This window comes from Cellulosimicrobium sp. NPDC055967 (genome assembly GCF_042269845.1).
Taxonomy (GTDB): domain Bacteria; phylum Actinomycetota; class Actinomycetes; order Actinomycetales; family Cellulomonadaceae; genus Cellulosimicrobium.
The window spans coordinates 1-56761 of sequence record NZ_JBHJYJ010000013.1 but is presented as its reverse complement, the minus strand read 5'-3'; the positions used below and the strand labels follow the sequence as shown (position 1 = coordinate 56761).

The following is a 56761-nucleotide window of genomic DNA, read 5'->3' as shown; positions in this document are numbered from 1 at the left end:
TCCTGCTGGCCGCCGGGCTCGGGCTGGCGTCGGTGGTGACGACGACGGTCGTGTCGAGCTATCTGGTCGAGCAGGTCGACGACCAGCTCAACCGGACGGCGAAGGACCTCGCGAACGAGCCGTTCCAGAGCCTGCCCGGGACAGCCTCGACCATGCCCTCCGACTACTACGTGCTGTATCGGTTCGCGGACGGCTCCGAGGTCGAGCGCAAGACCGACGTCACCCTGCTCCGGTACGGGGTCCCCGACATCCCCGCGCTGTCCGAGCCGGAGCTGCGAGCCCTCGACGGCGAACCGTTCACCGTGGATGCCACGACGTCGACTCTCGGGGTGGCCGTCCAGCCGACGCAGTGGCGGGTCATCGCCCTCACACGGCCCACCGAGGAAGGCGCGGTGGAGAGCGCGTTCGTGGCGCTGCCGCTGACAGGCATCCACGAGACGGTGAAGATCCTGGGGCGCACGCTCGCCCTGTCCGCCCTGGGCATCGCGCTCGTCGGCGGCGCGATCGCCTTCCTGGCGGTGCACCGCTCGCTGCGCCCGCTGCGCGAGATCGAGGAGACGGCGGCGGACATCGCGGCGGGCGACCTGTCGCGGCGCGTGCGTCCCGCCCCGCCGACGACCGAGGTGGGTTCGCTGGCCGCGTCGCTCAACGCGATGCTCTCGCAGATCGAGGAGGCGTTCGCGGTCCAGGAGGCGTCGGAGGAGCGGATGCGGCGGTTCGTGTCCGACGCGAGCCACGAGCTGCGCACGCCGCTCGCGACGATCCGCGGCTACGGCGAGCTCTACCGGATGGGCGCGCTCGACACGCCCGACAAGGTCGACGACACGATGGGGCGCATCGAGGACTCGGCGACGCGCATGGGCACGCTCGTGAACGACCTGCTCGCGCTCGCGCGCCTCGACGAGGGGCGGCCGCTGCGGCACGAGCCGGTCGACCTCGTGTCGCTCGCGCGCGACTCCGCGCAGGACCTGCACGCGCTCGACCCGACCCGGGACGTCCGTCTCGTGGGCCTGCCGGCCGGGGCGAAGGCGCCGGGGGCGCTGCGCGTCGTCGGCGACGAGGACCGGCTGCGGCAGGTGCTGGCGAACCTCGTCGGGAACGTCGCGCGCCACACGCCCGCGGGGACGCCGGTCGAGATCGCGCTGGGCGCCGCCCGCTCCGCGACGCCCTCCGACGACGCGCAGGACGGCTCCCGTGACACCGTCGCCGTGCTCGAGGTACGCGACCACGGCCCGGGCGTCCCCAACGAGCAGCGCGGGCGGGTGTTCGAGCGGTTCTACCGCGCGGACTCCTCGCGCAACCGCGCGTCGGGCGGCTCGGGACTGGGCCTGGCCATCGTCGCCGCGATCGTGGGCGCGCACGGGGGTCGTGTGTCGGTGCGCGAGACGACGGGCGGCGGGCTGACCGTCCGCGTCGACCTCCCGCTGCCCTCCTGATCCGCGCGCACCCCGTCCCACCTGCGCGTCCGTGCGTGCCGCGCCCGGTGCTCCCGGGCGGCCCGACGGCGTCCGTCCCACCCGTCGCCGAGTGCGGCTACGATGGCGGGTCGTCCCGCGCGACCTAGGCTGGAGGTGAGGCCGCGCGGCGACGCGGGGGCCTCCGCGCCAGGTACCGCACCTGGTGACGACGACCTCCGTCATCTCCTCGTGTCCGACGAAGAAGGCGAAAGTTCATGGGCGTCAACAGCGCCGACGCACCGCAGTGGTTCCTCTCCTCGTTCGTCCGCAGCGCCCGCGGCGCCGGGGCGACCGCCCCGGACGACGAGGTCCGCGCCGTCGGGCAGGGGCTGCTCGACCGCTGGGACCAGCCGGACCGCCACTTCCACAACCTGCGCCACCTGGCGGACGTGCTGGGGCGGGTCGACGAGCTCTCCGAGGAGACGCACGACCCCGACCTCGTGCGCCTCGCCGCGTGGTACCACGGCGCGATCTTCGACGCGAAGGGCCGCGCGACGTACGCGAACAAGGGCGGCGAGGACGAGTCCGCGAGCGCCGCGCTGGCCCACGACGAGCTCACGACGCTCGGGGTCCCGGAGCCGGCCGCCCGCCGCGTCGCGTACCTCGTCAACGCGCTCGTGCGGCACTCCCCGGACGCGACGGACTTCGACTGCGCGGTGCTGTGCGACGCCGACCTCGCGATGCTCGCCGCGGAGCCGCAGCGCTACAAGGAGTACCTCAAGGATGTGCGCGACGAGTACGCGCACATCCCGAAGGTCGACTACGTGCGGGCCCGGATCGCGATCCTCACGAAGCTGCTCGACCGCCGTTCCCTCTTCTCGAGCCCGCTCGGCGCAGCGTGGGAGGAGCCCGCACGGCAGAACCTCGACGCGGAGCTGCAGCGGCTGCGCAAGGAGCAGCTCAAGCTGGCAGAAGCGTCGACACCGTCCACAGGTCCCGCGTCCTGACCCGTCGTCCACAGGGACGTCGCCGCGCCCGCGGCGCCCGGGGTCCCGTGGCTAGCGTCGTCGTCGCACCGGCACCCGCCGCGTGCGGGACGGCCCGCGGGCCGACGAGACGACGGAGGACGACATGAGCCGGTACGAGGTCGACAGCGCACGGGTCGCCCAGGCGAGCGCGGCGGTGAACGGGTCGGTCACGGCGATCCGGGCGGAGGTCGGGGCCATGATGCGCCACCTCACCGACCTTCAGGCATCGTGGCGCGGCGGCGCGGCGACGTCCTTCACGGGCGTGATGACGCAGTGGCAGACCACGCAGAACCAGGTCGAGCTCGCGCTCGACGACATCACGGCGGCGCTCGGCGCGGCCGCCCAGACCTACGCCGACGCCGAGTCCCAGGCCGCGCGGCTGTTCACCACGCGGTAGCACCCGGGCGCGACGGCGCTCGGCGCGTCATGCGTCGAGGTGCACGACGGCGAGCCGGTCGCCGGCGCGTACGTGGTCGCCCGGGCGCACGCGGACGTCGACGACGATGCCGTCGGAGGGTGCCAGGACCGGCAGCTCGAGCTTCATCGCCTCCAGCACGACCACGGGCGTGCCCTCGGCGACGCGGCGCCCCGGCAGCGCCTCCACGCGCCACACCACCCCGCCGAGCGGCGCGCGCAGCACGACGCGCGCCGGGTCGTCCAGGTCGGCGGAGGCGAGCTCGGTGTCGCGTGCGCCGGCGGACGCCGGGTCGAGACCGCCGCGCGCGGTCGCGCGCGCGGCGGACCCGACGAGCTCGCCTGCCTCCGCCCAGGCCGCGGCCTCGCGTCCGAACGCCGCGCGGCGCGCCGCCCCGACCGCGGCGATGTCGTCGGCCTCGCGCGCGAGGAGCGCGGCGTGCTCCCGGCCGGAGAAGACGCCGTCCTCGATCGGCACCTCCAGGACCCCCGCGCGGGCCGCCGCGCGGCGCTCGGCGAGCTCGTCCGGGTCGACCGGCTCCCACACGATCCGGTCGAAGTGCCGGAACAGCCACGGGACGCCCGGGCGGAACGGCGGGCGCTGCGCGTGGGCCGACCAGACGGGGACGGTCCTGCCCACGAGCTGGTAGCCCCCGGGGCTCGCCATGCCGTACACGCACAGGAACGCCCCTCCGAGGCCGACGGCGTCGGACGGGGTCCAGGTGCGCGCCGGGGTGTACTTCGTGGTGAGCAGGCGATGTCGCGGGTCGACCGGCACGGCGAGCGGCGCGCCCAGGTACACGTCCCCGAGCCCGAGCACGAGGTACTCGGCGCCGAGGACGGTGCGTCGCACGTCCTCGACGCTCGCGAGCCCGTTGGCCCGACGGACGAAGTCGACGTTGGACGGCAGCCACGGCGCGTCGGACCGGACCGCGGCCGCGTACCGCTCGACGGCGTCCCGGATCGCGGGGTCGTCCCAGCTCAGCGGCAGCCGGAGCACGCGGCTCGGCACCTCGATCTCGTCGCTCGGCGGCAGGTCCTCCTCCAGCTCGCGCAGCAGCCCGACGAGCCGTGTCACGGGCAGCGTCTCGGGATCGACGTGGAGGTGGAGCGTGCGGACGCCCGGTGTCACGTCGAGCAGGCCCTGCGGGGCCGCAGCCTCGAGACCGGTCGCCAGGGCGTGCACGCGCAGACGGTCGTGCAGGTCGAGCCCCTCCCCGCCGTCGTACTCGACGAGGAGCGCGTCGTCCGCGCCGCGCAGGTAGCGGACCGCGGGTCGCCGGTCGGCGCGCGGCGTCGGCCCGCCCGGAGGTCGGACGTCGTCGCCGACGAAGGCCCCGACGTCCCGGCCCCGGACGGCGCGCACCGCCGTCGGGACGCGCGCCGCCGCCCGGGCCGCGTCGTCGCGACGCAGCCGGTCGGCGCCGTCGCCGTGGACGGTCACGAACCGCACGACGTCGCCCGGCCGCATCTGTCCGAGCTTCCACCGGGAGCCGGCCACGACGGTGAGCGCGCACACGAAGCCGCCGAGGCTCGGTCCGTCCGGGCCGAGCAGGATCGGCGTGTCCCCGCTGATGTTCAGCGCACCCACCGAGTACGGGTTGTCGAGCACGTTGGACGGGTGCAGCCCCGCGTCGCCGCCGTCGGGCCGCACCCACGTGAGCGGCGGCCCGGCGAGCCGCACGCCCGTCCGGTCCGCGTGCGGCAGGACCCGCCACCAGGACGCCCGCAGCCGACCGAGCGCGGCGGCGGTGAGCGCCGCAGACTGCGGTCCCGTCGTCACGGCGAGCTCCCACGAGTGCCCCATCCGGGGCCGGGCGCCGGGCGGCACCGCGCCCGCCGCACCGAGCCCGGGAGACGCCGTCTCGCCCGGCCGACCGGCTGTCCCGGGACCAGTGGTCCGAGGGTGCAGCGCGTCGCCCGCGACGAGCGCGCGCCCGGCCGGGCCGCCGACGGCGCCGAGGACGAAGGTCGCCGCCGACCCGAGATGCTCCGGGACGTCCAGGCCGCCCGCGACGAGCACGTACGTCCGCAGCCCGACGGCGTGCGGCGCGCCGACGGCGAGCACGCCGCCCGCGGGGACGACGACGGGCTCCCACTGCCGCACGGGCTCACCGTCGACCGTCACGGGCGCCGGCGCCCCCGTGACGCACACCGTCGCCTCGTGCGAGAACCGCAGGGTCGGGCCGGTGAGGGTGCACTCGAGCCCCGCCGCACCCTCGGGGTTGCCCAGCGCGCGGTTGCCGGTGCGGAACGACAGGTCGTCCATCGGGCCCGAGGGCGGGATGCCCACGCCCCAGTACCCGGTGCGGCCCGGCCAGTCCTGCACCGTGGTCAGCACGCCAGGGTCGAGCACGTCGACCCAGGGTTCCGGGTCGTGCACGATCGCGAGCGTGGTGGTGGTCGCCGATCCCTCGGCGACGGCGGGGTCGGCGAGCGCGGCGCGCAGCAGCGAGACGTTCGTGGGGACGCCGTCCACCCGCACGTCCCCGAGCGCGGTGCGCAGCCCTGCGACCGCGAGCGTGTGCGACGCCGCGTGCACGACGACCTTCGCGAGCAGCGGGTCGGCGTCGGGACCGAGCTCGTCGCCCGCGCTCGCGCCGGTCTCGACGCGGACGTCCGTCCCCGCGCCCGAACGCGGAAGGTCGAGCCGCGCGAGCGTGCCCGCGGCGGGTCGCCCGTGGCGCACGTCCTCGGCATAGACGCGCGCCTGCGCCGCCACCCCCCGGGCCGCAGGGCCCGACGGCAGCACGTCGTCGAGCACGGTCGTGTCGCCGAGGGCGAGGCGCAGCATCCAGGCCACCAGGTCGACGCCGGTGACCTCCTCGGTCACGGTGTGCTCGACCTGGATCCGCGGGTTCACCTCGAGGAACGTGACCTCGCCCGAGCCGACGTCGAGCAGCGCCTCCAGCGTCGCGGCCGAGCGCAGCCCGACCCGCGCCGCGAGCCGACGGGCGCCGTCGTGCAGGGTCGCGCGCACGCCGGTATCGAGGCCGGGCGCGGGCGCGACCTCGACGACCTTCTGGTGGCGGCGCTGGAGCGAGCAGTCGCGGTCGCCGAGCGAGACGACTCGGCCCGCCCCGTCACCGAAGAGCTGCACCTCGAGGTGGCGAGCCCGGTCGACGTGACGCTCGACGAACAACCGCCCGGACGACCCGGGGCGCGACGACTCCCGCCGCCACGCCCCGGCGAGCCCCGCCGCGTCGCGGCACACGTGCACGCCGGTCCCGCCACCGCCACCGGCGTCCTTGAGCACGAGCGGGAAACCGATCTCGTCCGCCCACCCGAGCGCGTCCTCGAGGCCGCCGAGCACCGGCGACCCCGGCAGCACCCGCAGGCCGCACTCCTGCGCGAGCGCGCGGGCGCGGGCCTTGTCGCCGAGGAGACGGAGCTGCTCCGGGGTCGGGCCTGCGAACGCGACGCCGGCCGCCTCGACCGCCGCGGCGAACTCCGCGTCTTCCGCGCGGAAGCCGTAGCCCGGGTGCAGCAGGTCCGCACCCGACGCGAGCGCCGCATCGAGGAGCCGTCGCCCGTCGTCGTAGGACTCGGCGACGGGTGCCGGACCGATCCGCACCGCCTCGTCCGCGAGGCGGACGTGCCGCGCCCCACGGTCTGCGTCGGAGTGCACGGCGACGGTGCGCAGCCCAAGCTGCCGCGCGCTGCGCAGCACGCGGCAGGCGATCTCGCCGCGGTTCGCGACGAGCAGCGTGGCAGCCATCGCCCTCCCCGGGGTAGGGGCGCGAGGCCACGCCTCGCCGTCGGACAGAACGGGCCCAGCCTAGAGCCCACCGCCGGCGCCGCGGGCAGTCGCCCGAGGTGGGCGAGGCCTGGGCGAGCCGAAGCCGGTCGGGGTGGGTGGTGGTTCCGCGTCGTGGCGGGCCTGGCGGGAGCCGCGAGGAACGAGGGGCGGATGGTAGACGCGGCTCCACCACCCACCCCGACCACCCCAGGCGACCACACGCCGTCGAGCACAAGAACCACGGTTCTACCTCGCGCGACCACGGTTCTACCCCGACCGACCGGGGTTCTACCTCGGCCGACCAGAGCTCTACCTCGGCCCGTGGGACGCCGAGCGTCAGACGGCGAGGGCCATGCGGGAGAGGGCTCGCGCCGCGCGTTCCATGACGACGGCGAGCGACTCGCCGACGTGCAGGTGGAGCGCGGTGCGCGCCTCGGGGAGGCGGTCGGCGAGCGCGAGCTCGAGGATCTCGATGTGCTCGTCGATGGTGATGCGGATGCGCTCGGACTCGACGAAGTCGTACATGCGGACGGCGCGCACCTTCTCGTTGACCTCGACGAGCGCCTCGGTGAGGCGGTCGTTGCCCGCGGCGCGGGACAGCACGGTGTGGAAGCGCTCGTCGAGGAGCACGAAGCTCGGGTCGGGTTCCGGCGGCGCGGCGCGGAGCTCGACCCACCGGCCGAGCTCGTCGCGCAGGGCATCGGTGTCGTAGTGCAGCTCGGTGTTCTCGATGATGCGCTCGACGCCGCGCAGCTCGAGGGTCACGCGCAGCTCGTACAGGTCGCGCAGCTCGGCGAGGCTGGGCACGACGACGGCGTACCCGAAGTCGGTGCGCTGGATGAGCCCGTCGGACAGGAGCCGGGACAGCGCCTCGCGCACAGGCGTGCGCGACACCTCGAACCGCCGGCTCAGCTTGGGCTCGGTGAGCCGCTCGCGCGGGTCGACCCGGCCGTTGAGGATCTCGGCGCGCAACCGCGTGTAGACGGCGTCGCGCAACGAGGTCGCGGCGGGTTCCGGCGCGGTCACGATGTCCATGCGGGGTCTCCTGGTCGTCCGGCCCGTGCGTCGTGGTCATGCCCTGCCATCATCCCGCACGGCGACCCGGCGGCGGTGCCGCCGGGTACGCCGTGCGGGTCGACGCCGCGTCGGCTACACGGCCATCGCCGCACGGACGCTCTCCTCGGCGGCCTCGCCGCCCGACCCGCGGCTCGTCACGCGCCCGGACTGGAGGACGACGTAGTCGCGCGCCGCGCCGAGCGCGAACCCGACGTGCTGCTCGACCAGCAGGACCGACAGGCCGCCCGCGTCGGTGAGGGTGAGGATCGCGTCCTCGATCTCGGTGACGACGGACGGCTGGATGCCCTCGGTCGGCTCGTCGAGCACGAGCACGCGCGGGCCGGTGATGAGGGCGCGCGCGATGGCGAGCTGCTGCCGCTGCCCGCCGGACAGGAGCCCGGCCCGTCGGCCGAGGAGCCCGCGCAGCGCCGGGAACAGGTCGAGCGCCTCGTCGAGGCGTCGCGGCCCCTCGCGCGACGTGTCGGCGACGAGCTGGAGGTTCTCGCGCGCCGTGAGGTCGCCGAACGACTGCTGCCCCTGCGGGACGTACGCGAGACCTCGCCGCACGCGCTGGTGCGTCGGCAGCCGGGTGACGTCCTCGCCGTCGAGCACGACGCTCCCCGACCGGGCCTTGAGCAGCCCGAGCGCGGTCCGCAGGAGCGTCGTCTTGCCGGCGCCGTTGTGCCCCAGCACGGCGGCGACGCCGCCCGCCGGCACCGTGAGGTCGACGCCGTGGAGCACCATGGTCCGGCCGTAGCCCCCGTGCAGGCCCGTGAGCTCGAGCATCACGCCTCCTCGTCGTCGTTCGTGGTGGTCGCCGGGCTCGTCGCGCGCTCCTCCGTGCCGGACGCCGCGGGCTCGCTCCCCGCATCACGTCCCGGAGGGCGGCGGCGAGCGCCGCGGGTCGCGCCCGCGCTGCCGAGGTAGACCTCCTGCACGCGCGGGTCGGCCTGGACCTCGGCGTACGTGCCCTCGGCGAGCACCTGGCCCAGGTGCAGCACCGTGACCGAGCTCGCGAAGGCCCGGAGGAACTCCATGTCGTGCTCGACGACGACGACCGTCCGCTGGGCGCCGATGCGCTGGAGCAGCTCGCCGGTCTGCTCGCGCTCGGACTGGCTCATGCCCGCGACGGGCTCGTCGAGCAGCAGCAGCCGGGCGTCCTGGACGAGCAGCATCCCGATCTCGAGCCACTGCTTCTGCCCGTGCGCGAGGATCCCGGCCTGGACGTCGCGCAGGTGCGCGAGCCCGACGGTCTCGAGCGCCTGCTCGACGGTCTCGGGCGTCGAGGTGCGACGCCGCAGGAGCGTGAGCGGGCCGCGTCCGGCACCCGCAGCGATGTCGAGGTTCTGGAGCACGCTGAGCTCCTCGAACACGCTCGCCGTCTGGAACGTGCGCCCGACGCCGGCCCGCGCGATGCGGTGCGTCTTCTTGCCGAGCAGGTCGACCCCGCCGAACTGCACCGATCCCGACGCCTTGGCGAGGCCGGTGATGGCGTCCACGATCGTCGTCTTGCCCGCGCCGTTGGGCCCGATGAGGAACCGGAGGTCGCCCGCGGTGACGGTGAGGTCGACGCCCTGGACGGCGACGAACCCGTCGAACTCGACGCGCAGCCCGCGCACCTCGAGGTAGTCGTGCCGGAACCGCGAGTCGTCGACGCCGAGGACGGACTGCGCGGCCTCGAGGTCGAGCCCGTCGCCCGCGACGCCGGTCTCGAGGACAGCGGCGCCCGCCGCCTCGGGCACCGGCACCGTGCCCGACGCCGGTCCCGTGGGTTGCGTGGTCATGCGGTCCTCCCGGAGGTGGCGGGGTCGTGGTCGACGGCGGTCGGTCGCTCGGTCGCCGGGTCGCCGGTGCCCGGCTCGTCCGCGGTGCCGCCGTCCGCCGGGGCGGGCACACCGCCGTCGGGCACGGCGCCGCGGCGCGCGCGGCGCCACCGCGTGAACAGCTCGGCGAGCCCGCCGGGCAGGAATGCGACGACGAGGATGAACAGCGCACCCTGGGCGTAGATCCAGCCGGACGGGAACGCCTCGGACAGGCTCGTCTGCGCCCAGCTCACGGCGATCGACCCGAGCACCGGGCCGAGGAGCGTCGCCCGGCCGCCGATGGCGACGCCGATGAGGAACCCGATCGACGGCACGACGCCTACGTCGGCGGGCGAGATGATCCCGACGATCGGCACGAACAGCGCGCCGCCCACGGCCGCCATGAACGCCGCGACGGCGTACGCGACGACCTTGACCTTGGCCGGGTCGTAGCCGAGGAACCGGACGCGGTTCTCCTGGTCGCGCACGGCGACCAGCAGCTCGCCGAACCGCGACACCATGAGCTGGCGCGCGATCGCGACCATGACGAGCAGGGCGCCGGCGGCGATGAAGAAGAGCATGCGCTTGTTGACCGGGTCGGCGAGGTCGTACCCGAAGAACGACCGGAAACCGTTGAGGCCGTTGGTGCCGCCCGTCGTCGCCTGCTGACCGATGAGCAGGATCGCGAAGGCCGCCGCGAGCGCCTGCGAGAGGATCGCGAAGTAGGCGCCCCGCACGCGCCGCGTGAAGACGGCGAACCCGAGCAGCGCGGCGAGACCGGCAGGTATGACGGCGATGGCGAGGATGGTCACGACCGGCGACCGGAACGGCTCCCACCAGCCCGGCACCTCGCCCGAGCCGTAGAGCATCATGAAGTCCGGCACCCCGCCCGGCCCGGCGTCCGCAAGCTTGAGGTGCATCGCCATGATGTAGGCACCGAGGCCGAAGAACACGCCCTGCCCGAGCGTGAGCATCCCGCCGCGGCCCCACGCGAGGCCGATGCCGACGGCGACCATCGCGAGGCACAGGAACTTGCCGAGCAGGCCGAGGCGGAACGTGGAGAGCGTCGCGGGCGCGACGGCGAACAGCAGGACCGCCGCGACGGCGAACCCGACGATCACGCGGGCGCGCGAGGAGCGGTACAGGGTGGTGAGCCGGGACGTGCCCCCGGTCGTGACGGCGCTCATGCGAGGCTCCTCGTCCGGACCGACACGAGGCCCTGGGGTCGCACCTGGAGGAAGACGACGATGACGACGAACACGAGCACCTTCGCGATGCTCGCCGTCGTGGAGTACTCGAAGGTCGCTTGGAGCAGCCCGAGCGCGAACGCCGCGATGACCGTGCCCTTGATCTGCCCGATGCCGCCCGCGACGACGACGAGGAACGCGTCGACGATGTAGCTCGTCCCGAGCGTGGGGCCGATCGACCCGAGGAGCGTGAGCGCGACGCCCGCGATCCCGGCGAGACCGGACCCGATGAAGAACGTCAGGCGGTCCGTCGTCCGCGTGGAGACGCCGCTCGCCTCGGCGAGGTCGCGGTTCTGCACGACGGCGCGGATCCGCCGCCCGAGCGGCGTCACCTTGAGCACGACGGGCAGCGCGACGACCGCGACGACCGCCAGCGCGAGGATGAACACGCGCGTCTTGGGCACGGCGAGGCCGAACAGGTCGACGGCGCCGCTCAGCCAGGCGGGGGCGCGCACGTCGACGTTGGGGGCCCCGAACACGTCGCGCGCGACCTGCTGGAGCACGAGTGCGACGCCCCACGTCACGAGCAGGGTGTCGAGCGGCCGCTTGTACATGCGGTGGATGAGCGTCGCCTCGAGCAGCAGCCCGAGCAGGCCACCGACGAGGAACCCGAGCGGCAACGAGACGAGCAGCGAGACGCCGGCGTTGCCGACGACCCCTTGCACGACGAACGCCGTGTAGGCGCCCGCCATCATGAACTCGCCGTGCGCCATGTTGATGACGCCCATCTGGCCGAACGTGAGCGCCAGCCCGAGGGCGGCGAGGAGCAGGACGGAGCCGAGGCTCAGTCCCGCGAAGAGCTGCGAGAACAGCACATCCATGGGCGTCGTGCCTTCCGGTGAGTGCGGACGAGGACTCACGGAGCGCCGGGCACCCGCCGCCGCGTGGGGCGGCGGATGCCCGGCGCTCACGGGGTCAGGAGAGGCCCTCGGCCCAGTCGTAGCCCTCGAGGTACGGGTCGGGCTCGATCGGCTCGCCCGAGCTCCACTCGGTGTAGATGAGGCCGTCGGGGCCGATCTTGCCGATGAGGGCGGTCTTGGCGATGTGGTGGTTGTCGCCGTTCACGGTGACGGAGCCCTCGGGGGCGTCGAAGGTCACGCCGTCGGCGGCCTCCTGGACGTCGGCGACGTCGAACGACTCGGCCTTCTCGACCATGCCCTTCCACAGGTAGAGCGAGGTGTACGCCGCCTCCATCGGGTCGGACGTCACGCGGTCGGCGCCGTACTTGGCCTGGAACGCCTCGACGAACGTGGTGTTCTCCGGGCTGTCGATGGTCTGGTAGTAGTTCCAGGCCGTGAGCTGGCCCTCGACGTTCTCGACGCCGACGCCGCCCACCTCCTCCTCGGCGATCGACACCGACACGACGGGCATCGTGTCCGGCCCGAGGCCCGCGTTCTTGTACTCCTTGAAGAACGCGACGTTGGAGTCGCCGTTGAGCGTGTTGAACACGGCGTCCGCCCCGGCGGACTTCACCTTGTTGACGATCGTGGAGAAGTCGGTGTGGCCCAGCGGCGCGTACTCCTCACCGAGGACCTCGATGCCGTTCGCCTCCGCGTACGCGTTGATGATCTTGTTCGCCGTGCGCGGGAAGACGTAGTCGGAACCGACGAGGAAGATCGACGTGACCCCCTGCTCCTTGAGGTAGTCGAGTGCGGGGACGATCTGCTGGTTGGTCGTGGCGCCGGTGTAGAAGATGTTCGGCGACGACTCGAGGCCCTCGTACTGGACCGGGTAGAAGAGCAGCGAGTCCTGCGCCTCGAAGACGGGCAGCATCGCCTTGCGCGACGCGGACGTCCAGCCGCCGAACACGGCGGCGACGCAGTCGCTCGTGATGAGCTTCTCCGCCTTCTCGGCGAAGACCGTGGGCTCGGACTGGCCGTCCTCCTGGACGATCTCGAGCTGCTTGCCGAGCACGCCGCCGTCGGCGTTGATCTCCTCCGCCGCGAGGGCCAGGGAGTCGGCGACGGTCTGCTCGGAGATCGCCATGGTGCCGGAGAGCGAGTTGAGGAAGCCGATCTTGACGGTGTCGCCGGAGGTGTCGACGCAGCTCTCGGCAGCGCTGGTCGCGGCGCCCGCTCCGTCGCCGGTCTCCGTCTTCGCGCCGCACGCGGTGAGCGTGAGCGCGAGGACGACGAGAGCGGCGGCCGGGGCGAGACGGGTCGTGGCGCGTGAAGGTGTCACGAGAGTCCTTTCAGCGAGGTTCGCACAGCGGAGTTCTCCGCAGGTTTCTCAGCAGGAGGCCGGCGGCCGCCGGGGAGGCGGTCGCGCGCCGCGAGCACCGGGTACAGGCGTGTATACGAGCCTGTGCCCGGGGTGGTGCCCACTGATGTCGACGCTAGTGACGCCGTGTTTCGGCCGATCTGCCCGTCCTGTTAACGGCACGTGTCACACGGTCACGATCCGGTCACGCGCCCGGGAACACTGCCGAGAGAGAACCCTGGTAGCGCGAGATAGAACGCTGGTCGCAGAGGTCAACCCCAGGTCCGCCGACGTAGAACCCTGGTGGTGAAGCGTTCTCGAGGCTCGGGTGCCCCTCGACCCACCAGAGTTCTACCTCGCACGACCACGGTTCTACCTCGGGCAACCGGGGTTCTCCCTCGCCGGGGAGGGCCGTCAGGCGGCCGGGGCGGTCGCCGTGCGGCGGCGGGTGGTCGCGCTCAGGACGGCGGTGAGGAGCCCGGCCGTGAGCGCGACGACGAGGGCGACGCCCACGAGGCCGGCGACGCCGACGAAGATCCCGCCGGCCTCGCCGTAGTCGGCGAGCGGCATCCCCGCGAACGCGTGGTCGCGCGCCGCGTCGGCGAAGCCGACCGACTCGGCCGTCGCCTCGAGGCCGTCCGGCGTGGCCGCCGCGAACGACGACACGACGACCGCGGCGAGCAGCGCGCCCGACCCGAGCGCGAGCACGGCACGCCGCACCGCGCCGGCCGGGGCCGCCGCGAGCGCCGTGGAACCAGGCGAGACAGCCGTTCCCGGCGAGGCCACGGCGTCGGGCCCGACGGCACGGCTCGGCGCAGGTCGTGCCACGCCCTCGATGGCTGCGACGCCCGGAGCGACCGCGAGCACGAGCCCGACGACCCCGGCCGTGATGAGCGCCTCGCCGAGCCCGATGACCGCGTGCACGGAGAGCATCTGACCGACGAGCTCGCCCACCGGGACCGGTACCGTCCCGCCGACGGCGAAGAGCGAGGCGAACACCGCGGCCGAGGCGGGCACGCTCACGAGCGCTCCCACCCCCGCGGCGCCGGCTGCACCGCGTCCGCGCGTCAGGCGCAGGACGCCACGCGTCGCCGCCCAGCCGACGAGCGTCCCGACCACCGCCATGAGCAGCACGTTCGTGCCCAGCGCGGTGATCCCGCCGTCCGCGAAGACGAGCGCCTGCACCAGCAGCACGAGCGTCACGGACAGCACGCCGAGCCACGGCCCGACGAGCGCGGCCGCGAGCGCCCCTCCCATGAGGTGGCCGCTCGTCCCGGCGGCGACCGGGTAGTTGAGCATCTGGACGGCGAAGACGAACCCGGTCGTCGCAGCCGTCAGCGCGACGCGACGCGGGGTGAGGTCCTCGCGCGCCCGGTACGCCGCGTAGCCGACGGCGGCGAGGGACACGACGGCGGTCGTCGCCGACGTGGGGTCGTTCAGGAAGTGGTCGGGGACGTGCATGTCAGGCTCCTGTCGTCAGCAGTGTCGTGCGGGGTTCGGGAAGGTCGGTGTCCGACGGCGCCGCGCGAGCGGGCTGCGGGTCGTCGGGCAGGTCGCCAGCGATGCCACGGGCGGCGCGCACCGCCGTCGTCCAGGCCGCCACGACGGCGTCGATCCCGGCGTCGTGGGTGCTCGGGCCGAGGTGGCGGCCGATCGCGCCGGGGCCGTCGAGGTCGAGCCGCAGCGGTGCGGGTGTCGTGCTCGCGGGCCGGTCTGCCGCGAGGGCGCCGAGCGCGACCGGCGGGCGCGTCCCGAGGCACAGCACCGAGTCGACGACGCGCGCGTCGCCGAGGATCCCGGGCAGGGTGCGGTCGTCGTCGAGGTCGAGGTCCTCGACGAAGAGCTCGCGCACGTGCCCCGGTCGTGCCGGGTCGCTCCGCCATGGAGGTCCCGACCCTGCTGGCGTCGCGGACTCACCGGTCCCGCCGACACCGCGGGACGTCGGGGCGGCACCAGGTGCCGACAGGGCGACGCGCGTGCGCGACCGCAGCCGGCCGCCGACCTCTCCCGAGCGGCCCAGGACGAGCGTCTCGCGCAGGAGCGCGACGCCACCTGCACCCCGGGTTCCGCCGCGGGCGAGCGCCACGCGCGTGGAGCGCTCGACGTCGGCCCCGTCGGCGACGACGAACGGCAGCGCGTCCCACACGAGGAGCCCACCGGCGTCGACCTGCACGGCCACGTCCCACGAGGCCGACCGCCCGCGCCCGGCGTACGCGACGGTGCCCGACACCTCGACGAGCTCGAGCTCGACGCCCTCCCCCACGTGCACCTCGATCCGCACGCGGTCACCGCCGAGGAGCAGCGCGCGCGTCGCGACGAGCGCGACCCGGACCACGCCCGGCCCGGTGGACAGGACGCGCGGGCTGAGCGCGCCGGGGCGCAGGTCGCAGCGCACCCGGCCCGCGTCCCGGTACGCCCCGACCCGCGTCACCTCGTCCACGAGCGTCTCGTCGCCCGGGTCTCAGTCGCGCCCGACGGCGGCCACCGGCTCCGCGGCCGCGTCGCCGTGCTCGTGGGCGTGAGGGTGGCCGTGGCCGTGGGCGTGCGCCGCGTCGCCCTCCTCGTGCGTGTGGAGGAACCCGTTGCCCTCCTCGTCCGCGTGGAAGTGCGGCGCCATCGGACCCGGGTCCTGCGGCACGTGCGCGCCCGCGCGGTGCGCCGCGAGCAACGTCTGCACCCACGTGGTGAGCGCGTCGATCGACTCGCGGTCGAGGCGCGAGAGGGCGAGCACCGGGGCGCCGTCGCGCGCGGCCGTCGCGTCGAGGACCATCCGCGGCACGTCGACGCCCACGTAGGGCGCGAGGTCCGTCTTGTTGACGACGAGCAGGTCGGCCCGGGCGATCCCCGGCCCGCCCTTGCGCGCGACGTCGCCGCCGCCCGCGACGTCGAGCACGAAGATCTGCGCGTCGACGAGCGCGGGCGAGAACGTGGCGGTGAGGTTGTCGCCGCCCGACTCCACGAGGACGACGTCGAGCGGCGCGAAGTCCTCCTCGAGGTCCTCGACCGCGAGGAGGTTCGCGGTCACGTCGTCGCGGATCGCGGTGTGCGGGCACGCGCCGGTCTCGACCGCGCGGATGCGTTCGGGGTCGAGCACGCCCGCGGAGCGCAGGAAGCGCGCGTCCTCGTCGGTGTAGATGTCGTTGGTGATGACGCCGAGCTGGAGCACGCCGGACAGCTCGCGGCACAGGAGCGCGATGAGCGAGCTCTTGCCCGTGCCGACGGGGCCGGCGACGCCGAGTCGCAGGGAGCGGGTGGAGCGGTTGTCGGGAGTGTTCTCAGGCAGGTTGTCAGGCACTGAACAGCCTCTCGGTGGTGCGGGCGTGGATCTCGGCCCACTGCTCGACGAGCGGTGCGCCGTGCGCGGGGATCGCGCGGGGGTCGGTCACGTGGGCGACGTCGTGAGCGAGCGCGTCGATCGCGGGCTGGGCCGCGACGACCCAGCCCGTCGCGACGACGGGATCAACGGGCTCGAGCTTGAGCGTCGCCGCGGCGACGGTCTGCACGTCCTCGTACCCGACGAGGCGCGCGACCTGCAGCGCGGACAGCCCCGCGCACGCGGCGGTCACGCCGAGCACCACCGGTCGCGGGGGCTGCGGCGCCCTGCGGCCCGCCGCACCCCGACCCCCCGCGCCGTGTCCCGCGCCCGACGGAGCCGGCGCGGCCGACGTGGCGCCCTCGTGCGGGTCGGACATCCCGTCGGCGCGGCGCGCGTCGGCGACGAGCACCGCGGCCTCGTCCAGCGCAGCGACCGCGGGACGCTCGGCCCACAGCCGGCGCAGGAGCCGCAGATAGCCGCGGCCGAGCCGCTGCGACGTCTCGCGGAGCGCGGGCGACGGCGTCCGCGCCGCCCAGGCGAGCCAGGTGTCGGCGAGGTCGAGCGCCGCGGACGCCACGCCGTCGGGCACCCTGGCGGACGGTGCGCGATCCGCGGGGGCGGATCCGGCGCCGTCGGGCCCGGGACCGGCCGCGAGCGCCACGTGCCGTGCGACGACCGCCGTGGCTGCCTCGACGCGCGTGACCGTCGCGAGACGCGCGCGCACGTAGTCGGGCACGCGCGGAGCGGGCATGCCCGCCCGCAGCGCGGGCTCGAGGCCCGCGGACTGCGTGTGCCCGCCGGTGGGCAGGCGCGCGTCGGCGAGCAGCGCGAGCATGAGCTCCGCGCGTCCCGCCACGTCGACCTCGGGTGTCTCGCTCACGGCTCAGAACAGCGAGTAGAGCTGCGCGAGCGGCAGCCGGTCGGCGGGCGCGGGGACGACGAGCTCGCCGTCGACCTCGATCGCGAAGGACTCCGGGTCGATCACGATCTGCGGCAGGTAGTCGTTGTTCTTCATCTGCGCCTTGCCGACGCCGCGCGTGTCCGCGACCGGGAGGAGCTGTCGGGCGAGCCCGAGCCGCTCCTCGAGGCCGTCGTCGAGCGCGGCGGGCGAGACGAACGACATCGAGACGTCGGCCCCGATCGCGTCGGCGAGCGCCGGACGCATGAGCACGGGCTGCGGCGACGGGATCGACGCGTTGGGGTCGCCCAGCGCACCCCAGACGAGCGCGCCACCCTTCATGACGACGCTCGGCCGCACGCCGAACAGCTTGGGCTCCCACAGCACGAGGTCCGCGACCTTGCCCGGCTCGACCGACCCCACGTACGCGTCGATCCCGTGCGCGACGGCCGGGTTGATCGTGTACTTGGCGACGTACCGGCGAGCGCGCAGGTTGTCCGCCGGCAGCTCCGGTCCGCGCGCCCCACCCGGGTGCGCGCCACGCCGCGCCTTCATGACGTGCGCGACCTGCCACGTGCGCGTGACGACCTCGCCGATGCGGCCCATCGCCTGCGCGTCGGACGACGTGATGGACATGGCGCCGAGGTCGTGGAGCACGTCCTCCGCGGCGATCGTCGTGCCGCGGATGCGCGACTCGGCGAACGCCAGGTCCTCCGCGACCTGCGGGTTGAGGTGGTGACACACCATGAGCATGTCGAGGTGCTCCGCGACGGTGTTCACCGTGTGCGGGAGGGTCGGGTTGGTCGAGCCGGGGATGACGTTCGGGTGGCTCGCGACGGTGAGGATGTCGGGTGCGTGCCCGCCGCCCGCGCCCTCGGCGTGGAAGGCGTGGATCGAGCGGCCGCCGATCGCGCGCAGCGTCGACTCCACGAACCCGGCCTCGTTGAGCGAGTCCGAGTGCAGCGCGACCTGCAGCCCCCAGTCGTCGGCGGCGCGCAGCGCGGCGTCGATCGCGGCCGGCGTCGACCCCCAGTCCTCGTGGACCTTGTAGCCGCCCGCGCCGGCCATGGCCTGCTCGCGCAGCCCTTCGGCGCTCACGGTGTTGCCCTTGCCGAGCAGCAGGACGTTCACGGGGAGCCGGTCGAGCGCGCGGTGGATCGCCTCGAGGTGCCACGCCCCGGGCGTGACGGTCGTGGCCTTGGTGCCCTCGCTCGGCCCGGTGCCGCCGCCCGCGACGGTCGTGATGCCGGTGGCGAGCGCCTCGACCACCTGGGACGGCGAGATGAGGTGCACGTGCGAGTCGATGCCGCCCGCGGTGAGGATCTTGCCTTCGCCGCTCACGACGTCGGTCGAGGGGCCGATGTGCAGGTCGGGATGCACGCCGTCCGCGACGTCGGGGTTGCCCGCGCGTCCGAGCGCGACGATCCGCCCGTCCCGGATCCCGACGTCCGCCTTGACGATCCCCCACCAGTCCAGGACGACGGCGTTCGTGATCACCGTGTCGAGCGCGCCCTCGGCGCGGGTCGTCGACCCCTGCGCCATGGACTCGCGGATCGACTTGCCGCCGCCGAAGACGACCTCCTCGCCCCCGAACGTGCGGTCCTCCTCGACCTCGATCCACAGGTCGGTGTCGCCGAGGCGCACCTGGTCGCCCGTCGTCGGGCCGTACAGCGCGGCGTAGCGCTCGCGCGAGATCGCGACCATGCGTCAGTCCTCCTCAGGGGTGGTCGTGCTCCGTGTGCCGAACCCGGGGTCTCTCCCCACGTCCGCCGGATCCTGGGGAGCGACCCCGGGTTCGGCAGGCTCGGTCGCGCGGTCCAGCGCGCCGCCGTCGGGCTTGCCGCGCTGGAGCCCGGGGACGCGGCGTCGGCCCCGCAGGGCGACGGCCTCGACCTCCGCCGACGCACCGGGCTCGAAGCGACGCGACGTGCCGGACGGGACGTCGAGCCGGAAGCCGTGCGCGGCGTCCCGGTCGAACGAGAGCGCGGCGTTGGCGTCGGGGAGGTGCAGGTGGGAGCCGATCTGGACCGGGCGGTCTCCGGTGTTCGTCACGACCAGCGTGACGCGCTCGTCGTCGGTGCGGTCGGCGTTGAGGACGACGGGGACGTCCTCGGTGCCGCGCTTGAGCCGGATCGCTCCGGGTCCGCTCGTGCTGATGCCTGCCATGGGTCGCCTCGCTCTCGCTGCGTCTGGTGCGTGCGCCGGACCGGGACGGCTCAGGCGATCGGCTGGTGGATGGTGACGAGCTTGCGCCCGTCGGGGAAGGTCGCCTCGACCTGGACGTCGGGCAGCATCTCCGCGACGCCGTCCATGACCTCGTCGCGGCCGAGCACCGCGCGGCCGGAGACCATGAGCTCCTCGACGCCCGCCCCCTCGCGGGCGCGCTCGATCACCCACGTGGTGAGCAGGGCGACGGTCTCGGGGTAGTTGAGCAGCACGCCACGCTCGCGCCGGTCGCGCGCGACCATGCCCGCGACGGCGAGCAGCAGCTTCTCGGTGTCCGCGGGGGTCAGGTGCATGACCGCGATCCTGCCGCGCGTTCGTTTCCGGCGTGTATACACCGCGTTATACGTCCGTGTACCGCGTCCGTTCCCGGGCACGACGAAGGCCGCCGACCGGGCGAACCCGGCCGGCGGCCTTCGATGTCCTGCGGTCTCCCGGCAGGGCCGGGAAGGGGTCAGGCGTGGATCAGAAGTCCATGCCGCCCATGCCACCGTCGCCACCGGGGACGGCCGGAGCCTTCTCCGGCTTGTCGGCGACGACGGCCTCGGTCGTGAGGAAGAGCGCCGCGATGGAGGCGGCGTTCTGCAGCGCGGAGCGCGTGACCTTGACCGGGTCGTTCACGCCGGCGGCGAGGAGGTCCTCGTACTCACCGGTCGCGGCGTTGAGGCCCTGGCCAGCGGGGAGGTTGCGCACCTTCTCCGCGACGACGCCACCCTCGAGGCCCGCGTTGACGGCGATCTGCTTGAGCGGGGCGTCGATCGCGGCGCGCACGATCTGCGCACCGGTCGCCTCGTCGCCCTCGAGCTCGAGCTTCTCGAACGCCACGGCACCGGCCTGGATGAGCGCGACGCCACCACCGGCGACGATGCCCTCCTCGACGGCCGCCTTCGCGTTGCGCACGGCGTCCTCGATGCGGTGCTTGCGCTCCTTGAGCTCGACCTCCGTGGCGGCACCCGCCTTGATGACGGCCACGCCGCCGGCGAGCTTCGCGAGGCGCTCCTGGAGCTTCTCGCGGTCGTAGTCGGAGTCCGACTTCTCGATCTCGCCACGGATCTGGTTGACGCGACCCTGGATCAGGTCGGCGTCGCCCGCGCCCTCGACGATCGTGGTCTCGTCCTTGGTGACGACGACCTTGCGCGCCTGGCCGAGCAGGTCCAGCGTCGCGTTCTCGAGCTTGAGGCCCACCGTCTCGGTGATGACCTGGCCGCCGGTGAGGATCGCGATGTCCTGGAGCATGGCCTTGCGGCGGTCGCCGAAGCCCGGGGCCTTGACGGCGACGGACTTGAACGTGCCACGGATCTTGTTGAGCACCAGGGTCGCGAGAGCCTCGCCCTCGACGTCCTCGGCGATGATGAGGAGCGAGCGGCCGGCCTTCATGACCTGGTCGAGGACCGGGAGCAGGTCCTTCACGTTCGAGATCTTGGACTCGACGATGAGGACGTACGGGTCCTCGAGCACGGCCTCCTGGCGCTCGGGGTCCGTCTCGAAGTAGCGCGCGAGGAAGCCCTTGTCGAAGCGCATGCCCTCGGTGAGCTCGAGCTCGAGGCCGAACGTGTTCGACTCCTCGACCGTGATGACGCCCTCCTTGCCCACCTTGTCGAGGGCCTCGGCGATGAGCTCGCCGATCGCGGGGTCGCCGGCGGAGATGGCGGCCGTGGCGGCGATCTCCTCCTTGGTCTCGATGTCCTTGGCGGCGTTGAGCAGCTGCTCGGTCACCGCGTCGACGGCCTTCTCGATGCCGCGCTTGACGGCGATCGGGTTGGCGCCGGCCGCGACGACGCGCAGGCCCTCGCGCACGAGCGCCTGGGCGAGCACGGTCGCGGTGGTGGTGCCGTCACCCGCGACGTCGTCGGTCTTCTTGGCGACCTCCTTGACGAGCTCCGCACCGATCTTCTCGTACGGGTCCTCGAGCTCGATCTCCTTGGCGATGGAGACGCCGTCGTTCGTGATGGTCGGCGCGCCCCACTTCTTGTCGAGCACGACGTTGCGGCCCTTGGGGCCGAGGGTGACCTTGACGGTGTCGGCGAGGGCGTTGAGCCCGCGCTCCATGCTCCGACGAGCCTCCTCGTCGAAGGCGATGATCTTGGCCATGGGGAATGATCCTCCGCTGGTGGCGTATGGCGGTCGGCCGGCGCCCGCGACGGACGACCCGCGACGGGCGGCGTTCCTGTCACGCCGCCGGGGCGGGCCTCACCTGTCGACCTGGTGGGTTGCGCCGCACCCGCGGTGAGCGGCTGCCTGCGCTGTTCACTTCTGTCACTCTCATGACGAGAGTGCTAACGCCATTATTGGCACTCGCAGGGTGCGAGTGCAAGACAGCCCGCCAGGGCCGGTCCCCGTATCGCGACGGGCGAAACCCGCGGCACCGCGCACTCCGCCTAAGATGCGCGGTGTGATCCGCGCAACACCGTCGTGGCGCCTCGCAGCAGCCCTGGCCGGCTTCGTGCTGGTCCCCGCCCTCGGTCTCACCGCCGCGACCGCCGTCGCCGCTCCCACGGGCGAGCACATCGACCTGTACCAGGACGGCGTCGCCGTCGCGACCGCCCCCGACGGCGGCACCGCGCTCCTGCGCCTCGCCCCCGGGGCCGCCGTGACGTACCTCCCCGGCAGCCGCGTGCTCGACCCCATGTCGCTCGACCCGGTCGCGCTCGCCGACGGCGTCGACCCCGCGGACGGCGAGGCGGACCGCCTCGCGCAGGTCGCCGGGGCGCGGCTCGACGCGTCGGCGCTCCTCGACCCCGGCCTGGCGCAGGACGCCGCCGCCGCGTCGCGCGCCTGGCTCGTGTCCGGCGTCGTCCCCGGCGCGGACGGGCCGTTCGCCGCGCTCGGCGAGGCCGCGCTCCTCGACCTGCGCGCCCTCACCCTCGACGACGGCGCCGCGCTCGCCGCCGCCTCGCCCAAGTGGCGCTACGTGTGGCCGCGCGACGCGTCGTTCACGGCGGCGGCGTTCGCGCGCACCGGGCACGTCGACGACGCGCGGGACGTCCTCGGCTTCCTCGCCCGTGTCCAGGAGGACGACGGGTCGTTCCACGCGCGCTACCTGCCCGACGGCTCCGGCGTGCCCGACGACCGCGGCCTCCAGTCCGACGGCGTCGGCTGGGTGCTGTGGGCGGCCGACGTCGTGCTGGAGGAGACGCCCGCCGCCGAGCGGCGCGAGGTCGCCGCGGAGCTGCGGCCCCTCGTCGACGCCGCGACCGACCACGCGCTCTCGCTCGTGGACGGCGAGGACCCGCTGCCCCCGCCCTCCAGCGACTACTGGGAGGTCGAGCCGACGGCGCTCACCCTCGGCACCGCCGGCCCCCTGCTCGCCGGGCTCGAGGCCGCGGCCGACGTCTACGCCGCGGCGGGCGAGACCGGGCGCGCGACCGACGCGACGTTGGCCGCGGCGCGGCTGCGCATGGCCGTCGAGCGGTCGTTCGGGTCCCAGGGCTACCCGCGCCACGTGACCGGCGGCGCGCGCGACGCGTCGACCGCGTTCGTGCTGCCGCCGTTCCAGCCCGAGCCGCTCGCGGGCGCCGACGTCGCGTGGCGCGCGTCGGTCACCGAGATGCTGCGGCCCGCGGGCGGTCTCGCGCCCGGCGCGGGCTGGCGCGAGGACGGCATCTCCTGGACGCCCCAGACGACGCTCTACGCGCTCGCCGCCGCGTCGTCGTCGGACCCGGAGGACCAGGCCGACGCCCGGGAGTGGCTCCGCTGGGTCGGCGACCACCGCACGGCGTCCGGGGCGATCCCGGAGAAGGTCCTCGCGGACGGCTCCCCGGCCGCCGTCGCGCCGCTCTCCTGGAGCTCCGCGCTCGTCGTGCTCGCGCTCGTGGAGCTCGACACGACCACCGCCGACCCGGCGAGGTAGAGGCGCGGTCACCTGAGGTAGAGGCGTGGTCAGACGAGGTAGAGGCGTGGTCGCGGACCGCGACCGCTACCTGGCGCCCACCTCCGACGTCGGCGCCAGATCGGGCTCCGCGCGGACGTCGAACTCCCGGCGCAGCACGCGCCGCGCGGCGTTCCAGCCGCCGAGCCCGTGCACGCCCGGTCCGGGCGGCGTGGACGCCGAGCACAGGTAGACGCCCTCCAGCCCGACCGCGTAGGGGTCGAGCCGGGGGGTGGGGCGCGCGACCATCTGCCACATGCTCACGGCACCGCCCGCGATGTCGCCGCCCACGTAGCTCTCGTCGTGCGTGGCCATCTCCGCGGCGGGCACGCACCGCGACGCGACGACGAGGTCCCGGACCCCCGGGGCGAACCGTTCGAGCTGGCCGAGGACGTCCTCCGTCACGTCGCGCGTCGAACCGGCGGGCACGTGCGCGTACGTCCACAACGGCCGCGCCCCGTCGACCTCGCGCGCGGGGTCGACGACGGTCGGGTCGCTCACCAGCACGACCGGGCGCGCCGCGTGCCGACCGGCCGCGACGTCCGCCTCGGCACGCGCCATCTCGGCACGCGTCCCGCCGACGTGCACGGTCCCGGCACGTCCCACCTCGGGATCGGTCCACGGGACCGGCCCGGAGAGCACGAGGTCGACCTTCGCGGCGGCGTCGCCGTGCCGGAACCGCCGCAGGGCCCACTCGGCCCGGGGCGACAGGCGGTCGCCGAACACGTCCGCGACGACGCCGGGCGCGGTGTCGAACACGTACGCCCGGGCCCGCGGCAGGTCCTCGAGCGCACCGACGCGGTGGCCGGTCACGACCTCGCTACCGTGCGCGCGCAGGTCGTCCAGGAGTGCCGCGACGATCGCGCCCGACCCGCCCCGCGGCAGGGGCCAGCCGCCCGGCGCGTGGCCGAGCGAGGCGAGCAGGAGCGCGGTCCCGGCGGCGGCCAACGACGGCAGGCGGGAGATCGCGTGCGCCGCGACGCCCGTGAGCAGCGCCCCCGCCTCCTCGGTGCGGAAGCGTCGGCCCCAGGCAGCGCTCCCCTGCTCGAGGACGGCGGCGCCGAACCGCGCGGCGACCGCGGCCCCGCCGGGCGTCAGCGCGCGCCCGGGGACCGAGCGCTTGTCCCCGAGGGCGAGCGCGACCACGTCGCGCCAGCCCTCCGCCAGCGGGCCGAGCAGCGCACGCCAGGCGGCGCCGTCGACGCCGAGACGCTCCACCGTGCGGTCGAGGTCGTGGTACGCGACGCCCGCGCGACCGCCGTCGAGGGGCTGCGCGTACGACACCTCCGGCGCGAGCAGCTCCACGCCGCGCGCGCCCAGGTCGAACGCCTCGAAGAACGGCGACGCCCACGCCATCGGGTGCACGGCCGAGCACACGTCGTGCACGACCCCGTCCGCCAGACCGAGGTCGAGCGTGCGCGCGCCGCCGCCGGTCGTCGGCTGTGCCTCGAGCACGCGCACGGCGAGCCCGGCACGCGCGAGGGTCACGGCGGCGGCCAGCCCGTTGGGGCCCGAACCGACGACGACGGCGTCGAGGTTCTCCGTCACGCGACCCTCGCGAGCGGCGTCAGAGCGGCCGCACCTGCTCGGCCTGCGGGCCCTTGGTGCCCTGGCCGAGCTCGAACTCGACCTCCTGGCCCTCGTCGAGCGTGCGGTAGCCGTCGGTCTGGATCGCGCTGAAGTGCACGAAGAGGTCCTGTCCGCCGGCCGCGGGCGTGATGAACCCGTAGCCCTTCTCGGAGTTGAACCACTTCACGGTGCCCTGAGCCATTGACGTTCTCCTCGTGCATCGTCGCCCGCGAGGCGACCCCCGCCCCGTGGTAGCCCGAGCCTAGCCCGACCGTGGCGTGCGCGGTAGGTCGAACGCGTGGCCGCGACAGGCAGACGGCGAGGCGAACGAGCAGGTCACACCGGTGCCACCACGATCGCAGGGAGAACCGACCGCGCCGTCGTCAGCCGACAGGCGTGAGCTCCGACTTGACGATGACCACCACGTCACCGGCACGGAGAGTCTGCTGACTCACCTGCTCGGCCGGGATCCCGAGGATCGCCGCCACGGCGGCGGCGCTGTCGCTGCGGTCCTCGCCGTACCAGACCGTGGTTGCTGCGATCTCGTCCGGGTCGCCCTCGTAGTCCGCAGCCTCGACGTTCGTGAACCCCTGGCTCGTGAGCGCGTCGCGGCCCTTCCCTGCCTCACCGCCGATGCCGCTGGCGTTGAGGACGCGGACGCTGGCCGACGGGTCGGCCGCGGCCATGAGCGTGGCGAGGTCGGGCGCCGCGGGCGGCTCCTCGACGGCCGGATCCTCCGCGGCCGGGGGCTCCTCGGTCGCCGGAGCCTCCTCGGTCTCGTCGGCCGGCGGCGCCTCGGTCTCTTCCGCGGCGGGGTCGGTCGACTGCGCCTGCGGCGGGTTCTCGGTCGCGCCGTTGTCCGACAGCAGCGCGACGCCCCCGTACGCGAGGCCGGCGAAGACGACGGCGACCAGCAGGAACGGCCACGTCTTGCTCCACCCGCTGCGCGGCGTGCGGTGCACCCCCACCGGGGAGCCCTGCTGCGCGGGCGCGTCGAACTCGTCGGGCGCGTAGGGGTAGCGGCTCTTCGTCACGGCGACAGGGTAGCCCGGTCAGGCCGGTTGGCTAAACGCCTGGTTCGCCCGGACTTCACGGGCGGCGGCGGTCCGCACGTCAGAGGCCTTCGAGCCGACGGGCGGTACGGGCCCGCTGCCTGGTGGAACGCATCCGGCGCAGCCGCTTGACGAGCATGGGGTCGTGCGCGAGCGCCGCCGGGGAGTCGATGAGCGCGTTGAGCACCTGGTAGTAGCGCGTCGCGGTCATGTCGAACAGCTCGCGCACCGCCTGCTCCTTGGCGCCCGAGTACTTCCACCACTGCCGCTCGAACGCCAGGATCTCCTGGTCCCGCTCGCTCAGGCCCGACGACGGGGCCTCCTGCACGGTCGGGTCGCCGACCGCGTCGGGTCCGTCGAGCACGTACGCCGCCTCGCTCATCGTTCCCTCCCTGCACTCTCTCGTCACCACACCTGCGCACTCCGGCGCCCGGCCGCCTCTCAGCGTACGCACGAACCACACGCGTGTCATTCGTCCTCGCCGGAGTCGTGAGAGGCCGCTCCGTGCGGCCGTTAGGCTCGGTGCCGTGGAGAGCGCACCCGCCCAGCCCGTCGACGTCGCCCCGGGCAGCACCCCGGCCGCCACCGGTCCGACGCCGAGCCCCCGCCCCCCGCTCGCGAGCATCATGGCGCCCGACTGGGCCGAGGCCCTCGCGCCCGTCGAGCCGCAGCTCCACGCGACCGGGGACTTCCTGCGCGCGGAGGTCGCGGCCGGGCGCGAGTACCTGCCCGCGCCGTCGGCGATCCTCAACGCGTTCTCGCGGCCCCTCGCGGACGTGCGCGTCCTCGTCGTCGGGCAGGACCCTTACCCCACGCCGGGGCACCCGATGGGGCTGTCGTTCTCCGTGCAGCCGCACGTGCGCCCCGTGCCGCGCTCGCTCCAGAACATCTTCGCCGAACTGGCCGACGACGTCGGCGCCCCCACGCCCGCGAACGGCGACCTCACCGCGTGGAGCGACCAGGGCGTCATGCTCCTCAACAGGGTGCTCACCGTCCGCCCGGGCGAGCCCGGCTCGCACCGCGGCCAGGGCTGGGAGGCCGTGACGGAGGCCGCCATCCGCGCGCTCGTCGACCGCGACGCCCCGCTCGTCGCGATCCTGTGGGGCCGCGACGCCGCGACGCTGCGCCCGATGCTCGGCGACACCCCCGTCGTCGCGAGCGCCCACCCCAGCCCGCTCTCGGCCCGCCGGGGCTTCTTCGGCTCGCGCCCGTTCTCCCGCGTCAACGAGCTCCTCGTCGCCCAGGGCGCCACCCCCGTCGACTGGACCCTCCCCACCCCGTGACCTCACCGTCGAGGTAGAGCCCCGGTCGCCCGAGGTAGAGGCGTGGTCACGGTGCACGGCGCTACCTCAGGCGACCACCGCTCTACCTCGGCACACCACGGACGGGGCTCGGTGGTGCAGGGCCACGGCGGGAGCAGAATGGGCGGGTGACGACGCAGAACCCGACGACCACTCCCCTGGCCGGTGACACCTCCGACGCACGCCGACCCGAGGACACCCCACCCCGCTGGACGAGCTACCTCGCGATCGGCGACTCGTTCACCGAGGGGCTGTGGGACCCGTACCCCGGCGAGGACGACCACCAGCGCGGCTGGGCCGACCTCCTCGCGCAGCACCTCGCCGCCCGCCGCGTCGCGGCGGGCGAGGAGCCGCTGCGCTACGCGAACCTCGCGATCCGCGGGCGCAAGCTGCGCTCGATCCTCACCGAGCAGGTCCCGGCGGCGCTGGAGCTGAAGCCGGACCTCGTGAGCGTCATCGGCGGCGGCAACGACATCCTGCGGCCGAACGCGGACGTGGACCGCCTCGCACGCAACCTCGAGCACGCCGTCGCCCGGCTGCGCGACGCGGGGATCGACGTCCTCATGGCGACGGGCTTCGACGCGTCGCAGTCGCCGCTCGTGAGCCTCACGCGGTCGCGCGTCGGGGTGTACAACGCACACGTGTGGTCGATCGCGCGCCGGCAGGGCGCGTACGTGCTCGACCTGTGGGGCATGCGCGCGCTCCAGGACTGGCGCGTGTGGTCGGAGGACCGCATCCACCTCACGCCCGAGGGGCACCGGCGGGTCGCGCAGGCCGCGCTCGTCGGGCTGGGCCAGGCGCCCGACGACGCGGTGTGGGACGACCCGCTCGCACCCCTGCCGCCGGTCCCGGCGCTGGACCGGGCCCGGCAGAACGCGCAGTGGGTGCGCACCCACGTCGTGCCGTGGGCCCAGCGCCGCCTCCGCGGGACGTCGTCGGGCGACGGCCGGCTCCCCAAGGCGCCCGAGCTCCTCCCGGTCCCGCTCGCCGACCGCTGAGCGTCGCCGACCGCTGACGTCGCCGACCGCCGAGCGCACGAGATCGGCGGTGTCTGCGGAGATCGGCGGTCGCGACTGCCGATCCCGGCAGAAGCTGCCGATCTCACGATGCGTGCCGACACGACGACGCCCCCGGCTCCGAGGAGCCGGGGGCGTCGTGGTGGAGCCGCCTGTCGGGTTCGAACCGACGACCTTTCGCTTACAAGGCGAGTGCTCTACCAGCTGAGCTAAGGCGGCGTGCCCGGGCCGCCGGGCGAGCGAACAGACTACCCGCTCGCCCGGCCGGCCCGGGACCGCTCACCGCGCCGACGAGGGCGCGGTGCCGCGGTCAGCCCTGCGCGGCCGTGACGGCGGCGGAGAGGGCGTTCGGGTCGCTCCAGTTGCCGTCCCAGCGCTCGCCGTCGATGGTGATCGTCGGCGTGCCGAAGCCGCCCGACTGCGGGTTCGCCAGCGCCTCGTCCTGGGTGACGAGGCTCGTCGCGGTGGCGGCCCAGTCGCCGAACGTCTCGACGGCGGTCCCGTCCGCGATCCCCGCGGCGACGTCGGCCGGGACGCCGGCCTGCTCGGCCAGGTCCGCGATCTGCTCGTCGGTGAGGGTCGAGACGTTCTCCTCGGGCTGGTTCTGGAACATGATCGCGTTGAACGCGTTCATCTGCTCCGGCGCGCGGTCGGCGACCCACGCCGCCGCGGCGGCGGAGCGGGTCGAGAACTGCTGCGCGTTCGCCATCCGGTCGAGGATCGCGACGGGGTGCAGCACGACGGTCACGTCGCCCGACTCGCGGAGCTGGTCGAGCGTCGGGCCGTTCGTCTGCTCGAACTGGCCGCAGATGGGGCACATGTAGTCGAGGTACACGCCGACCTCGACCGCGCCGTCGTTCTCCGTCCCGGCGGCGCCGTCGACGCCCAGGGGGATGCCGCCGTCGTCGCGCGCGGTGGTCGGGCTGGTCACGTCGGCGAGGTTGCCGGCCGCGACGGCGTCGATCGTCTTGTTCTGGTCCTTCATGGCCGGGATCCAGACGGCGAGGAACACACCGACGAGGACGAGGACGCCCGCGACGAGCGCTCCGATCGTGATGAGGCGGTTCCGCTTGTCGCGCTTGGCCTGCGCCTCGCGCAGCGCGAGGGCCTCCGCGCGCGCGGCCTCGCGGCGCTGGGCCTTGGTCTGGGCTTCGTTGCTGGGCATGGTCGTCCTCCGAGGGAGTTCCGAGAGCTGGGGATGTGTCGAGGTGCGCGCCGACGGGGGCGCGCTGGGCCGTGCGTCCGACGGCGTCGTCAGACGTCGGCGTCAGACCAGGGCGAGCCGCGGCGGCCCGCGCCGCGTGCGCACCACCGCGTCCGCGAGGTGGTGCAGCGCGGCGGGGACGGCGTCGGGCACCGGGCGGACGACCCGCCGGGCACCCGCCACGAGCGCGCGCACCGGGCGCGCGGCGCCCCGCAGGACCGTGCGCAGCACGCGCGCCGCGCCGGTCACGACGGCCCGCGAGCGCTCGTGGGCGCGCCGCGCCCACGCCGAGACGCCCCACGCGACGGCCGCGGCCACGGCGTGCCCGACCACCACGGGGAGCGCGAGGACGCCCACAACGGTGACCATGGCGGCGGGGTCGCCGCCGAGGGCGGTGCCGGACGGGCAGTCGGGGGTCTCGTGGACGAGCGCCAGGTGCATCCCGGCGACGCCCCACGCACCCGGCACCGTGACGCACTGGTGCACGACGGCGTACCCGCGGTCGGCGAGCTGTGTCACCAGGGCTGCGAGGAGCGTGAGGAGCAGGAGGGCGGGGCCGACGAGGCGACCGGTCACGGGCACGACGGACGTGCGCGTCACGCCGCGCGACCACGCGCGCGGCACCGTCGTCCGGAGCACGGCGCCCATCCTACGCATGCGGGCTGGTAGCGGGCTGGGAACGTCCAGGACGGGTCGGGCGCACCGGCCGGGCGCGTCGGCGAGCGACGCGATGCCGCTCAGCGCAGCGACGGGGGCCCGGGGAACGGCCACCACGTCACCTCGGGGTCGCCGGCGAGGAGGACGACGCACAGGATCGTGAGGGCGAGCCCGACGCCCGCGAGCACCAGGGTCCCCGTGCGTCCCGGGGCGAGCCGCGCGAGCGCGGTCCGCGTCCCGTAGCGCGTGAGGTGGGTCAGCGGACCGGCCCACGCGAGCACGACGGCCGCGAGCGCCGCGAGGCCCAGGATCACGGTCGTGACGACGGGCGAGTTCCCGCCGTCCGCGCCCTCGACGACGACCCAGCGGTCGGACTCCAGCAGCCACCACCCGGCCACGACGACGAGCACGCCCGCGCAGGCCGCGACGAGCAGGGACGGGAGCGCCCCGACCACGGCGCGCACGACGTACCAGGGTGACGCCGCGACGGCCCGCACCGTGTCCCGGGGCGAGACGCCGCGCCGCTCGCGCCGTGCGTGCAGCGACTCGGTCGTCACCCCGACGACGCGCGCGAGGACGACGAGCACGGAGAGCACGACGAACGCGACGCCCGGGTGCAGCATGCCCAGGAGCACGAGCGGGGCCGCGAGGAGGAGCAGCGCGGTGCGGCGCGCGGCGGGCACGGGCCGCACGTAGAGCGGCTCGCCGTCCTCCCCCACGGGCGGGGCCCCGAGGTCGTCCATGAGGTCGTGGCCGGCCGGGACGGCCATGGTGCGGCCGTCGTTGACCTGGGACTGCGACGTGGGCAGGGGCGGCGGCACGACGTGCGCCTGGCCGGTCCACGCCTGCGCCCCGGTGCCCCCCGGGACGACGGCGACCGGCGGCACGACCTGCGTGGGGCCCGTGGGCGCGCCGACGACCTGGGTCGCAGGGGCGGCGTCGCCCGTGTCGGCGGCGTGCCGCAGTGCGGCGACGACCTCGGTCGGCCCGAGCCGCTGCGCGGGGTCCGCGTGCAGGGCCCCGGCGAGCACGCGCGCCGTGACGGGCCCGAGGCCGGCGAGGTCGGGCCGCCCGCTGCGGGCGCGGGCCAGGACGACGTCGGTCGGTCGCACCCCGAACGGGGCCCGGCCCGTCGCGGCGTAGGCGAGGAGCGCGGCCCAGCCCCACCAGTCGCTCCCGACGCTCGGGGCGGCCCCTTCGAGCAGCTCGGGCGCGAGGTAGCCCGGCGTCCCCATGACGAGGCCGGTCGACGTGACGCGCGCGTCCTCCAGGCCCTGCGCGATGCCGAAGTCGATGAGCACCGGGCCGCGCGAGGAGACCATGACGTTGCTCGGCTTGAGGTCGCGGTGCACGACGCCCGCCGCGTGCACCGACTCGAGCGCGGCGGCGAGCTGGTCGGCGAGCTCGTAGAGGTCCCACGGGTCGAGCGGGCCGCCCTCGGCGACCTCGTCCTCGAGGGTCGGGCCGTCGACGAGCTCGGTGACGATGAACGCGTCGGGGCCGTCGAGCTCGACGTCGAGGATCTGCGCGACGGCGGGGTGCCGCAGGCGCTGCAGGGCGAGCGCCTCACGGCGCAGCCGCTCGCGTCCCTGGGCCGCGGCGTCGAGGTCGACGTGCGCGTGCAGGAGCTTGATCGCGACGAGGTTCCCACCGCCGTCGTGCGCGCTGTGGACGGTGCCCATGGCGCCCGAGCCGAGCCGCGAGCCGATGAGGTAGCCCCCGACCTCGGTGCCCGGTGTCGGCCCGCGCGCCGGGCCGCCCGGCGCGGTCCGCGCGTCGACGCGCTGCGTGGGCTCCTCCATGGTGACAAGGTAGCGGCAGCGGGCCGGTCGTCGCCTTCCGGACGAACGTTCCGGACGGGCGTTCAGACGGGCGATGCGGGCCCGGTGGGCGGGTCGGCCCGGGACGGACGCCCCGTCCGCGGGGCGGACGGGCCGACTACCCTGGGTCGCCCAGGCGCGATCTATCGAACCTCAAGGAGAAGTCCATTGACAGGCAAAGACGGATTCGATCTCGTCGTGGTGGCCAACCGGCTGCCCGTGGACTTCACGGTCGGACCCGGCGGCGACGTCGAGTGGAACCGCTCGCCCGGCGGTCTCGTCACGGCGCTCGAGCCCGTCATGCAGGCGTCCGACGGCGCGTGGGTCGGCTGGTCCGGCGCGCCCGACCTCGCGAGCGACCCGTTCGACGCCGACGACATGCGGCTCGTGCCCGTCACCCTCTCCGCCGACGAGATCGAGCGCTACTACGAGGGCTTCTCCAACGACACGCTCTGGCCCCTCTACCACGACGTCATCTCGCCGCCCACGTACCACCGCACGTGGTGGGAGGCGTACCGCCGGGTCAACCAGCGCTTCGCCGACGCGGCCGTCGCGCAGGTCTCGCGGGGCGGCGTCGTGTGGGTGCACGACTACCAGCTCCAGCTCGTGCCGCAGATGATCCGCGCCCAGCGCCCCGACGTGCGGATCGGGTTCTTCAACCACATCCCGTTCCCGCCCCTCGAGCTGTTCCAGCAGCTCCCGTGGCGGCGGCAGGTGCTCGACGGCCTCCTCGGCGCGGACCTCGTGGGCTTCCAGCGCGCCGGCGACGCCGCGAACTTCATCCGCGCGGTGCGCCGCCTGCGCGCGCACACGACGCGCGGCCCCATCATCACGGTCCCCGGTGAGGACGGTCGCGACCGCCACGTGCGCGCCGCGGCGTTCCCCATCTCGATCGACTCGCGCCGCTTCGACGAGCTCGCCCGCACGCCCGAGGTCCAGCAGCGCTCGCGCGAGATCCGCGCGGACCTCGGCGACCCGGACATCATGATGCTCGGCGTCGACCGCCTCGACTACACCAAGGGCATCCGGCACCGCATCAAGGCGTACGGCGAGCTCCTGCAGGACGGCCGGCTCGACGTCGAGCACGCGACGCTCGTCCAGGTCGCGAGCCCGAGCCGCGAGAACGTCGACGCCTACCAGGAGCTGCGCGAGCACGTCGAGGGCGCGGTCGGGCGGATCAACGGCGAGTACGCGGAGATCGGGCACGCCGCGATCCACTACCTGCACCACTCCTACCCGCCCGAGGAGATGGCCGCGCTGTACCTCGCGGCGGACGTCATGCTCGTCACCTCGCTGCGCGACGGCATGAACCTCGTCGCCAAGGAGTACGTCGCCGCCCGCTCGGACGACCGCGGCGTGCTGGTCCTCTCGGAGTTCACGGGCGCTGCGGACGAGCTCTCCTCCGGCGCGCTCCTCGTCAACCCGCACGACATCGACGGGATGAAGGACATCATCGTGGCGGCCGCGCACATGGACCACCGCGAGCAGCGCAAGCGCATGCGCCGCCTGCGCCGCAAGGTCCTCAACGACGACGTCGCGAAGTGGTCGGAGTCGTTCCTGGGGGTCCTCACGGCCATGCCGTCGCGCGTGCCGCACCGGCGGCCCGACGACGCGGGCCAGGACGGCGCGCAGGCCGACCTCGCCGCGGGGGCCGGCGCGTGACCCGGCCCGACGACGTCCCCTTCCAGCCGGTGACGCCGCCCGGTCCCGTCGCGGAGGCCGCGCGCGCGTTCGCGGCGGACGGCGGTGACGCCCCGCACCCCCGGCTCGTCGCGCTCGACTTCGACGGGACCCTCGCGCCGCTCGTCGACGACCCGCACGCGGCACGCATGGCGCCCGCCGCACGGGCCGCCGTCGACCGCCTCGGGGCGGTCCTCGCCGGGACGACGACGCGCCTCGCCCTGGTCTCCGGGCGCCACCTCGCGGACCTCGCCGAGCGCAGCCTGCCGCCCGTCGGGACGTTCCTCGTGGGCAGCCACGGCGCCGAGACGGGCGTCGTCACGCCCGCGGGGCTCGAGGCCGTCCCCCTGGAGCTCACCCCGGACCAGGCGGACCGGCTCGACGCGCTGCGCGCGGGGTTCGCCGACGCCGTCGCGGGGCGCGAGGGGGCCTGGGTGCAGGAGAAGCCGAGCGCCGCCGTCCTGCACACGCGGCTCGCGTCCGCGGCGGACTCGCGCGCCGCCGAGGACGCCGCGGACGCGGTGGCCGTGCGCCTGGGGCTGCACGCGATGCACGGCAAGGACGTGGTCGAGGTCGCCGTCGTCGAGACGTCGAAGGGCGAGGCGGTCGACCGGCTGCGGGACGTCGTCGGGCACGACGCGGGGCTCCCGCACGCGCGGACGCGCGTGCTCTACGCCGGGGACGACACGACGGACGAGACCGCGTTCGCCGTGCTCGGCCCGGGCGACCTCGGGGTCAAGGTCGGCGACGGCACGACGCTCGCGGCGCAGCGGGTGCCGGACGCGGACGCGCTGGCGGCGGTGCTCGACCTGCTCGCCGACCTGCTGGGGCGCCCGGGGGCCTGAGGGCCCCGGCCCGGGGCACCACGAGACCGCTACCCGATCGTGACCGGCTCTGTGACGAAGCACTCAGAACCGGGAGTAGTATCGGGTCCACGATGACGTCGGGTCCCCTGCTCGGGCTAGAGGGGGTCCGACTTCTTCTGTGTCGTCGAAGACACGCTCGTCCGCCATCGCGAACAGCTACGTCGACGTGGCACGTCACTGCACAACGGATCGTCCGGCACGTACCTGCCGGTGGAGGGATGTACCAGTCATGGCTACGGTCACCTACGACCACGCAACCCGGCTCTACCCCGGGACCGAGCGTCCCGCCGTGGACCAGCTCAACCTGCACATCGAGGACGGCGAGTTCCTCGTCCTCGTCGGCCCCTCGGGCTGCGGCAAGTCGACCTCGCTCCGCATGCTCGCGGGCCTCGAGGACGTCAACGGCGGACACATCTACATCGGCGACCGCGACGTCACGGACGTCCAGCCGAAGGACCGCGACATCGCGATGGTCTTCCAGAACTACGCGCTCTACCCGCACATGTCCGTCGCGGACAACATGGGCTTCGCGCTGAAGATCGCCGGCACGCCGAAGGCGGAGATCCGCCAGCGCGTCGAGGAGGCCGCGAAGATCCTCGACCTCACCGAGTACCTCGACCGCAAGCCGAAGGCGCTCTCCGGTGGTCAGCGCCAGCGCGTCGCCATGGGCCGCGCGATCGTCCGCCAGCCGCAGGTGTTCCTCATGGACGAGCCGCTGTCGAACCTCGACGCCAAGCTCCGCGTCCAGACCCGTACGCAGATCGCGTCGCTCCAGCGTCGTCTCGGCGTCACGACCGTCTACGTCACGCACGACCAGACCGAGGCCCTCACCATGGGTGACCGCATCGCGGTCCTCAAGGACGGCCTGCTCCAGCAGGTCGGCACGCCGCGCGAGATGTACGACACGCCGGCCAACGTCTTCGTCGCGGGCTTCATCGGCTCGCCGGCGATGAACATCGGCACGTTCGTGGTCAAGAACGGCGTCGCCGAGGTGGGCCCGGCCCGCATCGCGCTCGAGCGCGAGACGGCCGCGAAGATCACCGAGGCGGACAACGGCAAGGTCACCATCGGCTTCCGCCCCGAGTCGCTCGACGTCGTGTCGCAGGCGAACGAGGCCGCGTTCCCGGTCGAGGTGAACATCGTCGAGGAGCTCGGCTCCGACGCGTTCGTCTACGGCACGCTCAAGGGCGACCTGGCCTCGCAGGCCGACGTCCACTCGGGCGCCGGTGACAACCAGGTCATCGTCCGCGTCGACCCGCGCAACGTCCCGGCCAAGGGCGAGCGCATCTACGTGACGATCCGCCCGGGTCACTCGCACGTCTTCGGTGCGGCGTCGGGTCAGCGCATCAGCTGACACCCGTCACGCAGCACCGCCGCAGGGCGGGTCCTCCCGGTCGGGAGGGCCCGCCCTTCGTCGTCTCCCGGCGGTGCGCTCCCCGAGGCACGGTGCCGGGCCACGGGCGTCGGCGCGGCTCGCCCTTGACAGGGTCATGGTCGACCACAAGACTACTTTTGCACACGTGACATCAGAAGTCGCATGTTCGTCAGCCAAATAGACAACGCTGTCAATTGGAGCCTCATGCAGATCTCGCACCCTTCGTCCCGCGCCCGGCGCCTCGGCGCCGCACTGACGGGCGGCGCGCTCGTCGCGGGCACGTTCGCCGCGGCCCCCGCCGTCGCCGCCCCGTCAGCCGAGACCAGCCCACCGACCACCCTCGCCGCGGCCGAGACGTGCGGCCCGGACGACGGCCTTCCCGACTCGAAGATCTCCATCCAGCTCTACACGCACGTCGGTGAGCTCGGGGGCTCGGGGACGCCGTCCGCCGAGACGATCGACCGCGTGCTCGGGGAGGTGGCGGGCGCAGGGTTCACCAACGTCGAGCCGTACAACCAGCCCTACTCGATGCCCGTCGAGGAGTACCAGGCGATCCTCGACAAGCACGGCCTCGCGGTGTCGTCCAGCCACGGCAGCACGGACTGGGGCTCGTGGCCCCAGACCGTCGCGTACGCCGTCGCGCTGGGCCAGGACTACATCGGCACCGGCGGCATGGCCGGTGGCTACGGCACCTACGCCGAGGCGGTCGCGACCGCCGCCTACGTCAACCAGCTCGGCCAGTACGCGCACGAGAACGGCGCGAACAAGATCGTGCTGCACAACCACCAGAGCGAGTTCACCACGCGGTACCCCGACCCGGTCACCGGCGAGATGGTCAGCGCCTGGGAGGTCATCGAGGAGAACACCGACCCGCGCTACGTCACGTTCGAGCTCGACGTCGGCTGGGCCGCCGACGCCGGCCTCGACGTCCCCGCGTGGATCGAGGAGCACGGGGACCGCATCGAGCTGCTGCACATCAAGGACGCCGTGAACGTCAACGCGCCCGGCGACATGCGGCAGGTCGCCCTCGGCCGGGGCGACCTCGACCTCCCGGCGATCATCGCCGCGGCCGAGCCGTACGTGCAGTACTACACCTACGAGTGGGACTGGGCGCCGTCGTTCGAGACCTCGGCGGAGTCCTACCGGTACCTCCGCTGCTTCGAGTCCGAGGACGGGGGCGGGAACGAGGGCGACGAGTCGCTCGCCCTGGGCCGCCCGGTGACGGCCTCCAGCATCGACGAGGCCGGTCACGAGCCCGAGATGGCGGTCGACGGCAACGCCGGCACCCGCTGGAGCAGCGCGTGGAACGACCCGGAGTGGATCGCGGTGGACCTCGGCGCGAGCTACGACCTCAGCCAGGTCGTGATCGACTGGGAGACCGCGTACGGGTCGGGGTACGAGATCCAGACCTCGCCGGACGGCGAGACCTGGACCACGGTACACACCGTCACCGACGGTGACGGCGGGTACGACGAGCTGGACGTCGCGGCCACGGGCCGGTACGTGCGCCTCTACCTCACCGAGCGCGCGACGCAGTGGGGCTTCTCGCTCTACGAGCTCGAGGTCTACGGCACGCCGAGCGGGCAGCTCGACCTCGACGTCGCGGTGCAGGCCCGGTGCCTCGCCGGCCAGGCGTACCTCGCGGTCCGCGCGGCGAACGGCGAGGATGCGCCGGTCGACGTGACCCTCGCGACCGCCTACGGCACCCGCGAGTTCGCCGACGTCGCCCCGGGCAAGAACGCGTACCAGTCGTTCGCGGTGCGCTCGGCCTCGGTCGCGAGCGGCACGGTGACCGTCACGGGCACCGCGACGGTCGACGGCGAGGACGTCACCTCGACGGTCGACGTCGAGCACGACGCGCTCGACTGCTCCTGACGGCTCCCCGGGTGCGTGGCCCTCGCGCCCGCACCCGGGGCCGCCCGAGCCCCGACCCGGCGCCCGCCGGCCTCGACCCGAGGCCGGCGGGCGCCGCCGTCGTGCGGAGGGCCGACGACGCACCCCCGTCGGGCGCGGGACGCAGACCGTGGACAATGGACCCCGTGACGGTGCACAACCTGCAGATCACCGCGTCGGCCCCCGACCCGGCTCTCCTCGACCTGCCCTGGGACATCCCGCTCGAGGAGTGGCCGGCCGAGACCCTCGCGGCGCTGCCGCGCGGTATCTCCCGGCACATCGTGCGGTTCGTCCGCCTCTCGGGGCGCGTCATCGCCATCAAGGAGATCGGCGAGACGGTCGCGTACCGCGAGTACGAGCTGCTGCGCCAGCTCCGGCGGCTCGAGGTGCCGAGCGTCGTGCCGGTGGGAGTCATCACGGGGCGCCAGGACGCGAACGGCGAGCGGCTCGAGGCCGTCCTCATCACGGAGCACCTGCAGTTCTCGCTCCCGTACCGCGCGCTGTTCAGCCAGTCGCTGCGCCCGGACACCGCGACGCGCCTCATCGACGCGCTCGCCGTGCTGCTCGTGCGCCTGCACCTCGTGGGCTTCTACTGGGGCGACGTGTCGCTCTCCAACACGCTGTTCCGGCGCGACGCCGAGACGTTCGCGGCGTTCCTCGTGGACGCGGAGACGGGCGACCTGCACCGCGAGCTCTCCCCCGGCCAGCGCTCGTACGACGTCGACCTCGCACGGACGAACATCATCGGCGAGCTCATGGACCTGGCCGCCGGCGAGCTGCTCGACGAGGACGTGGACGAGGTCGCGATCGGCGACGCGCTCGTCGCGCGCTACGAGGAGCTGTGGGAGGCGCTGACGACGTCCGAGTCGTTCGACGCGAACGAGCGGTGGCGCGTCGCGGCCCGCATCGAGCACCTCAACAACCTCGGCTTCGACGTCGACGAGCTCGCGATCACGACGGACATCGACGGCACGACGGTGCAGATCCAGCCCAAGGTCGTGGACGCGGGGCACCACTCGCGGCGCCTGCTGCGCCTCACGGGCCTCGACGTGCAGGAGAACCAGGCGCGCCGTCTGCTCAACGACCTCGACTCGTTCCGCGCGGCGGCGGAACGGCAGAACGACGACGAGGAGTTCGTCGCCCACGACTGGCTCAGCGGCGTGTTCGAGCCCACGATCCAGGCCGTGCCCCGCAACCTGCGCCGCAAGCTCGAGCCGGCACAGCTCTTCCACGAGATCCTCGACCACCGCTGGTTCATCTCCGAGCGCGCGGGCCGGGACGTCCCGATGGCGGAGGCGACGCAGTCGTACGTCGAGAACGTCCTGCGCCACCGCCCGGACGAGAAGGCGATCCTCGGCCTCGCGCCGGGCGAGAAGGACCCCGAGTACTACGGCTGAGACCCGTCAGCGCCCCACGGGTCCGAGGACCGGTGGGGCGCCGACAGGACGAGGGGTGTCAGGCCTCGCGGCGCAGGCGCGCGACCTCGTAGAGCGAGATGCCCGTCGCGACGGCGGCGTTGAGCGACTCGGTGTCCGAGCCGATGGGGATCGAGGCGACGACGTCGCACGCCTCGCGCACGAGGCGCGACAGCCCCTTGCCCTCGGACCCGGCGACGACGACGAGCGGCTCGGTCGCGAGCTGGAGGTCGCCGATCGCGGTCTCCCCGCCGGCGTCGAGCCCGACGACGAAGCAGCCCGCCTTCTTCAGCTCGCCGAGGGCGCGGACCAGGTTGGTCGCGCGTGCGACGGGCACCCGGGCGGCCGCCCCGGCCGAGACCTTCCACGCGGACGCCGTGACGCCCGCGGCGCGACGCTCGGGGACGAGCACGCCGTGCGCCCCGAACGCGCCCGCCGAGCGCAGCACGGCGCCGAGGTTGCGGGGGTCGGTCACGCCGTCGAGCGCGACGATCAGCGGCGGACGGCCCGTCGCCTCGGCCGCGTCGAGCAGGTCGTCGACGTCGGCGTACTCGTACGGCGGCACCTTGATCGCGACGCCCTGGTGCACGGCGCCGTCGGTGAGGCGGTCGAGCTCCGGCTTGCCGACCTCGAGGAGGTCGTAGCCGCGGCCCGCGACGATGTCGACGATCTCGCGCGTGCGGTCGTCGGCGTCGAGGCGCGCCGCGAGGTAGACGACCTCGACGGGGATGCGCGCCCGCAGCGCCTCCAGCACGGAGTTGCGGCCCGCGACGACCTCCTGCACCGAGCCACGGCCCTTCGGACCGCCGCCGCGCGACGCGCCGCCCCTGGCCGCGCCACCGCGCGTGGCGCCGCCGCGCCCGGTCGGCGTCGCGGCACGCTTCTCCTCGGCGACCTTGCGCTTGTGCGCCGCGTGGTAGACGCGGTCCTCGGCCTTCGGGGTCGGCCCGCGGCCCTCGAGGCCCTTGCGCCGCTGCCCGCCGGAGCCGACGGTCGCGCCCTTCTTGCTGCCGGGCTTGCGGGTCGCGCCGCGTCGTTGTGAGTTGCCAGCCATGGGTGTACCCGTCGTGTCGTGGTCAGGTCGGTCGGTGTCGGTCAGGTGGATCGACACCGGTCCGGTCGGTCAGGTCGGTCGGTCGGTTCGTGCGAGCGGGCGCGGGTGCGCCACCGGGTCCAGTGTCCCTCAGACACCGCGTCGAGGGAGAGCCGTGGTCCACCGAGGGAGAGGCATGGTCACGACCACGCCCCTACCTCGCACCAGGCCTCTACCTCGCGGGGACGGTCGTCAGGCGAGGGTCCAGCGCGCGCCGTCGGCCGAGTCCTCGACCGCGACGCCCGCCGCGGCGAGCCGGTCGCGGATCGCGTCGGCGGTCGCGAAGTCGCGCGCCGCGCGCGCCTCGGCGCGTGCCGCGAGCTCCGCGCCCACGACGGCGTCGAGCACCGCCGCGTAGCGCGAGTCCCCGCGGTCGGCCCACTGCGCGTCGCCCGGGTCGAGGCCGAGGACGTCGAGCATGGCCCGTACCGCGACGAGGTGGTGGCGCGCGACGGCGTCCGCGGCCGTCGTGCGGTCCGCGAGCGCCGCGTTCCCCGCCCGCAGGTGCTCGTGCACGACGGCGAGCGCCGCCGGGACGTTGAGGTCGTCGTCCATCGCCGCGGTGAACGCGGTCGGGAGCTCGGCCTCGGTCACGTCGCCCACGTCGCCGACCCGCTCGGCCGCGCGCTCGACGAACCCGGCGAGCCGCTCCCACGTGGCCTCGGCCTCGGTGACGGTCGCGGGCGTCCACTCGAGCATCGAGCGGTACTGCACGGACCCGAGGGCGTAGCGCAGCACGGCCGGGCTCGTGGTCGCGAGGACCTCGCGCACGAGGAGCCCGTTGCCGAGCGACTTGCTCATCTTGGCGCCGCCCTGCGTGACCCACGCGCTGTGCAGCCAGTGCTGCGCGAACCCGTAGCCCGCGGCGCGCGACTGCGCCTGCTCGTTCTCGTGGTGCGGGAAGCGCAGGTCGAGCCCGCCGCCGTGGATGTCGAACGTGTCGCCGAGGTACCGGCGCGCCATCGCGGAGCACTCGAGGTGCCAGCCGGGGCGCCCGCGGCCGAACGGCGTGGGCCACGACGCGGTCTCGGGCTCGCCCTCCTTGGGCGCCTTCCAGAGCGCGAAGTCACGCGGGTCGCGCTTGGCGGCGGCCTCCTCGGCGTCCGCGGGGACGTCGTCGGGCACGGGGTTGAGGTCCTCGAGGCGCTGGTTGGTCAGCGAGCCGTACTCGGACCACGAGCGCACGTCGAACCACACGTCGCCGGGACCGGTCGTGTACGCGTGCCCGCGCCCCACGAGCCGCTCCATGAGCTCGACCATGTCCGGCACGTGCCCGGTCGCGCGCGGCTCGTACGTGGGCGGCAGGACGCCGAGCGCGTCGTACGCGGCGGTGAACGCGCGCTCGTACGTCGCGGCCCAGGCCCACCACGGCTCGCCGGCGTCGGCGGACTTCACGAGGATCTTGTCGTCGATGTCGGTGACGTTGCGGATGAGCGTCACGCGGGAGCCGCCGCGCCGCAGCCAGCGCACGAGCACGTCGAACGCGACGGCCGAGCGCATGTGGCCGATGTGCGGGGCCGCCTGGACCGTCGCGCCGCACAGGTAGATGCCGACCTCGCCCGGTGTCAGGGGCACGAAGTCGCGCACGTCCCGCGTGGCGGTGTCGAACAGGCGAAGAGTCACGTCCGCAAGGGTACCGGGGACGTACCACCACGGCCGAAGCGGCACGGGCAGGTCTCACGGCCGGTCCCGGTCCGGCCACGGCCGGCCCGGTCAGCCGAAGCTCTTGCCCTCCCCGCGGTACGTGGGCACGACGTCGACCACCTCGTCCCCGCGCACGAGGTGCACGCGGTCGAACCGCTCCATCGCCTCCCCGGCCTTCCCGTGCCGGAACCAGACGCGGTCGCCCACGCCGAGGTCGGGGGCGCCCGCGGCGCCGCGGGTCCGGTGCAGCGGCGTCTGGACCTCGCCCGCGCCCTCGCGGCCCGTGAGCGACCACCCGGGCGTGGCGACGCGCGGCAGGCGGCTGCGCGACGCGGGGCCGGACGCGACGTAGCCCCCGCCGAACGCCGTCGCCCAGCCGGGCGCGGGGACGCGCACGACGTCGAGGCCGAAGAACGCCGAGGGGCGCGGGCGGAAGGAGCGGTACTCGTCGAACAGCCCGGGCACGTAGAGCCCCGACCCGGCGGTGACCTCCGTGACGACGCCGTCCGCGGACGACGTCTCGAGCGACCCGGTGCCGCCCGAGTTCACGAGCTCGAGGTCTCGCCCGACGACGTCGCGCACCGCGGCGACGACCTCGCCGCGGCGCTCCCCCAGCTCGAGCACCGAGAGCCGCTTGACCGCGCGGACGGCGAGGCTCGAGTCGGGCATGCCGGCGACCTGCGCCTCGTAGAACATCAGGCCGCGCAGCGCGAGCCCGGGCGTCGAGACGACCCGGGCGGCGAGCGACGCGACGTCCGGGGGGTCGTGCAACGGCGAACGCCGCGTGCCGAGGTGGACCGTGACGAGCCCGAGGCCGACCCGCAGCGAGGCGTCCACGTCGAGGCACACGCGCACGGGGGGCGCGTCGCCCGCAGCCGCCTCGGCGAGCGCGTGCCGCACGAGCTCGAGGTGCGCGGGGTCGTCGACCATGAGCGTGATCTCGCGCCGCCCCGCCTCGTGCCGCGCGAGCGCGGCGAGCGCACCGCGGTCCACGGAGGGGTAGCCCACGAGGACGTCGCGCACGCCCGCGTCGACGAGCCACAGCGCCTCGCGGACCGAGAACGCCATGACGCCCTGGAAGCCGCGCTCGCCCGCCCGCGTCACCAGCGAGCGGACGCGCACCGACTTCGACGCGACGCGCACGGGCACGCCCCCGGCACGGGAGAGGAGCTCGTCGGCGTTGGCGTCGAACCGGTCGAGGTCGACGACGGCGAGCGGCCCGTCGAGGTCCGCGGTCGCGCGCGTCAGCCGGGCGAGCAGCGACGGCGTCGCACCGCGCTCGTCCCCGGCAGGGTCGGCCGTCCCCGTCCTCGTCCCCGAGCCCGGTCCGGGCGCCGCGTCGGTCGTCATGGGGAGAACGTACGCCACCCGGGGGGCGTGAGACAGTACGACCTGTGAGCAGCGACGACGCCCTCTCCTGGACCAACTGGGCCCGCACGGCCTCCGCGACCCCGCGCCGCCGGGCCTCCCCGCGCGACGAGGCAGAGCTGGGGCGGCTCGTCGCCGGCGCGGCCGCCGAGGGGATGCGGGTGCGCGCCGTCGGGGCGGGCCACTCCTTCACCCCCGCGGCCGTCACGGACGGGCTCCTGCTCGACCTCGACCGCGTCGGGCTCGTGGAGCGCATCGCGCGCGGCACGGGCGCACCCGGTGAGGCCGACGCCGACGCGATCCTCGTGACCGTCGGGGCGGGCATCCGCCTGCACCGGCTCAACGAGGCCCTCGCGGCCGCGGGCCTGGCCATGCGCAACCTCGGCGACATCGACCGGCAGTCGATCGCCGGGGCGATCTCGACGGGCACGCACGGGACCGGCGCCGGGCTCGGCGGGCTCGCCACCCAGGTGCGCGGCGTCCGCGTCGTCGGGGCGGACGGCGAGGTCCGCGAGGCGTCGGCGACGCGGGACCCCGACCTCTTCGAGGTGAGCCGCCTGGGGCTCGGGGTCACGGGCGTCCTGTCCGCGGTGACGCTCGAGGTGGTGCCCGCGTTCCTGCTCCGCGCGCAGGAGGAGCCGTGGCCGCTCGACCGCGTGCTGGAGGGCCTCGGCACGCCGGACGACCCCGACGGCCTCGTCGGCGGCAACGACCACTTCGAGTTCTACTGGTTCCCCCACACGCGCCGGGCGCTGACCAAGCGCAACAACCGGCTCGCCCCCGACGACGAGGCCGCGGAGCTCGAGCGGCTGCGGACCACCGGTCCCGGGCCGGTCGCGCGGGCGCGCACGTGGGTCGACGAGGAGCTGCTGTCGAACGGAGCGTTCGAGCTCGTCAACCGGCTCGCGACCGCGGTGCCGCGCGTCACGCCGCGGCTCAACGCCGTCTCGGCCCGCGCGCTCGCGCCGCGGACCTACGTCGCGCCGTCGCACCAGGTCTTCGTCACCTCGCGCCGCGTCCGGTTCCGCGAGATGGAGTACGCGGTACCGCGCGAGCGCCTGGTGGACGTCCTGTCGAGCATCGACGGCTGGCTGGACCGGTCCGGCGAGCACGTGCCCTTCCCGGTCGAGGTCCGGTTCGCGGCGCCCGACGACGTCTGGCTGTCCACCGCGCACGGGCGCGAGACCGCGTACGTGGCGGTGCACCAGTACGCGCGCCTGCCGCACGCGCGGTACTTCGACGCCGTCGAGCGCATCGTCGCCGAGGTCGGCGGGCGCCCCCACTGGGGCAAGCTGCACGGGCTCGACGCCGAGCGGCTCCGCGACCTCTACCCCCGGTTCGACGACGCCGTGGCGGTCCGCGACGCGGCGGACCCCGACGGGGTGTTCGCGAACGCGTACACGGACCGGGTGCTCGGGCGTGCGCCGGGAGCGGCCGCGCGCGGCTGACGGCCGCCGCCCCGGTCCGCGCGCCGGTCGGTCAGGAGACGGGCTCCGGGCCGTGCTCGCGCACGGGCGAGCCGTCGGGACGGACCATGAGCGACAGCACGTACTCGGCGAGCGCGTGGAAGCTGCGGACCGCGGTCTCGTCGTCCTGCTCGACGAGCCACGCGATCTCGATGCCGTCGATGTACCCGGCGACGATGCGCGAGAGGAAGCCCATGTCCATCGAGTAGGTGACGTTCCCGCGCTCGGCGACGTTCTCGAGGAAGCCGCGCGTCATCGCCCACGTCTGCTCGAGGTGCGTGTGCGCGACGGAGCGCAGCGCGCGGCTGCGCACGCCCGCCGTCGCGAACTCGAACGTGAGGAGGCGCATGTGCCGCCGCGGCGTGAGCCCGCTCCAGAGGCCGTCGGCGGCGGCGTGCGCGAGCTTCACGACGTCGCCGTCGACGTCGAGTGCGGCGCGCACCGGCTCGGACGCGACGAGCGCGAGGCTGTTGCCCATCGCCTGGAGGAGCTCGTCCTTGTCCTCGAAGCAGTAGTGCACGACGCCGAGCGAGACGCCGGCCTCGGCCGCGACGCCACGGATCGTGACGGCCTCGACGCCCTCGCGGACGGCGATGGTCATCGCCGCGTCGACGAGCTGGGCTCGGCGTTCTTCGACGGACATTCGGTTCATGTGCGATTCATCCCATGTGTCGTTCTTGGGAAAGTCAAACACATCGATGCGCTCTCAGCGATCGTAGTGTCTGCTCGTGGGCCTGGCACCCGGGACGCCGGGAGGCGAGAATGGCGAGCCGAGACCCCGAGCCCGCCCAGCCCGCCACACCCACCGCCCTGGACGAAGGACGACCGTGCCCCGACCGCGCCACCCCCGCACCTTCTGGACCGCCGCGCCCCTCGTGATCCCGGTGGCCGCGGTGCTGGCCCTCGCGGGCTGCGGCGGCCCCGCGGGCACCGGGGGCGACGACGCGCCGGTCACCTACGACGTCCCCGAGGTCCCGGTCCAGGTCACCGCTCCCCCCGGCTGGGAGCGCGTCACCCGCGACGGGGCGTTCGTGCTGCGCGCGCCGAGCGGGACGGGCCCGGAGGAGTTCCGGGCGAACGTCGTCGTGACGGGCGAGCAGTCCACGGAGCCGCTCGAGCAGGCCGGCGCCGCGACCGCGGCAGCCGTCAGCGCGATCCCCGGCTGGGCTCCGGGCGTCGACGGCCAGGGCCCGACGACCCTCGGCGAGCTCCCCGCCTTCCGGGTCGCGGGCACGTACGAGACCGCCGGGGCCGTCGTCGCGCAGGAGATCGTGGCGGTCCGGACCGGCGACGGGCCGGACGCCTGGGTCGTCGACCTCACGGCCTCGTACGCCGAGGCCGACGCCGACGGCGCCGCGCAGGCGCGTGCCGTCCTCGAGAGCGTGCAGCTCGCCCCCACGGGCTGAGGTCACGCGGGCGTCCCGACGGCGACGACGAGGGCCGTCGCGACGGCCGCGACGCCCTCCCCGCGGCCCGTGAGCCCCAGACCGTCGGTCGTCGTGGCGGTGAGCGTCACCGGGGCGCCCGCGGCAGCCCCGAGGGCGGCCTCCGCCTCGGCCCGGCGGGGCCCGAGGCGGGGGCGGTTCCCGATGACCTGCACGGCCACGTTCCCGATCTCGAACCCGGCGGCCCGGACCCGGCGCGCCGCCTCGGCGAGGAGGCTCGACCCGCTCGCCCCCGCCCACTCGGGCGCGCTCGTGCCGAAGTTCGAGCCCAGGTCGCCGAGCCCCGTCGCCGAGAAGAGCGCGTCCGCGGCGGCGTGCGCGGCGACGTCCGCGTCCGAGTGCCCGGCGAGGCCCCGCTCGCCCGGCCAGCGCAGCCCGCCGAGCCACAGCTCCCGCTCCTCGCCCTCGGGGGCGAACGCGTGCACGTCGACGCCGACTCCCGTCCGCGGCAAGGGGGGCACGGTGCCACGGTGCAGCGCGGCCTCGGCGTGCTCGGCGGGGGTCGTCATCGGTCCTCCCGGAGGGTCAGCGCGGCGACGCGCAGGTCGTGGGCGGTGGTGATCTTGGCGGCGGCGGCGTCCCCGGGCACGACGTGGACGGGGAGCCCGAGCGCCTCGACGAGGCCGGCGTCGTCGGTCGCGGCGGACCGCTCGTCGTCGGCCCGGTGGCTCGCGGCCTCGTGCGCCCGGACCAGGAGCGCCCGGTCGAACCCCTGGGGGGTCTGCACCGCGCGCAGGGCCGCCCGGTCCACGGTCTCGGCGACGGGTTCCGCGCGGGACGGGTCGCCCGCCCGTGCGGCGGTCACGCGCTTGATCGTGTCCGTGACCGGCAGCCCCGGGACGACGGCGCCGTGGCCCGCCCGGACGGCCTCGACGACACGGCGGACGAGCGCGGGCGGCGCGAGCGGTCGCGCCGCGTCGTGGACGAGCACGACGTCGACCGCGGGCTGCGCGGGGGCCGAGTGCTCCCCGGTCCCGGTGCCGGACTCGTCGGCGCCCAGACCCGCACGCAGGCCGGCGGCGACGGAGGCTTGGCGGGTGCCCGCGCCCTCGACCACCCGCACGGGCCGGTCGACCGCCGGGTCGTCGCGGAGCAGCGCCGCGACGTGCTCCCGCAGGCCGGGTGGTGCCGTGACCACGATCGTGTCGACCGCCCCGGACGCGCACAGCCGGCGCGCCGCCTGGACGACCAGGGGCAGGCCGTCGAGCTCGACGAGGGCCTTGGGCAGGTCGAGCCCGAGACGGGTCCCGGAGCCCGCGGCGGTGAGGACGGCAAGAGTCGGCACGGGCACACGCTACCCGGGCACGACGACGGGGAGGGCGCCGTCCGCCCGGACGGCGCCCTCCCCGGTGGTCTGTCGCTCGGGCCGAGGCCCGGGACGTCAGGAGGCCAGCACCTCGTCGAGGATGGCCTCGGCCTTCTCCTCCTCGGTGTGCTCGGCCAGCGCGAGCTCCGAGACGAGGATCTGCCGGGCCTTCGAGAGCATGCGCTTCTCGCCGGCCGAGAGGCCGCGGTCGGCGTCCCGGCGCGACAGGTCGCGCACGACCTCCGCCACCTTGATCACGTCGCCCGACGCCAGCTTCTCGAGGTTCGCCTTGTACCGACGCGACCAGTTGGTCGGCTCCTCGGTGTAGGGTGCACGCAGCACCTCGAAAACGCGGTCGAGACCCTCCTGGCCGACGACGTCACGCACGCCGACGAGGTCGACGTTCTCGGCTGGGACTTCGATGGTCAGGTCGCCCTGCGCGACCTTGAGCTTGAGGTAGATCTTGTCCTCTCCGCGGATGGTGCGCGTCTTGATCTCCTCGATCAGTGCGGCTCCGTGGTGCGGGTAGACAACGGTCTCGCCTACTGTGAACGTCATCTGCAGATGTCCCCTTTCGCGGTGGTCCACCTTACCACGCGGAAGGCCGGAAATCCGAGCCCCTGCGCCCCTTGACAAGTCCCCCTGGTGGGCGTCTTCGCAGGTCAGAGCCGTGTCAGCGCGCCTCACGAACCTCGGCGAGCGGGGCGCGGAGGCCCGCCGACCGCCGTCGGGCGCGCCACGCGGGCGCGCGACCCCGCGTGACGCCGCTCACGCCACCCTCCCGGAGAGCCGGTTCCGGCCGCCCCGCCTCGCCCGACGCACTAGGCTGGGCGCGGAATCCAGTCCCCCCTCTCGCAGCCCTGGAGTGCACGTGACCCGCATCCCGACCCCCCGAGCAGCGACCCGCGCGGCGTCCCGAGCGACCGGCCGCGCGCGCTACTGGGCCGTCCCCCTCGTGGTCGCGAGCGTGGCCGTCGCGTCCGCGTGCTCCCCCATCGAGACGAACCGCCCCTACTCGCCGTCGGACGGCCTGCGCGTCGACCTCACCGACGACCTGCGCGGCCTCAACCTCCTCGTCGTGAGCGCGGCCGACGGCGACGCCGGCGCGCTCGTCGGGGCGTTCGCCAACGACTCGACCGAGGACGTGGAGTTCGACGTGACGCCCGAGGGCGGCGACCCGGTGACCGTCCCCGTCGCCGCCGGCGAGACCGTCTACCTCGGCACGGAGGACGGGTTCGACGCGCAGATCGGCCGCGTCGACGTGGCCCCGGGGGGCATGCTGCCCGTGACGGTCAGCGTGACCTCGGGCGAGGAGCAGGGCATGTCGCTGCCCGTCCTCGACGGCACCCTCGAGGAGTACGCGCACCTGCTGCCGTGACGTGACACGGCCCGGGCCGGAAATGGGCTCGGGCAGTGTCACCGGTGGGCGCTAACCTTCGCGTGCCGCCCTGACCGTCGTGGTCGGGGCACGTCCACGAAGGAACCCAGGTGACCCTGTCCCGCACCACCCGTCGGCCGCTCCTCCTCGTCGTGAGCGCCGTCGCCCTCGCCCTGACCGCATCGGGCTGCGGCGCGATCCTCGACGAGATCTCCGGGCCGTCGGAGGCCCAGCGCGACGAGCCCGGCGGCGAGGTGACCGAGGCGTCGGACGCCGACGTCTTCTCGATCCAGGTCGGCGACTGCATCGTGACGTCGAAGCTGCCCGACGGCGAGAACGTCGAGTCCGTGCCCGTCGTCCCGTGCTCCGAGCCGCACGACGCCGAGGTCTACGCGGAGACCGAGCTCCCCGAGGGGGACTACCCCGGCGACGAGGCCGTCCAGGCGAGCGCCGAGGACTTCTGCCTCGGCGAGTTCGAGGGCTTCGTCGGCCTCTCCTACGACGAGTCCGCCTACTATTTCTGGCCCTTCACCCCGCGCGAGGACGGCTGGAACACGGTCGACGACCGCGTGGTCCAGTGCGTCCTCGACACCGACGGGACCGACGTCACGGGCACGCTCCAGGGCTCGGCGACCTGACCCTCCCGCCCCGCGCACGACGGCGCCCCTCCCGGACCGGGAGGGGCGCCGTCGTCGTCCGGCCGGGTCGGCCGGCCTGTGGGGATCAGGTCACCCGAAGCGGCCGGAGATGTAGTCCTCGGTGGCCTGCTGGGTGGGCGAGGAGAACATCGTCGCGGTGTCGTCCATCTCGATGAGGCGACCCGGCTTGCCGGTGCCCGCGATGTTGAAGAACGCCGTGCGGTCGCTCACGCGCGCCGCCTGCTGCATGTTGTGCGTGACGATGACGATGGTGTACTCGTCCTTGAGCTCGGCGATGAGGTCCTCGATCGCGAGCGTGGAGATCGGGTCGAGCGCCGAGCACGGCTCGTCCATGAGGAGCACCTGCGGCTTGACCGCGATGGCGCGCGCGATGCACAGGCGCTGCTGCTGGCCGCCGGACAGGCCCGAGCCCGGGCGGTCGAGGCGGTCCTTCACCTCGTTCCACAGGTTCGCGCCGCGCAGCGAGGTCTCGACGAGCTCCTCCGCCGCGGACTTCGAGATCCGCTTGTTGTTGAGCTTCACGCCCGCGAGGACGTTCTCCTTGATGGACATCGTCGGGAACGGGTTGGGCCGCTGGAAGACCATGCCCACCTGACGGCGCACGGCGACCGGGTCGACGTCGTCCCCGTAGAGGTCCACGCCCTCCATGGCGACCGTGCCCTCGACGCGTGCGCCGGGGATGACCTCGTGCATGCGGTTGAGGGTCCGCAGGAACGTCGACTTGCCGCACCCGGACGGGCCGATGAAGGCCGTCACGGACTTGGGGTCGATCGTCATGCCGACGTCCTGCACGGCGAGGAAGTCGCCGTAGTAGATGTTGAGGTCCTTGACGTCGATGCGCTGTGCCATCGGGGTGTCCTGTTCTAGCGGAGGGTCTTGGGGGCGAACCAGCGGGTGACGAGTCGCCCGACGAGGTTGAGCAGCATGACGATGAGGATCAGCGTCAGGGCGGCCGCCCAGGCCCGGTCGTAGTTGATGTCGGGGATGCACACGACGTCGGTGACGTTGCTGCAGGGCACCAGGCCCTGGCTGTACTGCCGGTACACGTACACGGGCAGCGTCATCATGCGGCCCTCGAAGAGGTTGCCGTTGATGGAGTCGACGACGCCCACGGTGATGAGGAGCGGCGCGGTCTCGCCGATGACGCGCGCGACGGCGAGCATGACGCCCGTCGTGATGCCGGCGATCGACGTGCGCAGCACGACGCGCACGACGGTGAGCCACTTGGGCACGCCGAGCGCGTAGGCCGCCTCGCGCAGCTCGTTGGGGACGAGCCGGAGCATCTCCTCGCACGAGCGCACGACGACGGGGATCATGAGCACGGACAGCGCGACGGAGCCGACGATGCCCATGCGCACGCCGGGGCCGAAGACCACGGCGAAGAGCGCGTACGCGAAGAGGCCGGCGACGATCGACGGGATGCCCGTCATGACGTCCACGAAGAACGTCACCGCGCGGGCCAGCGGGCCACGGCCGTACTCGACGAGGTAGATCGCGGCGAGCAGGCCGATCGGGACCGAGATCACCGCGGCGCCGAGCGTGATGAGCAGCGTGCCGAGGATCGCGTGGTAGATGCCGCCCGCGTCCATGCCGCCGAACACGCCGCGCATCGAGTGCGTGAGGAAGTAGACGTCGAACCGCTCCATGCCGTGCACGACGACGGTCCACGCGACGGACACGAGCGGCACCATCGCGAGGGCGAACGCGCCCCACATGAGGACCGTCATCGTGCGGTCCTTGCGGCGGCGGCCGGCGTCGGCACCGCGCAGGAGCGCGCGGACGGAGGCGGTGCGCTCCGGGTCGGGGGCGGAGGCCCCGCGCGCGGGGCTGGTGCTGAGGGCGCTCATCAGTTGGCTCCCGAGAAGTCCTTGCGCCGCGCGACGATCGCGCGGGCGCCCATGTTGACGAGCAGGGTGATGACGAACAGCGCGAGACCTGTCGCGATGAGGGTGCTCACCCCGAGCGGGTTGGCCTCGGGGAAGTCGGCCGCGATGTTCGCGGCGATCGTCTGCTGCTGCCCGGCCTGCAGGATCTTGAACGAGTAGAGGAGCCCCGGCGAGAGGATCATCAGCACGGCCATCGTCTCGCCGAGCGCGCGGCCGAGGCCCAGCATCGCGGCCGAGATGACGCCGGACCGTCCGAACGGGATCACCGCGGTGCGGATCATCTCCCAGCGGGTCGCGCCGAGCGCGAGCGCCGCCTCCTCGTGGAGCTTCGGCGTCTGGAGGAACACCTCGCGGCTCACGGCGGTGATGATCGGCAGGATCATCACCGCGAGCACGAGCGCGACGGTGAGCAGGACGCGGCCGGTCGGGGACGCCGGCCCGGCGAAGAGCGGGAACCACCCGAGCGTGTCCGCGAGCCACGACCACACCGGGACGACGATCGGCGGGAGCACGAGCGAGCCCCACAGGCCGTAGACGACGCTGGGGATCGCCGCGAGGAGGTCGACGACGTACCCGAGGGTCGACGCGAGCCGGCGCGGCGCGTAGTGCGAGATGAAGAGCGCGATGCCCATCGCGACCGGCGTCGCGAGGAGGAGGGACAGCGCGGCCGCGAGGAGCGTGCCGAAGATCAGCGGACCGACGAACGACAGCAGCGACGCGCCCTCCGGGAACCAGGACACCTCCTCGCCGAGGACGTCCCCGCCCGCGGTGAGCGCGGGCCACGCGCGGAGCACGAGGAAGATCGCGACCGCGGCGAGGACGGCGAGGATGAGCCCTCCGGCGCCGGTCGCGGTCCAGCGGAACGCGCGGTTGACGCCGCGGTCGGTGTTCCGGGCCCGGCGGCGCGGGGCGCCCGCGCGAGGCGTCGGGCTCGGCGTGGCGCCCGGCGTCGTGGGTGGGGCTGTGGTGGTCACTCGTGCTCCCGGTGCATGCGGTCCTGCTGCGTGAGGTCTGGGTCGCGGGCGATCTCGCGGGTGAGGGGCGGCGGGGCTCGTAGCCCCCGCCGCCCCCTGGTTCCCGGCGGTCGTCAGCCGGCGGCGCCGACCGTGATGGCCTCGATCGCCGCGTGGACGTCCGTGCGCAGGTCCTCCGAGATCGGCGCGTTGCCCGCGGCCGACGCGGAGGCCGACTGGCCCTCCTCGCTCGAGATGTACGTGAGGAACGCCTTGACGAGGTCGCCCGTCGCCTCGTCCTCGTAGCTCGTGCACGCGATCGCGTACGAGACGAGCACCAGCGGGTAGGCGCCGGCCTCGGTCGTCGTGCGGTCCAGCTCGACCGCGATGTCGTGCTCGCCACGGCCCTCGACGCGCGGCGACGCGTCGACGACCTTCGCGGCGGCCTCGGGCGAGTACGCGACCCACTCCTCGCCGACCTTGATGCTCGCGGTGCCGAGGTCGCCGGCCTTCGAGGCGTCGGCGTAGCCGATGGTGCCCTCGCCGCCCTGGACCGTCTGCACGACGCCGGAGGTGCCCTGCGCGGACTCCCCGCCCTGCGTCGGCCAGTCGCCGCTCGGCTCGTGGCCCCACGCGTCCCCGGCGGTCGCGGCGAGGTACTCGGTGAAGTTCTCGGTCGTGCCCGACTCGTCGGAGCGGTGGACCGGCGTGATCGCGAGGTCCGGGAGCGTCGCGTCGGGGTTGTCGGCGGCGATCTCCGGCGCGTTCCACTGCGTGATCGTGCCGTTGAAGATGCCCGCGATCGTGGCCGGCGCGAGGTTGAGCTCCGCGACGTCCGGCAGGTTGTAGATGATGGCGATCGGGCTGACGTAGACCGGGAGGTCGATCGCGCCGTCGGGGCCGCACACGGCCTGCGACTGCGTGATCTCCTCCTCCTTGAGCACCGCGTCCGAGCCGGCGAACGCGACGCCGCCCTCGAGGAACTGGGTGCGACCGCCACCGGAGCCGACCGGGTCGTAGTTGACGGTGACGTCGGGGTTCGCGCTCTGGAACCCGGCACGCCACGCCTCCATGGCGGACTCCTGCGAGCTCGCGCCCGCACCGTTGAGCTCACCGCTGAGGTCGCTCGCGGTCTCGGACGAGCCCTCGGAGGAACCGTCGGTGGCGCCGTCGGCGCTGCCGACGGGGTCGTCCGACCCGCAGGCGGCGAGGGTCAGCGCGAGCGCACCGATCGCGACGGCGGATCCAGCACGGGAGAATCGGCTGAGCTTCACTCTTCGTTCCATCCTGTTCAAGCGTCTCGTGGCACCAGCGAGCGCCGGTGACGATCCCGACGCTAAGAGCGCCGGGTGACGCGTTCCCCGAGAGCGGGTGAACGAGGGATGAACAGTGCACAGACCTTCCGTGCCACGTTCCCGACCGGGTCGGGCAGGGGCCGGCCCGCGGCCGGCCGGGGCCTCTGCGCCGCACGACGACGGCCCCGGCGCGTCCGTGAGGGACGCGCCGGGGCCGTTCGTGCGCTGCGCCGGAGGGTCAGGTCTGGCCGACGCCGTCCGCGATCTTGTAGCCGAGCCCGCGGACCGTGAGGAGGTAGCGCGGGCTCGCCGGCTCGGGCTCGATCTTCGACCGGATGCGCTTCACGTGGACGTCGAGCGTCTTGGTGTCGCCCACGTAGTCCGTGCCCCAGACCCGGTCGATGAGCTGCCCGCGCGTGAGCACGCGCCCCGCGTTGCGCAGGAGCAGCTCCAGGAGCTCGAACTCCTTGAGCGGGAACGGCACGACCTGGCCGTCGACGCTCACCGTGTGCCGCTCGACGTCCATGCGCACCGGACCGACCTCCAGCGCGCTCTCCGCGACGACCTCGCCCCCGTTCTCCCCGCCCTTGCGGCGCAGCACGGCCCGCACGCGCGCGAGCAGCTCGCGGAACGAGTACGGCTTCGTCACGTAGTCGTCCGCACCCAGCTCGAGGCCCACGACCTTGTCGATCTCCGAGTCCTTCGCCGTGAGCATGATGACGGGCACGTCGCCGCGCTGCCGCAGCTCGCGGCACACCTCGGTGCCGCTGAGCCCGGGGAGCATGAGGTCGAGCAGGACCAGGTCCGCCCCGTCCGCGTCGAACCGCTCCAGCGCCTCGGTGCCCGTCGCGGCCTCGACGACGTCGAAGCCCTCGCGTCGCAGCTGGTACGTCAACGGGTCGCGGTACGACTCCTCGTCCTCCACCACCAGGATGCGCGTCACGCGCCTACCTCCTTGTTCTGTACGTCCTCGTCCCGTGCGGGTGCCTGCGCGGCCCGTCGCACGTCGTGCTGCACGGTCCCGGGGTCCGCCCCGGCCGTGCCCTCGTCCCCGGCGGCGTCGTGGGTCGTGCCCGACGGCGCGGCGGGCGCCTGCGCGGTCGGCACGTCCGCCGCGGGGATCCGGAGCGTGAAGGTCGAGCCGCGTCCCGGCTCGGACCACATGGTGACCTCGCCGCCGTGGTCGGCGGCGACGTGCTTGACGATGCTCAGGCCGAGGCCCGTCCCGCCGGTGTCGCGCGAGCGCGCGGGGTCCACGCGGTAGAACCGCTCGAACACGCGGGCCTGCTCGTCGGCCGAGATCCCGATGCCCTGGTCCACGACCGCGATCTCGACCAGGTCGCCCGCGAGCGAGACGCCGACCCCGACGCGCGTGTTCTCGCCCGAGTAGGCGACCGCGTTGTCGAGGAGGTTGCGCACCGCGGTGACGAGCAGGTTGTGGTCGCCGTACACCGCGGCGTCGAGCTCTCCCCCGGTCGTGAGCGTGATGCCCTTGCCCTGCGCCGTCGTGCGCGCGCGGTCCACCGCCTCCTCGACGACGCCCCGCACCGGGACGACCGTGACCTCCTGGAGCGCGCCCGCGACCTGGAGCCGCGAGAGCTCGATGATCTCCTGCACGAGCGCGGACAGACGCGTCGCCTCCGACTGCATGCGTGCGGAGAACCGCCGCACCGCCACGGGGTCGTCGGCGGCGTCCTGCACCGTCTCGGCGAGCAGCGCGAGCGCCCCGACCGGCGTCTTCAGCTCGTGCGACACGTTCACGACGAAGTCGCGCCGGATCGCCTCGACGCGCCGCGCCTCCGTCCGGTCCTCCGCGAGCACGAGCATGTGCTGGGGGCCGACCTGGGCGACGCGGACCTGGAGCATGACCGTGCCCCGGCCGACCGGCCCGCGCGGGAGCTCGAGCTCCTCGTCGCGGATCACCCCGTCCCGGCGCACGTCGTCGATCATGTCCCGGATCGCCGCGTGCGCGACCGCGTCACCGCGCACCACGCCGAGCGCGTACGCCGGCGGGCTCGCCCGGACGACCTCGCCCTCCTCGTCCAGCACGACGGCGGCGGACCGCAGGACGGCCAGCACGCGGACGAGTCCCTCGTCGAGCTCGGGCGTCGGCTCCACCCGCGCGGCGCGCTGCTGGCGCTCGCTCACGCGGAACGCGATGGCCGCGATCACGCCGACCACGACGCCCACGACACCGGCGAGGAGCACGGTCGCGCCCTCGATCAGACTCTCGGCTTGCACACGTCCAGCGTACGGTCGTACGCGCGCCCCACCGGCCGAACAGGCGCCCGCACGGGCGCGAGCCGCCAAGAGTTCACCTCGCGGCGCCCTGGAGTTCACCGCCCGGTCGACCGCGCCTGCGAGCGTGACGGGAGCCGACGGCGTGCCCGGGCGCCGCCCGGCGCGCAGGGGCGCACGCCGTCACGGACCGGACCGACCGGTCACGACGAGAGGGAAGCGATGCGGGAGATCTTCGAGGCCGAGCTGAAGCAGGTCGGCGACGACCTGGCCGAGATGAGCCGGCTGGTGGAGTCGGCCGTGAACCGTGCGGGGCAGGCGCTCCTCACGGCTGACCTGCAGCTCGCGCAGACGGTCATCGGCGACGACCACACGATCGACGCCCTCGAGCGCGAGCTCGACGAGCGGTGCGTGCTGCTCCTCGCCCAGCAGCAGCCCGTCGCCACCGACCTGCGGGTCGTGGTCAGCGCGCTGCGCATGAGCGCCACCCTGGAGCGCATGGGCGACCTCGCCCGCCACATCGCGCAGGTCGCGCGCGGCCGCTACCCGGCGCGCGCGATCGAGCCGTCGCTGCACCGCACGTTCGAGCAGATGCACGACGCCGCCGTGCGCGTCGCCCGCCGGACGACGACGCTTCTCACGACGCGCGACCTCACCGTCGCGGCGAACATCGAGCGCGACGACGACCTGCTCGACAAGCTGCACCAGGACACCTTCACCGCGCTGCTCGACGGCACGTGGACCGGGACCCCCCAGGAGACGGTCGACGTCACCCTCGTGGGCCGCTACTACGAGCGCTTCGGCGACCACGGCGTCTCCATCGCCAAGCGCGTGACGTACCTCGTCACCGGCGACTTCGCCGACGACCGCGGCACCCCCGCCGGCTCCGCCCGCGCCACCGCCTGACGACGGGGCGGACCCTACCCCGCGAGGTAGAGCCTCCGGTCTCGAGGGAGAACCCGCAGGCGTCTACCTCGAGACCGGAGGTTCTACCT

The 56761-nt window shown here is 74.2% G+C and carries 51 protein-coding genes and 1 tRNA gene (1 of these 52 cut by a window edge); 16 read left to right on the top strand and 36 right to left on the bottom strand.

Going from position 1 to position 56761, the window contains the following annotated elements; genetic code table 11:
• The 3 genes from ACFC2L_RS15665 to ACFC2L_RS15655 all read left to right on the top strand — a co-directional run.
• Window positions 1-1436, top strand: the 3' portion of a protein-coding gene (locus ACFC2L_RS15665) for an ATP-binding protein (protein ID WP_375825221.1). The gene continues 259 nt to the left of window position 1, outside the view; the window shows 1436 of its 1695 coding nt (coding positions 260-1695); its start codon lies off the left edge, out of view; it ends in the stop codon at window positions 1434-1436.
• A 236-nt stretch (window positions 1437-1672) separates the two neighbouring features.
• The gene (locus tag ACFC2L_RS15660) at window positions 1673-2404 is read left to right on the top strand and encodes a hypothetical protein (protein ID WP_375825220.1); all 732 of its coding nucleotides are present in this window, start codon (window positions 1673-1675) and stop codon (window positions 2402-2404) included.
• A 124-nt stretch (window positions 2405-2528) separates the two neighbouring features.
• A complete protein-coding gene (locus ACFC2L_RS15655) occupies window positions 2529-2822 on the top strand; it encodes a WXG100 family type VII secretion target (protein ID WP_237840153.1) in 294 nt (97 codons plus the stop codon).
• 27 nt (window positions 2823-2849) lie between these two features.
• Here the strand turns inward: ACFC2L_RS15655 and uca are convergent, their stop codons facing one another.
• The 15 genes from uca to groL form a co-directional block, all read right to left on the bottom strand.
• Entirely contained in the window at window positions 2850-6557 is a 3708-nt protein-coding gene (gene uca, locus ACFC2L_RS15650; RefSeq protein WP_375825219.1) for an urea carboxylase, read from the bottom strand.
• A 357-nt stretch (window positions 6558-6914) separates the two neighbouring features.
• Entirely contained in the window at window positions 6915-7613 is a 699-nt protein-coding gene (locus tag ACFC2L_RS15645) for a GntR family transcriptional regulator (protein WP_375825218.1), read from the bottom strand.
• A gap of 114 nt (window positions 7614-7727) precedes the next feature.
• Entirely contained in the window at window positions 7728-8420 is a 693-nt protein-coding gene (gene urtE, locus ACFC2L_RS15640; RefSeq protein ID WP_375825217.1) for an urea ABC transporter ATP-binding subunit UrtE, read from the bottom strand.
• Window positions 8420-9418, bottom strand: a complete 999-nt coding sequence (gene urtD, locus ACFC2L_RS15635) for an urea ABC transporter ATP-binding protein UrtD (protein WP_375825216.1) — start codon at window positions 9416-9418, stop codon at window positions 8420-8422. The genes urtE and urtD overlap by 1 nt, the downstream gene beginning before the upstream one ends.
• Window positions 9415-10623 (bottom strand): urea ABC transporter permease subunit UrtC, encoded by a 1209-nt coding sequence (gene urtC / locus ACFC2L_RS15630; RefSeq protein WP_375825215.1) that lies wholly within the window; start codon window positions 10621-10623, stop codon window positions 9415-9417. The genes urtD and urtC overlap by 4 nt, the downstream gene beginning before the upstream one ends.
• On the bottom strand, window positions 10620-11504 hold the full coding sequence (gene urtB, locus ACFC2L_RS15625) for an urea ABC transporter permease subunit UrtB (protein WP_375825213.1): 885 nt from the start codon (window positions 11502-11504) through the stop codon (window positions 10620-10622). The genes urtC and urtB overlap by 4 nt, the downstream gene beginning before the upstream one ends.
• A gap of 94 nt (window positions 11505-11598) precedes the next feature.
• Window positions 11599-12864 carry an urea ABC transporter substrate-binding protein gene (urtA, locus tag ACFC2L_RS15620; RefSeq protein ID WP_375825212.1) on the bottom strand — a complete coding sequence of 422 codons (1266 nt, stop codon included), beginning with the start codon at window positions 12862-12864 and terminating at the stop codon, window positions 11599-11601.
• A 432-nt stretch (window positions 12865-13296) separates the two neighbouring features.
• Window positions 13297-14343 (bottom strand): energy-coupling factor ABC transporter permease, encoded by a 1047-nt coding sequence (locus tag ACFC2L_RS15615; RefSeq protein WP_375825211.1) that lies wholly within the window; start codon window positions 14341-14343, stop codon window positions 13297-13299.
• Between the two features lies 1 nt (window position 14344).
• Complete coding sequence (locus ACFC2L_RS15610; protein ID WP_375825210.1) at window positions 14345-15322, bottom strand: urease accessory protein UreD; 978 nt, start codon at window positions 15320-15322, stop codon at window positions 14345-14347.
• Window positions 15323-15343: 21 nt separating this feature from the next.
• Window positions 15344-16177, bottom strand: coding sequence for an urease accessory protein UreG (gene ureG, locus ACFC2L_RS15605; RefSeq protein WP_375825209.1), 834 nt, complete (start codon window positions 16175-16177; stop codon window positions 15344-15346).
• Window positions 16170-17078, bottom strand: a complete 909-nt coding sequence (locus ACFC2L_RS15600; RefSeq protein ID WP_375825208.1) for an urease accessory UreF family protein — start codon at window positions 17076-17078, stop codon at window positions 16170-16172. Before ACFC2L_RS15600 ends, ureG begins: the two co-directional genes overlap by 8 nt.
• A 3-nt stretch (window positions 17079-17081) precedes the next feature.
• Window positions 17082-18800, bottom strand: a complete 1719-nt coding sequence (locus ACFC2L_RS15595) for an urease subunit alpha (RefSeq protein WP_375825207.1) — start codon at window positions 18798-18800, stop codon at window positions 17082-17084.
• Window positions 18801-18803: 3 nt separating this feature from the next.
• Window positions 18804-19262, bottom strand: a complete 459-nt coding sequence (ureB, locus tag ACFC2L_RS15590; RefSeq protein WP_375825206.1) for an urease subunit beta — start codon at window positions 19260-19262, stop codon at window positions 18804-18806.
• A 50-nt stretch (window positions 19263-19312) separates the two neighbouring features.
• On the bottom strand, window positions 19313-19615 hold the full coding sequence (locus ACFC2L_RS15585; protein ID WP_375825205.1) for an urease subunit gamma: 303 nt from the start codon (window positions 19613-19615) through the stop codon (window positions 19313-19315).
• Between the two features lie 169 nt (window positions 19616-19784).
• The gene (groL, locus tag ACFC2L_RS15580; RefSeq protein WP_375825203.1) at window positions 19785-21410 is read right to left on the bottom strand and encodes a chaperonin GroEL; all 1626 of its coding nucleotides are present in this window, start codon (window positions 21408-21410) and stop codon (window positions 19785-19787) included.
• Between the two features lie 292 nt (window positions 21411-21702).
• Between groL and ACFC2L_RS15575 the strand changes: the two genes are divergently transcribed.
• The gene (locus tag ACFC2L_RS15575; protein WP_375825202.1) at window positions 21703-23169 is read left to right on the top strand and encodes a glycoside hydrolase family 15; all 1467 of its coding nucleotides are present in this window, start codon (window positions 21703-21705) and stop codon (window positions 23167-23169) included.
• A gap of 66 nt (window positions 23170-23235) precedes the next feature.
• Here ACFC2L_RS15575 and ACFC2L_RS15570 read toward each other — a convergent pair whose 3' ends face one another.
• The 4 genes from ACFC2L_RS15570 to ACFC2L_RS15555 form a co-directional block, all read right to left on the bottom strand.
• Window positions 23236-24735 carry a phytoene desaturase family protein gene (locus ACFC2L_RS15570; RefSeq protein WP_375825200.1) on the bottom strand — a complete coding sequence of 500 codons (1500 nt, stop codon included), beginning with the start codon at window positions 24733-24735 and terminating at the stop codon, window positions 23236-23238.
• Window positions 24736-24754: 19 nt separating this feature from the next.
• Window positions 24755-24958 carry a cold-shock protein gene (locus ACFC2L_RS15565; RefSeq protein WP_047232397.1) on the bottom strand — a complete coding sequence of 68 codons (204 nt, stop codon included), beginning with the start codon at window positions 24956-24958 and terminating at the stop codon, window positions 24755-24757.
• 181 nt (window positions 24959-25139) lie between these two features.
• Window positions 25140-25790, bottom strand: coding sequence for a LytR C-terminal domain-containing protein (locus ACFC2L_RS15560; protein ID WP_375825198.1), 651 nt, complete (start codon window positions 25788-25790; stop codon window positions 25140-25142).
• Between the two features lie 79 nt (window positions 25791-25869).
• Entirely contained in the window at window positions 25870-26190 is a 321-nt protein-coding gene (locus ACFC2L_RS15555; protein WP_253052634.1) for a DUF3263 domain-containing protein, read from the bottom strand.
• A 241-nt stretch (window positions 26191-26431) separates the two neighbouring features.
• Here ACFC2L_RS15555 and ACFC2L_RS15550 point away from each other — a divergent pair, with 241 nt between their 5' ends.
• Window positions 26432-27091, top strand: a complete 660-nt coding sequence (locus ACFC2L_RS15550) for a uracil-DNA glycosylase (RefSeq protein ID WP_375825283.1) — start codon at window positions 26432-26434, stop codon at window positions 27089-27091.
• Window positions 27092-27267: 176 nt separating this feature from the next.
• The gene (locus ACFC2L_RS15545) at window positions 27268-28107 is read left to right on the top strand and encodes an SGNH/GDSL hydrolase family protein (protein ID WP_375825282.1); all 840 of its coding nucleotides are present in this window, start codon (window positions 27268-27270) and stop codon (window positions 28105-28107) included.
• 161 nt (window positions 28108-28268) lie between these two features.
• Here the strand turns inward: ACFC2L_RS15545 and ACFC2L_RS15540 are convergent.
• The 4 genes from ACFC2L_RS15540 to ACFC2L_RS15525 all read right to left on the bottom strand — a co-directional run bounded on the left by ACFC2L_RS15540 (window position 28269) and on the right by ACFC2L_RS15525 (window position 31788).
• A tRNA-Thr gene (locus ACFC2L_RS15540) sits at window positions 28269-28344 on the bottom strand.
• Window positions 28345-28435: 91 nt separating this feature from the next.
• Window positions 28436-29290: a DsbA family protein gene (locus ACFC2L_RS15535; RefSeq protein WP_375825197.1), complete on the bottom strand. Its 855-nt coding sequence runs from the start codon at window positions 29288-29290 to the stop codon at window positions 28436-28438.
• 102 nt (window positions 29291-29392) lie between these two features.
• Window positions 29393-29968: a hypothetical protein gene (locus ACFC2L_RS15530; RefSeq protein WP_375825196.1), complete on the bottom strand. Its 576-nt coding sequence runs from the start codon at window positions 29966-29968 to the stop codon at window positions 29393-29395.
• A gap of 98 nt (window positions 29969-30066) precedes the next feature.
• Window positions 30067-31788, bottom strand: coding sequence for a protein kinase (locus ACFC2L_RS15525; protein ID WP_375825194.1), 1722 nt, complete (start codon window positions 31786-31788; stop codon window positions 30067-30069).
• 216 nt (window positions 31789-32004) lie between these two features.
• On the opposite strand from ACFC2L_RS15525, the gene ACFC2L_RS15520 reads away from it, so the two are divergent.
• The 5 genes from ACFC2L_RS15520 to ACFC2L_RS15500 all read left to right on the top strand — a co-directional run bounded on the left by ACFC2L_RS15520 (window position 32005) and on the right by ACFC2L_RS15500 (window position 39017).
• Complete coding sequence (locus tag ACFC2L_RS15520) at window positions 32005-33468, top strand: trehalose-6-phosphate synthase (RefSeq protein WP_375825192.1); 1464 nt, start codon at window positions 32005-32007, stop codon at window positions 33466-33468.
• On the top strand, window positions 33465-34331 hold the full coding sequence (otsB, locus tag ACFC2L_RS15515; protein WP_375825191.1) for a trehalose-phosphatase: 867 nt from the start codon (window positions 33465-33467) through the stop codon (window positions 34329-34331). Before ACFC2L_RS15520 ends, otsB begins: the two co-directional genes overlap by 4 nt.
• A gap of 250 nt (window positions 34332-34581) precedes the next feature.
• Window positions 34582-35706 carry an ABC transporter ATP-binding protein gene (locus ACFC2L_RS15510; RefSeq protein ID WP_375825189.1) on the top strand — a complete coding sequence of 375 codons (1125 nt, stop codon included), beginning with the start codon at window positions 34582-34584 and terminating at the stop codon, window positions 35704-35706.
• A gap of 225 nt (window positions 35707-35931) precedes the next feature.
• Window positions 35932-37602, top strand: a complete 1671-nt coding sequence (locus tag ACFC2L_RS15505; RefSeq protein WP_375825188.1) for a discoidin domain-containing protein — start codon at window positions 35932-35934, stop codon at window positions 37600-37602.
• Between the two features lie 155 nt (window positions 37603-37757).
• Window positions 37758-39017, top strand: a complete 1260-nt coding sequence (locus ACFC2L_RS15500) for a DUF4032 domain-containing protein (RefSeq protein ID WP_375825186.1) — start codon at window positions 37758-37760, stop codon at window positions 39015-39017.
• A 58-nt stretch (window positions 39018-39075) separates the two neighbouring features.
• Here the strand turns inward: ACFC2L_RS15500 and rlmB are convergent, their stop codons facing one another.
• The 3 genes from rlmB to ACFC2L_RS15485 all read right to left on the bottom strand — a co-directional run bounded on the left by rlmB (window position 39076) and on the right by ACFC2L_RS15485 (window position 43122).
• Window positions 39076-40089: a 23S rRNA (guanosine(2251)-2'-O)-methyltransferase RlmB gene (rlmB, locus tag ACFC2L_RS15495; RefSeq protein ID WP_375825184.1), complete on the bottom strand. Its 1014-nt coding sequence runs from the start codon at window positions 40087-40089 to the stop codon at window positions 39076-39078.
• A gap of 231 nt (window positions 40090-40320) precedes the next feature.
• Window positions 40321-41751 carry a cysteine--tRNA ligase gene (gene cysS / locus ACFC2L_RS15490; protein WP_375825183.1) on the bottom strand — a complete coding sequence of 477 codons (1431 nt, stop codon included), beginning with the start codon at window positions 41749-41751 and terminating at the stop codon, window positions 40321-40323.
• A gap of 90 nt (window positions 41752-41841) precedes the next feature.
• Window positions 41842-43122, bottom strand: coding sequence for an alanine racemase (locus ACFC2L_RS15485; protein ID WP_375825181.1), 1281 nt, complete (start codon window positions 43120-43122; stop codon window positions 41842-41844).
• Window positions 43123-43166: 44 nt separating this feature from the next.
• Here ACFC2L_RS15485 and ACFC2L_RS15480 point away from each other — a divergent pair, with 44 nt between their 5' ends.
• On the top strand, window positions 43167-44588 hold the full coding sequence (locus ACFC2L_RS15480) for a D-arabinono-1,4-lactone oxidase (protein WP_375825179.1): 1422 nt from the start codon (window positions 43167-43169) through the stop codon (window positions 44586-44588).
• A 31-nt stretch (window positions 44589-44619) separates the two neighbouring features.
• On the opposite strand, the gene ACFC2L_RS15475 is transcribed toward ACFC2L_RS15480, so the two are convergent.
• On the bottom strand, window positions 44620-45258 hold the full coding sequence (locus ACFC2L_RS15475; RefSeq protein ID WP_375825178.1) for a TetR/AcrR family transcriptional regulator: 639 nt from the start codon (window positions 45256-45258) through the stop codon (window positions 44620-44622).
• 175 nt (window positions 45259-45433) lie between these two features.
• Between ACFC2L_RS15475 and ACFC2L_RS15470 the strand changes: the two genes are divergently transcribed.
• Window positions 45434-46012: an LpqN/LpqT family lipoprotein gene (locus ACFC2L_RS15470; RefSeq protein ID WP_375825176.1), complete on the top strand. Its 579-nt coding sequence runs from the start codon at window positions 45434-45436 to the stop codon at window positions 46010-46012.
• Window positions 46013-46014: 2 nt separating this feature from the next.
• Here ACFC2L_RS15470 and ispF read toward each other — a convergent pair whose 3' ends face one another.
• From ispF to ACFC2L_RS15455, 3 genes are all read right to left on the bottom strand, one after another.
• Window positions 46015-46560 carry a 2-C-methyl-D-erythritol 2,4-cyclodiphosphate synthase gene (gene ispF / locus ACFC2L_RS15465; RefSeq protein WP_375825175.1) on the bottom strand — a complete coding sequence of 182 codons (546 nt, stop codon included), beginning with the start codon at window positions 46558-46560 and terminating at the stop codon, window positions 46015-46017.
• A complete protein-coding gene (gene ispD / locus ACFC2L_RS15460; RefSeq protein WP_375825173.1) occupies window positions 46557-47336 on the bottom strand; it encodes a 2-C-methyl-D-erythritol 4-phosphate cytidylyltransferase in 780 nt (259 codons plus the stop codon). Before ispD ends, ispF begins: the two co-directional genes overlap by 4 nt.
• Window positions 47337-47432: 96 nt before the next feature.
• Entirely contained in the window at window positions 47433-47915 is a 483-nt protein-coding gene (locus tag ACFC2L_RS15455) for a CarD family transcriptional regulator (protein ID WP_024841917.1), read from the bottom strand.
• A 313-nt stretch (window positions 47916-48228) separates the two neighbouring features.
• On the opposite strand from ACFC2L_RS15455, the gene ACFC2L_RS15450 reads away from it, so the two are divergent.
• Together ACFC2L_RS15450 and ACFC2L_RS15445 are read left to right on the top strand one after the other, a co-directional pair.
• Window positions 48229-48735, top strand: a complete 507-nt coding sequence (locus tag ACFC2L_RS15450) for a hypothetical protein (protein WP_375825171.1) — start codon at window positions 48229-48231, stop codon at window positions 48733-48735.
• Between the two features lie 110 nt (window positions 48736-48845).
• Window positions 48846-49373, top strand: coding sequence for a septum formation family protein (locus ACFC2L_RS15445; RefSeq protein WP_375825169.1), 528 nt, complete (start codon window positions 48846-48848; stop codon window positions 49371-49373).
• A gap of 90 nt (window positions 49374-49463) precedes the next feature.
• Here the strand turns inward: ACFC2L_RS15445 and pstB are convergent, their stop codons facing one another.
• The 6 genes from pstB to ACFC2L_RS15415 all read right to left on the bottom strand — a co-directional run bounded on the left by pstB (window position 49464) and on the right by ACFC2L_RS15415 (window position 55769).
• Complete coding sequence (pstB, locus tag ACFC2L_RS15440; protein WP_087469843.1) at window positions 49464-50243, bottom strand: phosphate ABC transporter ATP-binding protein PstB; 780 nt, start codon at window positions 50241-50243, stop codon at window positions 49464-49466.
• A 14-nt stretch (window positions 50244-50257) separates the two neighbouring features.
• Complete coding sequence (pstA, locus tag ACFC2L_RS15435) at window positions 50258-51241, bottom strand: phosphate ABC transporter permease PstA (protein ID WP_375825167.1); 984 nt, start codon at window positions 51239-51241, stop codon at window positions 50258-50260.
• Window positions 51241-52254 carry a phosphate ABC transporter permease subunit PstC gene (gene pstC / locus ACFC2L_RS15430; protein WP_375825166.1) on the bottom strand — a complete coding sequence of 338 codons (1014 nt, stop codon included), beginning with the start codon at window positions 52252-52254 and terminating at the stop codon, window positions 51241-51243. Before pstC ends, pstA begins: the two co-directional genes overlap by 1 nt.
• 113 nt (window positions 52255-52367) lie before the next feature.
• The gene (gene pstS / locus ACFC2L_RS15425; RefSeq protein ID WP_375825165.1) at window positions 52368-53507 is read right to left on the bottom strand and encodes a phosphate ABC transporter substrate-binding protein PstS; all 1140 of its coding nucleotides are present in this window, start codon (window positions 53505-53507) and stop codon (window positions 52368-52370) included.
• Window positions 53508-53766: 259 nt separating this feature from the next.
• Window positions 53767-54471, bottom strand: a complete 705-nt coding sequence (locus tag ACFC2L_RS15420; RefSeq protein ID WP_375825164.1) for a response regulator transcription factor — start codon at window positions 54469-54471, stop codon at window positions 53767-53769.
• The gene (locus ACFC2L_RS15415) at window positions 54468-55769 is read right to left on the bottom strand and encodes a sensor histidine kinase (RefSeq protein WP_375825163.1); all 1302 of its coding nucleotides are present in this window, start codon (window positions 55767-55769) and stop codon (window positions 54468-54470) included. The genes ACFC2L_RS15420 and ACFC2L_RS15415 overlap by 4 nt, the downstream gene beginning before the upstream one ends.
• A gap of 219 nt (window positions 55770-55988) precedes the next feature.
• On the opposite strand from ACFC2L_RS15415, the gene phoU reads away from it, so the two are divergent.
• Window positions 55989-56672, top strand: coding sequence for a phosphate signaling complex protein PhoU (gene phoU / locus ACFC2L_RS15410; protein ID WP_375825162.1), 684 nt, complete (start codon window positions 55989-55991; stop codon window positions 56670-56672).
• Window positions 56673-56761: the final 89 nt, after the last annotated feature.

Excerpts from the sequence above, each read along its gene's own strand:
- ACFC2L_RS15660 (WP_375825220.1), top strand. The coding sequence starts at position 1,673 with ATGGGCGTCAACAGCGCCGACGCACCGCAGTGGTTCCTCTCCTCGTTC.
- ACFC2L_RS15655 (WP_237840153.1), top strand. The coding sequence starts at position 2,529 with ATGAGCCGGTACGAGGTCGACAGCGCACGGGTCGCCCAGGCGAGCGCG.
- uca (WP_375825219.1), bottom strand. The coding sequence starts at position 6,557 with ATGGCTGCCACGCTGCTCGTCGCGAACCGCGGCGAGATCGCCTGCCGC.
- ACFC2L_RS15645 (WP_375825218.1), bottom strand. The coding sequence starts at position 7,613 with ATGGACATCGTGACCGCGCCGGAACCCGCCGCGACCTCGTTGCGCGAC.
- urtE (WP_375825217.1), bottom strand. The coding sequence starts at position 8,420 with ATGCTCGAGCTCACGGGCCTGCACGGGGGCTACGGCCGGACCATGGTG.
- urtD (WP_375825216.1), bottom strand. The coding sequence starts at position 9,418 with ATGACCACGCAACCCACGGGACCGGCGTCGGGCACGGTGCCGGTGCCC.
- urtC (WP_375825215.1), bottom strand. The coding sequence starts at position 10,623 with ATGAGCGCCGTCACGACCGGGGGCACGTCCCGGCTCACCACCCTGTAC.
- urtB (WP_375825213.1), bottom strand. The coding sequence starts at position 11,504 with ATGGATGTGCTGTTCTCGCAGCTCTTCGCGGGACTGAGCCTCGGCTCC.
- ACFC2L_RS15615 (WP_375825211.1), bottom strand. The coding sequence starts at position 14,343 with ATGCACGTCCCCGACCACTTCCTGAACGACCCCACGTCGGCGACGACC.
- ACFC2L_RS15595 (WP_375825207.1), bottom strand. The coding sequence starts at position 18,800 with ATGGTCGCGATCTCGCGCGAGCGCTACGCCGCGCTGTACGGCCCGACG.
- ureB (WP_375825206.1), bottom strand. The coding sequence starts at position 19,262 with ATGGCAGGCATCAGCACGAGCGGACCCGGAGCGATCCGGCTCAAGCGC.
- ACFC2L_RS15585 (WP_375825205.1), bottom strand. The coding sequence starts at position 19,615 with ATGCACCTGACCCCCGCGGACACCGAGAAGCTGCTGCTCGCCGTCGCG.
- groL (WP_375825203.1), bottom strand. The coding sequence starts at position 21,410 with ATGGCCAAGATCATCGCCTTCGACGAGGAGGCTCGTCGGAGCATGGAG.
- ACFC2L_RS15575 (WP_375825202.1), top strand. The coding sequence starts at position 21,703 with ATGCGCGGTGTGATCCGCGCAACACCGTCGTGGCGCCTCGCAGCAGCC.
- ACFC2L_RS15565 (WP_047232397.1), bottom strand. The coding sequence starts at position 24,958 with ATGGCTCAGGGCACCGTGAAGTGGTTCAACTCCGAGAAGGGCTACGGG.
- ACFC2L_RS15555 (WP_253052634.1), bottom strand. The coding sequence starts at position 26,190 with ATGAGCGAGGCGGCGTACGTGCTCGACGGACCCGACGCGGTCGGCGAC.
- ACFC2L_RS15535 (WP_375825197.1), bottom strand. The coding sequence starts at position 29,290 with ATGCCCAGCAACGAAGCCCAGACCAAGGCCCAGCGCCGCGAGGCCGCG.
- ACFC2L_RS15525 (WP_375825194.1), bottom strand. The coding sequence starts at position 31,788 with ATGGAGGAGCCCACGCAGCGCGTCGACGCGCGGACCGCGCCGGGCGGC.
- ACFC2L_RS15510 (WP_375825189.1), top strand. The coding sequence starts at position 34,582 with ATGGCTACGGTCACCTACGACCACGCAACCCGGCTCTACCCCGGGACC.
- ACFC2L_RS15505 (WP_375825188.1), top strand. The coding sequence starts at position 35,932 with ATGCAGATCTCGCACCCTTCGTCCCGCGCCCGGCGCCTCGGCGCCGCA.
- ACFC2L_RS15500 (WP_375825186.1), top strand. The coding sequence starts at position 37,758 with ATGGACCCCGTGACGGTGCACAACCTGCAGATCACCGCGTCGGCCCCC.
- rlmB (WP_375825184.1), bottom strand. The coding sequence starts at position 40,089 with ATGGCTGGCAACTCACAACGACGCGGCGCGACCCGCAAGCCCGGCAGC.
- ACFC2L_RS15485 (WP_375825181.1), bottom strand. The coding sequence starts at position 43,122 with ATGACGACCGACGCGGCGCCCGGACCGGGCTCGGGGACGAGGACGGGG.
- ACFC2L_RS15475 (WP_375825178.1), bottom strand. The coding sequence starts at position 45,258 with ATGAACCGAATGTCCGTCGAAGAACGCCGAGCCCAGCTCGTCGACGCG.
- ispF (WP_375825175.1), bottom strand. The coding sequence starts at position 46,560 with ATGACGACCCCCGCCGAGCACGCCGAGGCCGCGCTGCACCGTGGCACC.
- ACFC2L_RS15455 (WP_024841917.1), bottom strand. The coding sequence starts at position 47,915 with ATGACGTTCACAGTAGGCGAGACCGTTGTCTACCCGCACCACGGAGCC.
- pstB (WP_087469843.1), bottom strand. The coding sequence starts at position 50,243 with ATGGCACAGCGCATCGACGTCAAGGACCTCAACATCTACTACGGCGAC.
- pstA (WP_375825167.1), bottom strand. The coding sequence starts at position 51,241 with ATGAGCGCCCTCAGCACCAGCCCCGCGCGCGGGGCCTCCGCCCCCGAC.
- phoU (WP_375825162.1), top strand. The coding sequence starts at position 55,989 with ATGCGGGAGATCTTCGAGGCCGAGCTGAAGCAGGTCGGCGACGACCTG.